Below are 57,671 nucleotides of genomic sequence, written 5' to 3'. Positions count from 1 at the left end.
GCGGGTGCAGTTTAATCCCATCAACACCGGTCTCAACCACCTGTTTAAGCGTCTCCAGACACTCTCCCTGCCCTTCGCCCGGCAAACCGACAATAAGGTGGCTGCACACCTTCAGACCGCGCTCACGCGCCAGGCGCGTCGTTTGCTGATAGCAGGCAAAATCATGCCCACGGTTAATCCGATGCAGCGTTTTATCGTGCGCAGTTTGTAAGCCGAGTTCCAGCCACACTTCATAGCCCTGCTCGTGATATTCGCTCAGCAGGTCGAGCACCGCCTCCGGGACGCAGTCCGGCCGCGTGCCCACGCACAGCCCAACGATATTGGCTTGGCTTACCGCCTGTTGATACATTGAGCGCAGAACTTGGACTTCAGCAAAGGTGCTGGTATAGGCCTGGAAATAGGCCAGATAGCGTTTGGCGCGGTTTACCAACTGCGCCTGATGCGCCAGTTGATCGGCAATCGACTTGTGCTGCTGGGCTTCATCCGCGAACGAGGCCACGTTGCAGAACGTACAGCCACCTCGGCCAATGGTGCCATCGCGATTTGGACAGCTAAATCCACCATGCAGCGTCAGTTTATGAACCTTTTCGCCATATCGACGCGTAAGATCACCACCAAACATATTGACTAATTTTTGTAACTGCATAATCTGATAGACCGGCCTTAAGAAAGGGGCCAAGCCTGCCACTTTTAGTCTCGATCGGCGATGACCTGGATCAATCGCCATGAAGACCCTTTAGCTCATTGCATAACAACTCACATTAACTGCAATTTCATTCATAAGTCATGGGATTATTTTTGCTTATATCTACCGCCTAATTTGCAATAATCCATGTGTCGTTGAAAAACAGAGCGATCCTATACCCCCACACTCAATGCCAGCATTAAATTCTGAGTTGTTAGAAAAAAACAGCGCATAACGATTCTCACAGTGCTTTCATATAGTGAGACAGATCACACTCACTCTTCCCCTTCATTCGGGTTAACGCGCGGCAAAAATGTCACATTTTCTTTATCATTCATATTGTTAACCTTCCTATAGCACACTTTTGTATAAATAAGATTGCCATTTGACCTATGTATCGATTCCCGATAACTTGGAAATCCGCTGGAAGCTTTCTGGATGAGCAGTCTGCTCATCATATTTATGCAGTAATTGAGATTCCCTCTTAAGCAAGTCCTCAAACTTGTGTGAACTACGCGAAAAGGATAAAAGAGGGCGAATGCGAGGTAGGCAAAGAATGCCAACCCCGTCGCCATGCTCTTGCTGTGCCTTGCGCGCAATCGATTAAGGGGGCGTCCCGTAGAGCCTGGGGAGGTTCACTGATATGTTGTACGATAAATCCCTTGAGAGGGATAACTGTGGTTTCGGCCTGATCGCCCACATAGAAGGCGAACCTAGCCACAAGGTAGTGCGTACCGCTATACACGCACTGGCCCGCATGCAGCACCGTGGGGCAATCCTCGCCGATGGTAAAACTGGCGATGGTTGTGGTCTGCTGCTTCAAAAACCGGATCGTTTCTTTCGTATCGTCGCCGAAGAGCACGGCTGGCGCTTAGCTAAAAACTACGCCGTCGGGATGCTGTTCCTGAATAAGGATCCTGAACTGGCTGCTGCCGCTCGTCATATTGTAGAAGAAGAGCTGCAGCGTGAAACCCTGTCGATTGTTGGCTGGCGCGATGTGCCGACCAACGAAGGCGTATTGGGTGAAATTGCCCTCTCCTCTCTGCCGCGCATTGAGCAAATTTTTGTTAATGCCCCTGCGGGCTGGCGTCCGCGCGATATGGAACGCCGTCTGTTTATCGCCCGCCGTCGTATCGAAAAACGCCTCGTGCAGGATAAAGACTTCTACGTTTGTAGCCTGTCTAATCTGGTCAATATCTATAAAGGTCTGTGTATGCCGGCGGATTTGCCGCGCTTCTACCTGGACCTCGCGGACCTGCGTCTGGAATCAGCCATTTGCCTGTTCCACCAGCGCTTTTCCACTAACACCGTGCCGCGTTGGCCGCTGGCACAGCCGTTCCGCTATCTGGCGCACAACGGCGAGATCAACACCATCACCGGTAACCGTCAGTGGGCGCGCGCACGTACCTATAAATTCCAAACGCCGCTGATCCCCGATCTGCATGATGCCGCACCGTTCGTCAACGAAACCGGTTCCGACTCAAGCTCAATGGATAACATGCTGGAGCTGCTGCTGGCGGGCGGGATGGACATCATCCGCGCCATGCGCCTACTGGTTCCACCGGCTTGGCAGAACAACCCGGATATGGACCCGGATCTGCGTTCGTTCTTCGACTTTAACTCCATGCACATGGAGCCGTGGGACGGCCCGGCGGGCATCGTTATGTCCGACGGTCGCTACGCCGCCTGTAACCTCGACCGTAACGGTCTGCGCCCGGCACGCTACGTTATCACCAAAGACAAGCTCATCACCTGCGCCTCTGAAGTGGGCATCTGGGATTACCAGCCTGATGAAGTGGTCGAAAAAGGCCGCGTAGGACCGGGTGAACTGATGGTTATCGACACCCGCGCGGGTCGTATTCTGCACTCGGCGGAAACTGACCACGACCTGAAAATTCGCCATCCGTACAAAGAGTGGATGGAGAAAAACGTTCGTCGCTTGGTGCCATTTGAAGACCTGGCCGACGATCGCGTTGGCAGCCGCGAGCTAGACGACGACACCCTCGCCAGCTACCAGAAACAGTTTAACTACAGCGCCGAAGAGTTGGATTCCGTTATTCGCGTACTCGGTGAAAACGGCCAGGAAGCGGTCGGCTCAATGGGTGATGATACCCCGTTCGCCGTGCTTTCCAGCCAGCCACGCGTCATTTATGACTACTTCCGTCAGCAGTTTGCGCAGGTTACCAACCCGCCAATCGATCCGCTGCGTGAAGCACACGTGATGTCGCTCGCCACCAGCATTGGCCGTGAAATGAACGTCTTCTGCGAAGCGGAAGGCCAGGCTCACCGCCTGAGCTTCAAATCGCCGATTCTGCTGTACTCTGACTTCAATCAGCTCACCACGATGAAAGAAGAGCACTACCGCGCGGATACGCTGGATATCACCTTCGATGTAACGGAAACCAACCTCGAAGAGACGGTGAAAGCGCTGTGCGACAAAGCGGAACAGATGGTACGTAACGGTACCGTGCTGCTGGTGTTGTCCGACCGTAATATTGCCAAAAATCGTCTGCCGGTTCCGGCGCCGATGGCAGTGGGCGCAGTCCAGGCACGCCTCGTGGATAAGAGCCTGCGCTGCGACGCCAACATCATCGTTGAAACGGCAAGCGCCCGTGACCCGCACCACTTCGCGGTACTGTTGGGCTTCGGCGCGACGGCAATCTATCCGTACCTCGCCTACGAAACCCTGGGTCGTCTGATTGACACCCACGCTATCGAAAAAGACTACCGTACAGTGATGCTGAACTACCGTAATGGCATCAACAAAGGCCTGTACAAGATCATGTCCAAAATGGGCATCTCGACTATTGCGTCCTATCGCTGCTCCAAGCTGTTTGAAGCGGTCGGCCTGCACGACGATGTGGTTGAGAACTGCTTCCAGGGCGTGGTTAGCCGTATCGGCGGCGCCTCGTTCGACGACTTCCAGCAGGATCTGCTGAATCTGTCGAAGCGCGCTTGGCTTGCACGTAAACCACTGGATCAGGGCGGTCAGTTAAAATACGTCCACGGCGGCGAATACCATGCCTACAACCCGGACGTGGTGCGCACCCTGCAACAAGCAGTGCAAAGCGGCGAGTACAGCGATTATCAGGAATACGCCAAACTGGTCAACGAACGCCCGGCGGCAACGCTGCGCGATCTGCTGGCCATTACCCCAAACGGCGATACCGTTGATTTAGCCGATGTCGAGCCTGCAACTGCCCTGTTCAAACGTTTTGATACGGCAGCAATGTCGATCGGCGCACTGAGCCCAGAGGCGCACGAAGCGCTGGCGGAAGCGATGAACAGCATCGGCGGCAACTCGAACTCCGGTGAAGGCGGTGAAGACCCTGCGCGCTACGGCACCAATAAAGTGTCGCGCATCAAGCAGGTGGCTTCCGGTCGCTTTGGCGTCACCCCGGCGTATCTGGTCAACGCCGACGTGATTCAGATTAAAGTCGCTCAGGGCGCGAAGCCTGGCGAAGGCGGTCAGTTGCCGGGTGATAAAGTCACTCCGTACATCGCTAAACTGCGCTATTCAGTGCCTGGCGTGACGCTTATCTCCCCACCGCCGCACCACGATATCTACTCTATCGAGGACTTAGCGCAGCTGATTTTCGACTTAAAACAGGTCAACCCGAAAGCGATGATCTCCGTGAAGCTGGTTTCCGAACCGGGCGTCGGCACCATCGCAACAGGCGTAGCGAAAGCTTACGCTGACCTGATTACCATTGCAGGCTACGACGGCGGCACCGGCGCAAGCCCACTGTCGTCCGTGAAATACGCGGGCTGCCCGTGGGAACTGGGTCTGGTGGAAACCCAGCAGGCGCTGGTGGCAAACGGTCTGCGCCACAAGATCCGTCTGCAGATTGATGGTGGTCTGAAGACCGGCGTCGATATCATTAAAGCCGCCATCCTCGGCGCGGAAAGCTTCGGCTTCGGCACCGGCCCAATGGTTGCGCTGGGCTGTAAATACCTGCGTATTTGTCACCTGAACAACTGCGCAACAGGCGTAGCAACCCAGGACGAAAAGCTGCGTAAGAACCACTATCACGGCCTGCCGTTCAAAGTGACTAACTACTTTGAATTTATCGCCCGCGAAACCCGCGAGTTGATGGCAAGCTTGGGAGTGACTCGCCTGGTGGATCTGATTGGCCGTACCGACCTGCTCAAAGAGCTGGAAGGCTTCACCGCCAAGCAGCAGAAGCTGGAGCTGTCTCGTCTGCTGGAAACCGCTGAGCCGCATCCTGGCAAAGCGCTGTTCTGCACCGAGAACAACCCACCGTTCGATAACGGCGTATTGAACGCGCAGCTGTTGCAGCAGGCTAAACCGTTTGTCGATGATCGACAGAGCAAAACCTTCTGGTTCGATATCCGCAACACCGACCGCTCCGTAGGCGCGTCGCTGTCTGGCTATATTGCACAGACACACGGCGACCAAGGGCTGGCATCAGACCCGATCAAAGCGCACTTCAGCGGCACCGCAGGCCAGAGTTTTGGCGTGTGGAACGCCGGCGGTGTTGAGCTGTATCTGACCGGCGATGCCAACGACTATGTCGGCAAAGGCATGGCAGGCGGTCTGCTGGCGATTCGTCCTCCGGTCGGTTCGTTCTTCCGCAGCCATGAAGCCAGCATTATCGGCAACACCTGTCTGTACGGTGCAACCGGCGGTCGTCTGTATGCCGCAGGTCGCGCGGGCGAACGTTTTGGGGTGCGTAACTCCGGGGCGATCACCGTGGTAGAAGGCATTGGCGACAACGGTTGTGAATACATGACCGGCGGGATCGTCTGCGTGCTGGGCAAAACAGGCGTCAACTTCGGTGCCGGTATGACGGGCGGTTTCGCCTACGTACTGGATGAAGACGGTGATTTCCGCAAACGCGTGAACCCAGAACTGGTAGAAGTGCTGGGTGTTGATACGCTGGCGATTCACGAAGAACATCTGCGCGGGCTGATTACCGAGCACGTCCAGTTGACCGGTTCTTCGCGCGGCGAAGAAATTCTGGCGAACTGGCCAGCGTTCTCGGCGAAATTCGCGCTGGTTAAACCGAAGTCCAGTGATGTGAAAGCACTGTTGGGTCACCGTAGTCGTAGCGCAGCAGAGCTGCGTGTGCAGGCGCAGTAAGGGGTCATCATGAGTCAGAACGTTTATCAATTTATCGACCTCCAGCGCGTTGATCCACCGAAGAAACCGCTGAAGATCCGCAAGATCGAGTTTATCGAGATTTACGAGCCGTTTTCCGAAGGCCAGGCTAAAGCACAGGCAGACCGCTGCCTGTCCTGCGGCAACCCGTACTGCGAGTGGAAATGCCCGGTGCATAACTACATCCCGAACTGGCTGAAGCTGGCTAACGAAGGGCGTATTTTTGAAGCCGCCGAACTGTCACACCAGACCAACACCCTGCCGGAAGTGTGCGGGCGCGTATGCCCACAGGACCGCCTGTGTGAAGGTTCCTGTACCCTGAACGATGAGTTCGGTGCAGTCACCATCGGCAACATCGAACGCTATATCAACGACAAAGCGTTCGAGATGGGCTGGCGCCCTGACCTGACCGGCGTTAAGCAAACCGGTAAGAAAGTCGCCATCATCGGTGCGGGCCCTGCGGGTCTGGCATGCGCTGATGTGCTGACTCGCAATGGCGTAAAAGCGGTGGTCTTTGACCGTCATCCGGAAATCGGCGGTCTGCTGACCTTCGGTATCCCGGCCTTCAAGCTGGAAAAAGAAGTCATGACCCGTCGTCGTGAAATCTTCACCGGCATGGGCATCGAGTTCAAACTCAACGTTGAAGTCGGTCGCGATGTGCAGTTAGACGATTTGCTGAAAGACTACGATGCCGTGTTCCTCGGCGTCGGCACCTATCAGTCGATGCGCGGCGGACTGGAAAACGAAGATGCCTCTGGCGTATTCGATGCCCTGCCGTTCCTGATTGCTAACACTAAGCAACTCATGGGCTTTGGCGAAACCACTGACGAGCCGTATGTCAGCATGGAAGGAAAACGTGTCGTGGTGCTGGGCGGTGGTGATACCGCGATGGACTGCGTACGCACCTCCATCCGTCAAAATGCGGCTCACGTCATCTGCGCCTATCGTCGCGATGAAGAGAACATGCCGGGTTCCCGCCGTGAAGTGAAAAACGCGCGTGAAGAAGGCGTCGAGTTCCAGTTCAACGTCCAGCCGCTGGGCGTGGAAGTGAATGCCAACGGTAAAGTGTGCGGCGTGAAAATGGCGCGCACCGAAATGGGCAAACCGGATGAGAAAGGCCGCCGTCGCGCGGAAATCGTCGCCGGTTCCGAACACGTCGTTCCTGCCGATGCGGTGGTCATGGCGTTTGGCTTCCGTCCACACGGTATGGAATGGCTGGCGAAGCACAGCGTCGAGCTGGATTCTCAAGGCCGTATCATCGCACCGGAAGGCAACGAAAATGCGTTCCAGACCAGCAACCCGAAAATCTTCGCCGGTGGTGACATCGTGCGTGGTTCAGACCTAGTTGTCACGGCGATTGCCGAAGGTCGTAAGGCCGCTGACGGGATCATGAACTGGCTGGAAGTGTAAAAGACCGTTCCGGCTCCCCGAAATAAGCCAATGCTTATGGCTGGGGAGCCGATATTTCTCTTCTCAATACTTCGTTTTTCTCTCTTTGAAAGCCGCCCGTAAATCCCGCTGAAACGGGATGTAATCCAACCATAATAGAGAATTAACGCGGTAGGCCGGATAAGCGAAGCGCCATCCGGCACCGATTGCCGGATGTCGGCGGTAACGCCTTCTTCCCCAGCGTCGTCGTTTAGCCCTCTAGCTGGCTGGCACGCACTTTCACCACCACTTTTTTAATGTCCTGCGTGTCATCGACAATACACCCCGGCTTATGGGGTTCTCCTGGCATAAACACGGCGAACATGCCCGCCGTCAGCGTCACGCTTTGTTCATTAATCATTTCGCGACAAAGCTGGTAGTCATCTTCAACATGCCATTCTTCGCACTGCCGAGCGCTATCCTTGACGCCAAATGCAATCCGTTCCATACCGGTTAGCAGCAGTTGGATGTCGATATACCGTTGATGCAGTTCGGCTTTCTTGCTCTCTGCAGGCTGCGTAGAAAACGCCATGACATTCATGAAGATATCGTCACCACGCAGCTCATAACGCCCTGCCGTTTTCTCCTGTGGGTGAGCACTTAACGCCAGCGTGAGCGCTTCGACCAAAACCGGATGTAACCCCGTAGCGCCCAAAGTCTGAATATCACCTACCACCATCATTTATCTCCCTGAGCCAACAATGCGGCCCCCAGTAATCCGGCATCGTGCCGGTAATGTGCCGGTTGCAATCTGACTTGATAGACCTGCGGTTCTTGCGCCAAATAGGTTTCGACGAGCGCCAAATACCCTTCCGCCAGCCCCACGCTGCCGCCAATGACTACACACTGGCAGTCGGTGGTCGCTTTGGTATCGGCAATCAGACGCGCCAGCGCACCTGCCGAACGGTGAATCAGACGTGCGGCCTGTTCATCGCCCTGCCCGGCGCGAATGAAAATCGCTTTGGCGTCGCATCCGGCCAGCTCGCCTTCCGCCGCGGCCGCGATTCCTCGCCCAGAGGCAATTACCTCGACGCAGCCACGACGACCACAGCCGCAGAAAGGTCCGTTTGGGTCAGCCAGCGTATGTCCAAGATGTCCGGCAAGCCCTCCGCTACCCCGCACCAGTTTGCCGTCATTCACCACACCCCCGCCCACACCGGTCGAAACGGTGATAAACACCATATCGCGATAGTCGCCGCGCAGGGCGTGATATTCCGCCCATGCCGCGGCCTGAGCATCATTCACCGCCAGCGTCGGCAAACCGGTAATTGCCTGTAACGTATCGACCAGAGGAAAATGTAACAATCCGCCCAAGTTATCGGGATTAATCGCCAGCAACACGCCGTCACGAATAATACCGGTAGAGGCTATCGCCACCCGCTGTGCACGGGAAGCGAGCGGTGCAACCAGCGTCTGCAGCGCCGTACGTAGGGCATCCGGCGTTCGGCTGGCGGGGGTCGCCAGTTCGCGTCGGTCATGTGCAATCAGGTCATCATCCACCAAGGTGGCGGCAAGTTTGGTGCCACCAATATCAATCGCTAGCGTCGTCATAGCACCGCCTGTTTTAACGCCGTGTTATACCACTGGCAGATGTGTTCTAGACGGGTGATCGCAGATCCCACCGTCACCGCCCAGGCGCCGTTTCGCATAGCTTCTGCCGCCTGTGCAGGCGTGTTGTATCGTCCTTCCGCAATGACCCGGCATCCGGCATCGCTTAAGGATTTGACTAACGCAAAGTCCGGTTCATCCGGCGTTTTGGCCGTAGTGTAACCAGAAAGCGTGGTGCCGATAATGTCTGCGCCCAACCGCTGGCAGGCCATGCCATCGTCCTGGGTTGAGCAGTCGGTCATCGCCAGTAAGCCGTGCCGATGAATGGCCGTGAGCAGCGATGCCACCGTAAATGGGCGAACACGGTCGGTGCCGTCGATGGCGATGATATTGGCACCGGCCTGCGCCAATGCATCAACGTCATCGGGGAAAGGGGTGATACGCACCGGTGAATCGTCCAGATCCCGCTTCAGGATGCCGATAATCGGGATAGAAACCATTTCTCGGGTCGCGCGTAAGTTCGCAACACCCTCAATGCGCAGCGCCACGGCTCCCGCTTGCTGTGCTGCCAGCGCCATCGCGGCCACAATTTCAGGTTTATCGAGCGGGCTATCGGGAACCGGTTGGCAGGAGACAATGAGGCCACCAGACTGTGAAATGCTTCTATCAAGTTGCTCAAGTAAGGACATCGTGACTTCCTCAAGGACTACCCGGCTTACGCCGGGTTCCGTGGTTAATTTTTACTTTTTACCCATCCGCTTTTGCCGCTACCAAATGGCACCGCGCCGCTGAACGGTTTACCATCGATGGCGTCGTGGGTGCGCAGAGCCTCTGGGCGGACCCACCGCTGGACGCGCGTCGGCATGTCGAGCCCAATCAGTAAGATCACGACAAAGGTCAGGCAGAAGGAGAGCGAGCCCAGTGCGGTGCCCAGATCCAGCCGTTGGGCAATCAGCGCTCCGAGGATCGGCGCCAGTGCACCACCGAGGGCGCCCACGTTGTAGGTAAAGCCAAGCCCCGCTGCCCGCTGGTCGGTATCAAAATAGCCGCCGATGAGCTTCGGTAAGATCCCCGAGATCCCCTGTCCCAACATCTGCTGGAAGAAGAGTAAGAAGCCCAGCACCCACATGTTTGTGCCGCCAATGGCAAATACCGGGATGATCAACAGTTGGGAGGCCAACAGGCTACAGACATAGGCTTTGCGGGTTCCAAGCCAGTCACCGAGGAAGCCGCCGACACAGCAGCCAACGGCAGCGCCGAAGCCGCTAAAGAACAACACGTTGGCGACGGTGTGCGGATCATAGGCCAGTTCGGTTTTCAGGTAGGTCGGCAGCAACGCTTGAATCGGCCAAGAGTAGAGGAATGCAAATAGCACCACCACCATCAGCATCACACCGGTGGGCCAGCGTTTTCCGCTGCTCTGTACCATGAAGCTAATGAAGATAATGGCGCATACCAGCCCAAGAAGCGCCACCAGCCCGGCGATGCGCACCTCACCGGCGAAGCAGTACCACAGCGAGGCTCCCGCCACGCAGGTCATGATAATGTTCATCACTCGATGTTGCCCACGGTAGAGAATATCGACCATGGTTCGCACCGGCGCTTTACCTTCGTGCTTTTGTTTCCAGTCTTCAGCTTCGGGAATGTTTTTACGTAGCCAGAGTGCGAAGACTATCGGCACGATGCCAATGAAAAAGAGCGCACGCCATCCCCAGACCGGTACCACAAGGCTATAGACCTGTGCGGCAATCACTGCACCGACGGAAAAACCTGAGATTAAAAAGCCGCTGGCTTTGTTACGCAGGTGTTTTGGCCAGCTTTCGATAACGTAGGTGGCGCTGGAGCCATATTCTCCTGCCATCCCCATGCCAATCACCAGACGCGCAATAAATAAGGAGGTGTAGCCCGGGGCAAAACCGCAGGCCAACGTGCCGGCTGAAAAGAGAATAATACTGGTGACCATTGCTAGGCGTCGGCCGTAGCGGTCTCCCATAGCACCGAGCATCAGGCCGCCAAACCAGCGGGAGATAAACGCGGCTGAAATCAGGCTCGCGGCCTGAACGGTGGTCAAGCCGAACTCACCCTGTACTTCCGTTAAGACCAGAGCGATTAAAACAAAATCGAAACCATCAAGCAGATAACCCAGCCAAGCGGCGGAAAAGGCGCGCCACTGCGCTCGGTTGAGACAGCGATACCACGGGATATTCTGGGCAGAAAGACTCATTGTATGCTCCCGACGATCTTTATTTTTGTTGTTATGCCGGATGGCGGCTTTGCCTTATCCGACCTAAGAATCCGGTGAATGGGTACACCGGACCCTGTTTATTGCCGGCCGGATAAGCATAGCGCCATCCGGCACGTGCTCAGCCGCGCTCTTGCATAAGCAGCTGCGCCAGCGCTTTGAGCTCTGGCAGATATTTTTCATCAACAGGCGCAAACGGCTTGCGACACAGCGGCACGGCTACCACATCCATATAGTGCAGAACGGTTTTCAGCCCGCGGAAGACACCCACTTTAATCAGCGTGTCGATAACCTTATTGCACTCGGCCTGTAACGCCTGGGCTTTCAGGATGTCACCGTCTTTCAGCGCTTTAACGATCCCCATGTAGCGCCAACCCATGATGTTATAAGTGCTCCCGATACCGCCGTCCGCACCGGCCAACAGGCCGGAAGCAAAGATCTCATCGTAGCCGTTGTACAGCACCAGATCCGGATGCTCGCGGCGGATCTGCTCCATCTGATAGAGATCGCCGGAGGTCTGTTTCAATGCGCCAACACCAGGCAAGGTCACCAGCGTATTGATCTGATCCAGCGTCAGTTTTACTCCACTTAGCGCCGGAATGTTGTAGACCACCATCGGTAATCCATCAGCGGAATCAATAACGGCACGATAGTGATCGCAGTGTTCGTCAAAACTGAACGGGTAATAAAACGGGGTGACCGCAGACACCGCATCAAAGCCATAACGCTTAGCCGCTTGCGCCAGTTGCTGACTCTCTGCGGTGCTGATACAGCCGACGTGGGCAATCAGCGTGATTTTGCCTTTCCCCTCTTCAGCAACAATTTCCAGCACCTCTTCACGCTCGGCGAGGCTCTGAGTAAACGCCTCCCCGGTTGAGCCTCCGACGTACAGTCCATCAATACCCTGAGCAATGTTGAAGCGAACTAAACGACGCAGGCTTGCTTGGTCAATCTTCTGCTGTGCATCGAAAGGGGTGAGAAGCGCGGGCATCACGCCACGTAAATTGCTAGCCATACATACCTCGTAGTGATGTTTAACTGAATTAGCTGTGTACCTTTATACCTGTTATACCAGATAGTTTTTGCCACGACGTAATACAGAAAGCTTATTGTGCGATCGACTTCACTAAACCGATCGCTATTCGAGGATCATTTTCGGGATTTTTTGGCTTTGCCTAAGGCGTGCCAAGTAGCAGAAACGCTATTTAGGTGAGTTTGTAGGGCGCGGTCCGCTTCATCCGGATCGCGGGCACGAATAGCGTCAACAATGGCAATATGCTGTTGATAGCTCACGTTATTGTGTTCATGAAGCGCCTGTTCCGCCACCTTAGGACGTGCCGCAATCAGCCAATCAAGCAGCGCGACGTGGATCGCCATGAAAATGGGATTGCCGGGAATTTCAGCCAGCACGCGGTGGAAGTCGACGTCCGAACGGATAAACTGCGCGTTGTCATCCAGAGACTGGCTATTGATCTCCAACGCTTTGCCTAGCAGCGCAATCTGTTCATCCGTGGCATGTTCGGCGGCATAGCGTACGAGGCTTGACTCGAAAAACAGCCGTAGCTGTTCGAAATGCGCGATGCCGCCAGGGTGCGAGAGGAAATCTTTCGCCATCCCGGAAAGCTCGCCAATAATGGTATCTGCTGAAGGACGCGAGACTCGCGCACGTTCGCCATTATTGATTTGCACCAGCCCCTTACGCTTGAGCGCGGCCAGCGCTTCACGCACCGATGGGCGACCAACGTTAAAGAACGCCATCAGTTCACGTTCGGATGGCAGTTGCCCTTCTTCCCCAAACTCGCGACGGCGGATCATCTGTTCCAACTCTTCTTCCACCATTTCAGACAGTTTTTTACGTGCCAAAGGGCGGCGACGCAGGCTGTTACCGATAGTGTCTTCTGAGTTGGTGTCAAATTCGCTCATAGGTGCTGTTTAACCTGGGTAGATGGGGAAAATTTACAACGTTTTCATCATATCACAAAATGAAAGGCTGAAATGAGAGCAAGGATGGAGGTGTGGGGGCGAAAAAAAACAGACCCATGAGGTCTGTTTTTCATCTTTTACTTCACGACACGGAGCGCCGGACGGCCACCGCGCGGCGGCGGCGGCGTATCATCCGGTGAATCGTCATCATCAGTATCCGGCTTATCGCCATCGATGATGGACATCACCGTTTCGCTTCCAGCGCTTTCCACGCTACCGTCGTTAAAGCTTTCAGCGTCTTCATCATAAGCCGCTTCAGCTTCAAACATCGTTCCAGCACCGTTCTCACGCGCATAAATCGCCAGCACAGCAGCTAACGGCACAGAAACCTGACGCGGCACGCCGCCAAAACGCGCATTGAAGCGCACTTCATCGTTGGACAGTTCGAGGTTGCCCACGGCGCGCGGCGCAATGTTCAACACAATCTGACCATCACGCGCATACTCCATCGGCACGTTTATTCCCGGCTGCATAACATCAACAACCAGGTGTGGCGTCAGTTGGTTGTCCAGCAGCCACTCATAAAACGCGCGAAGCAGATACGGGCGACGCGGAGAAAGCTGTGAAACGTCCATTCAATTAACCCCGGCCAATGCGCATTTCGCGCTCGGCTTCCGTTAAGGACGCAAGGAAAGAGTCACGCTCAAAGACGCGCGTCATGTAGCCTTTCAGCTCTTTCGCGCCAGCGCCGACCAGCTCAATGCCCATGACCGGCAAACGCCACAGCAGCGGCGCCAGATAGCAGTCAACGATGCTGAACTCGTCGCTCAGGAAGAACGGCTTTTGAGTGAAGACCGGCGCAATGGCCAGCAGCTCTTCACGCAGCTGTTTACGTGCGGCATCGGCCTGAGCGGCAGAACCGTTCATCACGGTGTGCATCAGCGAATACCAGTCTTTCTCGATACGGTGCATGTACAGGCGGCTTTCACCACGCGCAACCGGGTAAACCGGCATCAGCGGTGGATGAGGGAAACGCTCATCGAGATATTCCATAATGATGCGAGATTCCCAAAGGGTCAGCTCGCGGTCTACCAGTGTCGGAACGCTTTGATTCGGGTTGAGGTCAATCAGATCCTGTGGTGGATTGTCCTTTTCCACGTGCTCTATCTCAAAACTCACACCTTTCTCAGCCAGCACGATGCGGACCTGATGGCTATAGATGTCAGTAGGACCAGAAAACAGCGTCATTACCGAACGTTTGTTGGCAGCGACAGCCATGAAAACCTCCAGGTATAATCAGAATTTGTACTGCTACCAGCCACAACGGCGGCTAGCCAGATGGTAAGCCTCATCTGCACGTTAGACGACATTCCCGTTCATAAACTCAACAAAAAATGAACAATCGCGCGCATTTGGGCAGAAAATTGGATGATAGTCTACCAGATTTTGAACGACTTGTGGTGAGACGATTCGGGAAAAGCGGAAAAAGAGCCTGTTCACAGCGTTTACGGGCATAAAAAAACCCGCCGAGGCGGGTTTTTTCGAAAATTGTCCTCTGCCGAAGCAGAAACCAATTAACGTTTGGAGAACTGAGGACGACGACGTGCTTTACGCAGGCCGACTTTCTTACGTTCAACCTGACGAGCATCACGAGTAACGAAGCCTGCTTTACGCAGTTCGCCACGCAGGGACTCGTCGTACTCCATCAGAGCGCGGGTGATACCGTGACGGATCGCACCAGCCTGACCAGAGATACCACCACCTTTAACGGTGATGTACAGATCCAGTTTCTCAACCATGTCGACCAGTTCCAGCGGCTGACGAACTACCATGCGGGCAGTTTCACGACCGAAGTACTGTTCCAGAGAACGTTGGTTGATAACGATTTTGCCGTTGCCCGGTTTGATGAAAACGCGAGCTGCGGAACTTTTGCGGCGACCAGTGCCGTAGTATTGATTTTCAGCCATTGCCTATAATCCCGATTAGATGTCAAGAACTTGCGGTTGCTGTGCCGCGTGGTTGTGCTCATTGCCCGCGTAAACTTTCAGTTTACGGTACATTGCACGACCCAGCGGGCCTTTTGGCAGCATGCCTTTAACCGCGATTTCAATCACACGCTCAGGATGGCGAGCAATCATCTCTTCAAAGGTCGCTTCTTTAAGACCACCGACGTAGCCAGTGTGACGATAGTACACTTTGTCAGTACGCTTGTTGCCGGTTACAGCAACTTTATCAGCGTTCAGAACGATGATGTAATCACCAGTATCTACGTGCGGAGTGTATTCCGCTTTGTGCTTACCGCGCAGGCGCAGAGCCAGTTCGGAAGCCAGACGACCCAGAGTTTTACCGGTCGCGTCAACAACATACCAGTCGCGTTTTACGGTTTCTGGTTTAGCTGTAAAAGTTTTCATTAAAAGCTTACCCAAATAAATTAGTTACACGTTGGTGAACACCCAAACGTTTAGACAGTTGAGGCTCACACGACATTGTCCAGCAAACCTACCCCTTCGAATAGCCTATGCCGGCACTTAGAAAGTTTTGGGAAAAAACTCTCTCGTAACGTGGGGTCGCAAGAGTATAGAGAAGTCGGGGTCAAAGATCGACCCCTTTATGTGATTTGCCGTGGGTTTTTCAAGGTTTGGGGGTGTGCGGCCTAATGCCCTCACCCCGAGCCCTTCTCCTGCGGGGAGAGGGTGGCATTTATGGCATATGCGGGCGCTTCAGGTATTCTTCACTCTGCATCTCCTGCAGGCGCGACAGGCAGCGCTGGAACTCAAACTTCAGCCGCTCACCTTGATAGATACTGTACAGCTCAACCTCAGCGCTCACCACCAGCTTCACGTGGCGTTCGTAAAATTCGTCCACCAGCGCAATAAAGCGCCGTGCTTCGCTCTCCAGCATCGGCGTCATTACCGGCACGTCAAACAGCATGACCGTATGGAAGAGACGCGAAAGCGCAATATAGTCATGCTGGCTACGCGCATCGACACACAGGGTAGTAAATGAGACGGCCAGCGTTTGGTTTTCCACACCCAGCGTCGGTAGCTGCCGGTGATTAATCTCAAGCGTCGTCTGATTTTGCTGCGCCGTTCCCGCCAGCGCCAGCCACAGTCTATTCATCTGCAGGCGCGTTTCGTTATTCAGCGGCGACAGCCACAGGTGAGCCTGAGTCAGCGTGCGTAGACGGTAGTCGATGCCCGCATCGACATTCATAATATCGCAGTGCGCTTTAATGGCTTCAATCGCTGGCACAAAACGCGCCCGCTGCAGACCGTTACGATAAAGCTCATCGGGGGGAATATTGGAGGTCGCCACCAGCGTGATTCCGCGGGCAAACAGCGCTTTCATCAGACCGCCAAGCAGCATGGCATCGGTGATATCAGAAACAAAAAATTCATCGAAACACAGCACGTCCGTTTCGGCTTTGAAGCGTTCTGCAACGATCTCCAGCGGATCGCTGTGTCCCTGCAGCGCCGCCAGTTCTTCATGTACACGCAGCATAAAACGGTGGAAGTGCAGACGCTGTTTACGCGTACCCGGCAGACTTTGATAGAACATATCCATCAGCCAGGTTTTGCCTCGCCCTACGCCGCCCCACATATAAAGGCCGCGAACGGAAGTTGTGATGTTGTTTTCTTTCTTACCGAGCAGCTTACCCAAGCGCGCTTTCAATCCGCTAGCAGCAGGCTCCGCCGTTTTGGTTTGCAGCTCTTGGTAAATAGTATCAAGGCGATTTACCGCCTCGCGCTGAACATCATCGGGTTGGTGGCTGCCCTGCTCGAGGGCTTGAAGATAGCGCGATGTGGGGGACAGGCTTTGCATGATCTAATTGTTATTCCTTTGAAAACCGGTATGTCTTACTTCACGATTGACCAAAAAAAGTCCGTTCTACACTACGCGATGATGCGTCAGGATTCCACTTCTGCGGGATTAGCGGTTATAGTGGCACTATCGGGCGTAGGCATGGAGTTGCCGAAGCCGCCAAGACCCTACGGAACAACAAAATAACGGGAGATGTTCATGACCTGGGAATACGCGCTAATTGGGTTAGTTGTCGGTATCATTATCGGTGCCGTGGCCATGCGTTTTGGTAATAGCAAGTTACGCCAGCAGCAGGCGCTGCAGTACGAGCTGGAGAAAAACAAAGCCGAGCTGGAAGAGTACCGCGAAGAGTTAGTCAGCCATTTCGCTCGCAGCGCAGAATTGCTCGATAACATGGCAGACGACTACCGCCAGATTTATCAGCACATGGCGAAAAGCTCCAGCAACCTGCTGCCGGGCATGTCGCCGGAAGCCAACCCGTTCCGCAATCGTCTGGCAGAATCCGAAGCCGGTAACGACCAGGCGCCGGTTCAGATGCCGCGTGACTACTCAGACGGTGCTTCGGGTCTGCTGCGTAGCGGTGCCAAACGCGATTAATCTGCATTTCATAAATATTTCACGGGCGCAATGTCTGCGCCCGTCCTCTTCTGCTCACGCCGTCTATATTTACTTCAATAACATCAATTTTTTCGGGAAGTCATATTCTTGCATCCAGGGTCATGAGGGCCAGCAGCAATGAGCAAATCGACTTTATTGTTAAGTGCATTAGCGTTCAGCATCGGATTATCGCTTGCCGTACCGGTTTCGGTGCAGGCTTCTCTACCTACGCAAGTTCCTGGGCAAGGAGCGCTGCCGAGCCTCGCGCCGATGCTGGAGAAAGTTCTGCCTGCCGTCGTGAGCGTACAGGTTGAAGGGACGGCACCCACAAACCCGCAGGTGCCTGACGATTTGAAAAAATTCTTTGGCGACGATGGCAGCAGCGCGCCCAGTGGACCGGCACAGCAGTTTGAAGGCTTAGGCTCTGGCGTTATCATCGATGCCATTAAAGGCTATGTGCTTACCAATAACCACGTCATCAGCGATGCACAGAAGATCAGCGTGCAGCTTAACGATGGCCGTGAATTCGATGCCAAACTGATTGGCAGCGATGACCAAAGCGATATCGCCCTGCTGCAAATTCAGAAGGCCAGCCATTTAACGCAAATCGCCATCGCCGACTCTGACAAACTGCGCGTTGGTGACTTCGCCGTTGCCGTCGGTAACCCGTTTGGTTTGGGGCAAACCGTCACCTCGGGGATTGTCTCGGCGCTTGGCCGTAGCGGCCTTAACCTCGAAGGGCTGGAGAACTTTGTCCAGACCGACGCCGCGATTAACCGCGGTAACTCCGGCGGAGCACTGCTGAATCTAAACGGTGAGCTTATCGGTATTAACACCGCGATACTGGCACCGGGCGGCGGCAGCATCGGTATTGGTTTTGCTATCCCGAGCAATATGGCACAAACCCTTGCCCAGCAGCTGATTCAGTTTGGTGAAATTAAACGCGGCCTGCTTGGCATTCGTGGGATGGAAATGACGGCGGATATCGCCAAAGCCTTTAACCTCAATGTGCAACGCGGCGCCTTTGTCAGTGAAGTTCTGCCGGGCTCAGGCTCCGCCAAAGCGGGCATCAAGTCCGGGGACGTCATTACCAGCCTGAACGGCAAACCGCTCAACAGCTTCGCCGAACTGCGTTCGCGCATCGCCACCACGGAGCCAGGTTCGAAGGTCAAACTGGGCCTGCTGCGTGACGGTAAGCCGCAAGAAGTTGAGGTCACGCTGGATAAGAGCACCTCTTCTACTGCCAGCGCCCAGCTGATTATTCCGGCGCTGGAAGGCGCATCGCTAAGCGATGGTCAGGCCAAAAATGGCAGCAAAGGGGTGGTCATTTCAGAAGTTGAGAAAGGCAGCCCGGCCGCCCAAGTGGGTCTGCATAAAGACGACGTTATCATTGGCATAAACCGCCAGCCGACGACCTCAATAGCTGAACTGCGTAAGGTTCTGGAGGCTAAACCGGCGGTAATCGCGGTTAACGTGCTGCGCGGTGATGAAAGTATCTATCTGCTGATGCGTTAATCCACGCCAAACCGGACATAGCATGGAATGTATGTCCGGTTAACTCGTGGTATGCTTCGTCCAGTTTCCTTATTAACGATGCCGGTATCATGCTTGTAAAGCTCTTACGTTCGGTTGCACTCGGTTTATTGGTTGGTGGCATATTGATTGTCACTGTCCCCTCTTTGCGCCAGTGGAACCCCTTATCCTCCCAGCGCTTTAGCAGCATGGATGAAGCCCCGGCGAGTTACAACTCGGCGGTACGCCGCGCAGCCCCAGCGGTGGTGAACGTCTATAACCGCAGCTTAAACAGCAGCACCAATAGTCAACTGGAAATCAAAACGCTCGGCTCCGGGGTGATTATGGATGAGCGCGGCTACATCATTACCAACAAACACGTTATCAACGACGCCGATCAAATCATCGTCGCCCTGCAGGATGGCCGCGTGTTTGAGGCCCTTCTGGTGGGCTCCGATAGCCTGACCGACCTCGCGGTGCTCAAAATCAGCGCCACCGGTGGTCTACCGGTCATCCCGATTAATCCAAGCCGCGTACCGCACATTGGTGACGTTGTTCTGGCGATCGGTAACCCCTACAACCTTGGGCAGACCATCACTCAGGGGATTATCAGCGCCACCGGTCGTATCGGCCTGAACCCTAGCGGTCGACAGAACTTCCTGCAAACCGACGCCTCCATTAACCACGGTAACTCCGGCGGTGCATTGGTCAACTCGCTGGGTGAGCTGATGGGTATCAACACCCTCTCCTTTGATAAGAGTAACGACGGTGAAACGCCGGAGGGATTGAGCTTTGCTATCCCATTCCAGTTGGCGACCAAGATCATGGATAAGCTTATCCGCGACGGTCGCGTGATCCGCGGCTTTATTGGCATCAGCGGCCGTGAAATTGCCCCTGTTCACGCGCAGGGCGGCATTGACCCAATTCAAGGCATTGTAGTTAATGACATTTCGCCAGACGGCCCGGCAGCGCAAGCAGGGATCCAAAATAACGACGTCATCATCTCGGTGAATGGTAAACAGGCGGTTTCAGCACTGGAGACGATGGACCAAGTCGCGGAGATTCGCCCAGGTTCGGTGATTCCAGTCGTGGTGATGCGTGACGACAAAAAACTCACGATGCAGGTGACGATTCAGGAATATCCTGCGTCTAACTAACCCAGCAAAAGCAAAGGGGCCAAATGGCCCCTTTGTGACACTAAGACCTCAAGTCTTATTTATTGATAAACTCTTCACCCAGTTGGATGTCTTTTCTCAGTGTTTCCAGCATGCCTTCCAGCGCCTGCTGTTCGTAGGCACTCAGTTTGCCGATAGACCGGCGCTCTTCAACACCGTTTTTACCCAGCAGCAGCGGCTGTGAGAAGAAACGCGCATATTCGCCGTCGCCTTCAACGTAGGCACATTCGACCACGCCTTTCTCACCCTGCAGTGCACGCACTAAAGACAGGCCGAAACGCGCCGCTGCCTGGCCCATCGACAGGGTAGCTGACCCACCGCCAGCTTTCGCTTCGACCACTTCGGTACCGGCGTTCTGGATGCGTTTGGTTAAGTCATTCACTTCTTGTTCTGAGAAGCTCACACCTGGGATCTGCGACAATAAAGGCAAAATGGTGACGCCAGAATGGCCGCCAATCACAGGGACTTCAACGTCACCGCAGTTTTTGCCTTTCAGCTCCGCGACAAAGGTATTAGAGCGAATAATATCCAGCGTAGTCACGCCAAACAGTTTGTTCTTATCGTACACGCCCGCCTTTTTCAGCACTTCAGCAGCAATGGCCACCGTGGTGTTGACCGGATTGGTGATAATACCAATGCAGGCTTTCGGCGCGGTTTTCGCGATTTGTTGCACCAGATTTTTCACAATACCGGCGTTTACATTAAACAAATCAGAGCGATCCATGCCGGGTTTACGCGCAACACCCGCCGAGATCAGGACAACGTCAGCGCCGACCAGCGCAGGCGTGGCGTCTTCACCTGAGAAGCCTTTGATTTTAACATCGGTCGGAATATGGCTCAGATCGACAGCCACGCCAGGCGTGACCGGGGCGATATCATACAGAGAGAGTTCTGAACCTGAAGGAAGTTGGGTCTTTAGTAGTAGGGCGAGCGCCTGGCCAATACCACCGGCGGCACCAAGGACTGCGACTTTCATCCTAAACTCCTTATTATGGTTAATGACATTCAGGCAACAACCTGTCGTGGACCGCATAACCAACGCAGGAGAAACCTGTATTTACTCCGTTGCGGCGACCTTAATTCACAAGGTAAATAATTACAATATAATTGCTTACAGAATGCGGCTTCTCCAACAGCATTGCTGGCGCCACCGCATGACTCCCAAATAAAGGCCTATCTACGAAACCAATTTTTCATCAACTATCGATTACAATATACTCAGCACGTTGCGTAAAACAACAGCAATTTAATAACAATTCATTTACTTTTAACTTATTTAGATCCCGTGATATAGGCATGTTTCTTAGGCCTAATATTTGCTAAAATTCCGCCTTTCTTTATTTGAATTAGCCAATTCAGGCAAATTGTTTGCATAAAAATTCACCTATATGCATAATAATGTTAATTTCACCACCATACTCGGGTGACTTATGCGAAGTTCAACCAAACAAGAAGAATTAGTTAAAGCCTTTAAATCCTTACTGAAGGAAGAAAAATTTAGCTCTCAGGGCGAAATTGTTCAGGCCTTACAGGAAGATGGTTTCGACAATATCAACCAATCCAAAGTCTCTCGTATGCTGACGAAATTTGGCGCCGTACGTACGCGCAACGCCAAAATGGAGATGGTTTACTGCCTGCCGGCCGAACTGGGCGTGCCGACAACCACCAGCCCGCTGAAAAACTTGGTGCTGGATATCGATTACAACGATTCTGTCGTCGTCATTCATACCAGCCCGGGTGCGGCGCAGTTGATTGCTCGTCTACTGGACTCTTTAGGTAAAGCAGAAGGCATCCTCGGCAGCATCGCCGGCGATGACACTATCTTTACCACTCCAGCTAGAGGCTTTACCGTCAAAGATCTCTTCGAAGCGATCCAAGTTCTGTTCGAACAAGAGCTGTAATTCCCTTCCTCTCTCCTCTGGGTCCCCCAGAGGAGCTGTACTCCCCCAATCGCCACATCTTCAACTGCCGTTTCGTTAGCATTTAGTGCGATTCATTGGTCAAACATATAGATGCAGTGAATATATCCTGACTTAATCGCACAAAACATCAAATTCATCTATCTTTTTGATTTTACGCATTATTACCGAGCCACTTTGCCAAAATATGCGCTTTTTTATACGTAATTGTTCTAAAAATGACGTTTATTGACATGTAATTACACGCGAAACCATTAGTCAGGTATTAATATTTTTCGTGATTAGTGTATACTTAATTTCGTGATGAGGGTCACAAAACAAAGGCCCTCCAAAAAAATTCGACGAGGTGAGTATCATGAAAATCAAAACTACCGTTGCTGCTCTAAGTATCCTTTCCGTTATCTCGTTTGGCGCATTTGCCGCTGATTCTATCAACAGCGATCAGGCGCAAACCCGTCAGTCAATCGGCACCGTTTCTATCGGTTCTGTCGGTTCATCTCCGATGGATATGCATGAAATGCTGACTAAGAAAGCGGAAGAACAAGGTGCATCATCCTACCGCGTTATTGAAGCGCGTACCGGTGACCATTGGCACGCAACGGCTGAACTGTACAAATAAGTCAGTGTGAAGCAATACGTCGGCAGTTAATAAATTAAGTAACCCACAGCGGTCCAGGAATCACAAAGAATATCCTCTCACCGCTGAAGAATAAGGTGAGGAGTAAACACTATGAAAAGCGCAATGATTATCGCATCCCTTGGTCTGGCATCCGTACTATCCTTCGGCGCAAGCGCCGCGGTGCACCAAGTTGATGCTCAGCAGGCTCAGAACCTTCAACCAATGGGTACCATCTCTGTATCACAGATTGGTAGCGCCCCGATGGATATGCGTAGTGAATTAGCCGCAAAAGCCGAAAAAGAAGGTGCTAGCAGCTATCGCGTAATTGAGGCCCGTACCGGCGACCATTGGCACGCCACGGCTGAGCTGTACAAATAAACCCTCGTCGTCTTGTCCGACGACTTGCCCTCGCCCTTGTGCGAGGGCTTTTTTTTATCTGCGCTGAACGTTAAAACGCAGCATTCCTTCCAGCTCTTCTTCCGCCTCATCAAACAGTAGGATCAGCGCGCCATAGCGTCGGCGTAGCTTGTCATCCAGATGGATGAATTCTATTTCAAGCGGCGTTGGCATCTGCGGGCTAATGACCGCGTCCCAAAGCGCATCCAGATTGTGGATTTGTTTGCTGTCGAGGGCAAAGAATCGAGCGAACTGCCGATAAAAATCGCCCAAGTCTTCTATTTCATCAAAATCAAAAGTATAGATTTCCATCTTAGGCCCTCTCCCCATCCCACAGGACTACAGTCCCCCAATATGCAACGTTTTCACCTCAAGGTACTCTTCCAGCCCCAGCACCGAGCCCTCACGCCCTAAGCCGGATTCTTTTACGCCACCAAAAGGCCCCAGCTCAGTTGACACCGCGCACTCATTAATACCGATCATGCCGCTTTCCAGCGCCTGAGATACACGGAACACACGAGACAGATTCTGGGTATAGAAGTAAGCCGCCAAACCATATGGGGTATTATTCGCGCGATGAATAACATCAGCTTCGTCGCTAAATCGGAAACAGGCGGCCAGCGGACCAAAGGTCTCCTCCTGCGCCAACAGCATCTTTTCCTGACACTCTCCCAGCACCGTTGGCTGCCAGAAGTTGCCACCGAGTTCATGCGCCTTGCCACCAGCAAGCACCTTAGCGCCTTTCGCCACCGCGTCTTCTACGTGTTCACGCACTTTTTTCACCGCAGAAGCCTCAATCAACGGCCCGATAACGACGCCGTCATCCATCCCATTACCGACTTTTAACGCGTTTACCGCCGTGGCAAGCTTGCTGACAAAGCGTTCATAAACGCTGTCGTGGATATAAAAACGGTTCACGCTGACGCAAACTTGGCCCGCGTTACGGAATTTGTTGGCAATAGCGCCCTGCACCGCCGCATCGATATCAGCGTCTTCGAATACGATATAAGGCGCGTTCCCGCCAAGCTCCATGGAAACCTTCTTCATGGTTTCTGCGGCATTACGCACCAGCGTCTTCCCGACCGACGTCGAGCCGGTAAAGGAGATTTTTCGCACGTCGTGGCTTGCCATAATCGCATCGCTGATCTCTAGCGTATTGCCCGCGACCGCGTTGACAACACCATCCGGTATTCCAGCCTTCTTCGCCAGCGCCAGTAGCGCAAAAGCGCAAAGCGGCGTGTTATTGGCGGGTTTAATCACTCCGGTACAGCCCGCGGCTAGCGCTGGGCCAAGTTTGCGTGTCAACATAGCCATCGGGAAATTCCACGGCGTGATTGCCGCTACTACTCCAATCGGTTCACGCGTCGCGAGGATACGCGACCCCGGTTTAGCCGGCGGAATGATTTCACCGTTCGCCCTTTTGCCCTGTTCGGCAAACCATTGGATAAAACTCGCCGCGTAGTCAACCTCACCTTCCGCTTCTTTCAGCGGCTTGCCTTGTTCGAGAGTCATCAGCCGGGCCAGCCAACTTTTGTTTTCGATAATCAACTGATACCAGCGATAAAGCAGCTCAGATCGCGCTTTCGCGGTTTTTGCACGCCAGAGTGGAAATGCCTTAGCGGCAGCGGCTATCGCCTGTTCGGTCTCATTTTTACCAGCCTTGGCTACCTTTGCCACAACCTCCCCCGTTGCCGGGTTAAGCACGTCGAAAGTGCTATCAAGCTGGCGCCATTCGCCGTTAACCAGATACCCGGTCTGGAAAAGGTCATTATCCTGCAGTGATTGCGTGGTCATTACACCCTCCTCTGAAATGATTCTTTCTAAGTATAGGGTGGGATAGGGAATCTGGAGGACGGGGAGGAAATCTGGCGTTGTTGCGCATTCGCGCTGCAACGCCAGAATAGAACGGTTTAGCTACTGGTCAAAGCGCCCTGATATTTGTGCAACATAAGTACCAAGCGTTCAACCGGCTCCGTAACCTGAGCCGGGGCAGCCCAAGCGCGCAGCTTGTGCTGATACACCTCAAGCTCGTCCAGCAATCGCGTGAAGTAGTAGCGGCGCTTATCGTCACTGCTGGCAGAGATAACGCGGTCAGCGGTGCGGCGAAGCTGTCGGTGAAATTCAGACAAGTCATCGTTGATAGGGATTGGTGCGTCGCGCAAACGCTGATGGGCGATGATTAACGTCAGCGCCAGACGGAACTTGGCGATATCGCCGGGGAACTTATTCAACAGTAAAAAAAGCTGCTGGTAGAGACCCGGCAGATGGTTCTCTTTACGCCGCGCCATATTGGTGGTCATCGCCGAAACGGCAGCAAATACAAACTGGTTCAGCAGCACCCGTCCGGTACGCAGGCGAGAGTTATCGCGGATCAGCAAGATAACGATAAACGCCATAAAGCAACCGACAATTTGCCCCAGCGCGCTGTCGAGGAACAGGCTGAAATGGAAGGTCATCGGGTTATCTAGCACCAGAATGTTGATGGTACTTGCCAATGCGCCAAGCGAGCCAAGCCGCCGTTTTTGCACCTCAATACCGATGAAGAAACACATCACCGCTAGGCTAATGCACAAAAGCAGCATACTTTGCTGGGTCGCCGGTATGATAACCAGGAAATAGAACGCCCCAATCGGCAGGGCCGCAATGGTGCCGTAGAGGAAATCGATAGCCACCATCCGCGGGTTCGGCAGGCGCATTGCCAGTGACGTCACCACGGCAATCATCACCATCGCCCCGCTGCCGGAAGTCCAGCCGGTCCACAGCCAGAAAAGGATCCCCAGCGCACAGGAAACGGTGGTTCGCCAGAAGTTGATCATCGCGTGATGACGCTCGGCAGAATCCGGACGCACCACCACTTCGCTTTGCAGTATTTCTTCTTCGCGGGCGCTAATTTTAGCGTTGCCAATTACCCCGCGCTTGAGCAGCAGATAGCGCGTTGCCGCCCCTACCCAACTGTAGATGGTGACGGGGGTATCATGTTCGCCCGTCCACGCCAGTACCCGGCGCATACGTTTTAGCTGACGATGTACGTCCTGCACCGTCTCGACCGGTTCAGCAAACAGTTCACGATAGGCATCGGTCACGATTTCCGGACGCGAGTTTTGCATAATAAAGGTTTCGCAGGCCTGGGTAATCATGGTCAGCGAGACGGTATTGAGCGCTTTCAGACGACGGTTCGCCCGCGCCCACCGCGAGGACTCCATATTCAGATTGCTGCGCATCCCTTCCAGCGCGGCAGTACGACGCCCGAGGGCAAGCCAAGCGCGGTCCATTTCATCGCTATCACCGTGTTTGATGCACAACTGCATCAGGCGATATTGATCGATGAGTATGGCATCGAGTTCGTTATCGATCTCTTTCTTGATTGAACGCGGGGAGAACAGCAGATCGGCAACGATCGCGCAGATGATCCCCAGCACGATCTCGCTGCAGCGCTCTACGGCAAACTGCGGCGTAAGCAGTGGTTCAGTCTGGATGGTGACGACAATAATCAGCGCCGTATAGCCGGAAAGTCCCCACGCGTATGAATTCTCCACGCGGACCAGCGACGAAACCCAGGTACAAAAACCGGCCCAAATGCTGCACACCAGTAGCATCAACAGCGGGGCGCGGATCATGGTGATAATGATGGTCAGCGCGGCGATACAGCCGATAAATGTCCCGACAATACGCAGCATTCCGCGGTAGCGAATGGCACCGGCGTAGGGTTCACCGCCTGCCGCAAAGGCCGGGCCGGCAGCCACGATGGCCGCCGTCAGTACCGCCCAGCGGGGCGTTTCTAGCTGAAAGTGAAAGCCGACAAACAACGCAAGCACTACCGCACAGGCCAGTTTGACGGCGAAGCGGATATGCTGGTTGGCAATGCTGAAGATGCCCATAGCGATTAACCGAATTCACGCAGGCGCAGCGCCAGTTTCTGGAAGAAAGTCATCTGGCTGGCATCACGATCTTTTTTGCCGGTAATCACCACCGTGGCGGTTGTTCCCGCAGGCCACAGGTTGCCCTGTTCTTTATCCAGATGAATACGCACCGGCACGCGCTGAGCCAAGCGCACCCATTCAAGGTTGGAATCAACGGTCGCCATACCTTTGGTGTCGACGCTGCTGCTCGCATTGGTCACGCCTGCCGCGATGCTATCAACGGTGCCTTTTAATACATGGTTGCTACCCAGCGGAGTAACTTCAGCACGATAACCCGGACGCACGCCGTCGAGTTTCGTCTCTTCAAGATAGGCCATCACGTAGAAGGAGTGCTGCTTCACCAAGGCGACCGCCGTCGAACCACGGGTAATAAATTCCCCGGCGTAGACGTTGAGGTTGGTTACCCAGCCGTCTGCCGGTGCCCGGATCACGGTACGTTCGAGATCAAGTCGCGCTAGGTCGCGGGTGGCCTGCGCTTTTGCCATCTGGTGCAGCACCGTTTGCAGCACGTTGTTAGACTGGTCGATCTCTTCACGCGACATGGCGCTCACGCCAAGTTGGTTACGACGCCCGGCTTCACGTCTTTTTTCCTCGGACAGCGCCTGATAGTAGGAGACATCGGCTTCAGCTTCGGCTAATGCTTTCTGATAGCGGGGCTGATCAATCACAAACAGAATCTGATTTTTGGCGACCAGTTGGTTATCCTTAACCTCGACTTGGGTAATCAGACCGGATACATCCGGCGCAATCGCCACAACGTCGGCGCTAAAGCGAGCATCGCGCGTCCAAGGGGATTCGGTGTAATAGACCCAGGCGCGGAAAATCGCGATGAACGCCAGGATGACCAGTATCACCGTAATAGCGGTACGGGAGATTTTTCTTGTTAGTGTTTTCACATCTACCTCAAACGAACATACGTGATATCAAATAGAACAGGCAGCAATACAGTGCCGTGTTGAACAACGCGGGATGCCAGACAAAATCGTAGATCCCAGTTGGCGTCAGCACTCGACGCACCAACCAAAAAATGGCGAGCGATAAGAGCAGCTCAAAGAAGATCGGCGGAAAAGAGAGACCGAAAATCACAATGACAGGAAACAGGCTCATGTTGACCTTACTAGACTAGCGTGCAGATGAGATTGGAACGTTACACGCCATCCATCAAAAATGGCGGGTATTTAGTTATGCGACTAACAATATATTAGCGTAACTGTTATAGCCTTATCTACATAGTGTGATGCAAATCACTTTTAAGCCAGAGTGAACAATGGAACGATTAAAACGGATGTCGGTGTTTGCCAAAGTTGTCGAACAAGGATCCTTCACCGCCGCGGCACGTCAGCTACAAATGAGTGTTTCATCGATAAGCCAGACCGTCTCCAAACTGGAAGATGAACTCCAAGTAAAGCTACTTAATCGCAGTACACGTAGCATTGGCCTCACCGAAGCCGGGAAAATTTACTATCAAGGCTGTCGCCGAATGCTGTACGAAGTCCAAGAAGTTCATGAGCAGCTTTACGCCTTTAACAACACCCCGATTGGTACGCTGCGTATCGGTTGTTCATCAACTATGGCACAAAATGTCCTCGCTAGGATCACCGCCGATATGTTGAAAACGTACCCCGGTCTGACGGTCAATCTGGTGACAGGAATTCCCGCGCCGGACCTGATTGCCGACGGCCTAGATGTCGTGATCCGCGTCGGCGCGCTGCAGGATTCTAGCCTTTTCTCCCGTCGTCTGGGGTCGATGCCCATGGTGATCTGCGCGGCGAAAAGCTATTTGCAACATGCCGGCGTTCCCGAAAAACCCGCGGATCTGGCGAATCATTCGTGGCTGGAATACAGCGTCCGCCCGGATAACGAGTTTGAACTGATCGCCCCGGAAGGGATCTCTACGCGACTGATCCCACAAGGACGTTTTGTCACCAACGATCCCATGACCCTAACTCGTTGGCTGTCAGCCGGAGCGGGCTTGGCCTACGTGCCGCTGATGTGGGCGATCGATGAGATCAACCGTGGGGAAGTGGAAATTCTGCTGCCGCGCTACCAATCCGATCCGCGCCCGGTGTATGCGCTGTATACCGAGAAGGACAAACTGCCGCTGAAGGTGCAGGTGTGTATTAACTATCTGACGGATTATTTCGTGGAGGTCGCTCGGTTGTATCAGGGAATGCGCGGGCGCGGGGAAGAAGACCCGATGGGAAGGTAAACCACCAGCACGCTTATGCTGGGTGCGCAACGCTTACCCGACCTACGCTCGTAGGTCCGATAAGCGCTGCGCTATCGGGTCATTCAGAGGATTACGCCGTACCGCCTACGGTGAGTTTATCCACCTTCAGCGTTGGCTGGCCCACGCCAACCGGCAGGCTCTGGCCTTCTTTGCCACACACGCCTACGCCGTTATCCAGCTTCAGATCGTTACCGACCATCGACACCTGCTGCATGGTTTCAATACCAGAACCAATCAACGTCGCGCCTTTCACCGGCTTGGTGACCTTACCGTTTTCAATCAGGTAAGCTTCTGAGGTGGAGAAGACAAACTTACCGGAGGTGATATCCACCTGGCCACCGCCAAAGTTTGGCGCGTACAGACCGTACTCAACGGACTCAATAATTTCCTGCGGCGTCGATTTCCCCGCCAGCATATAGGTGTTGGTCATACGCGGCATCGGCAGGTGCGCATAAGACTCACGGCGGCCGTTACCGGTCGGCGCCACGCCCATTAGACGCGCGTTAAGCTTGTCTTGCATGTAGCCTTTCAGGATGCCGTTTTCAATCAAGGTATTGTACTGGCCCGGCGTTCCTTCATCATCGATAGCCACGGAACCACGGCGGTCCGCCATCGTGCCGTCATCGACAATAGTACACAGCTCAGACGCGACCAGTTGCCCCATCTGACCGCTGAATACCGAAGTACCGCGACGGTTAAAATCACCTTCTAGACCGTGGCCCACCGCTTCATGCAGCAGCACGCCAGGCCAGCCTGCGCCCAGCACCACCGGCAGCGTACCGGCCGGGGCTGCAACCGCCGACAGATTCACCAGCGCCATGCGCACCGCTTCTTTCGCCCACGCATCGGCACGGACTTCGCCATCGAGGTCGGCGAGGAAATAGTCATAGCCAAAACGGCCGCCACCGCCGCTGGCACCACGCTCGCGCTTGCCGTCATCTTCTACCTGCACGCTTACCGACAGGCGCACCAACGGGCGAACGTCGGCGGCCAGCGTACCGTCGGTTGCGGCCACCAGAATCAGTTCATAGACACCGGTCAGACTGGCGGTCACTTCCTGCACGCGTTTATCAGCAGCTCGCGCTACGCGGTCAACGCGGCGCAGAATGTCCAGCTTCTCTTCACGGGTCATGCTTTGCAGCGGATCGAGCGTGGTATACAGTGGTGAATATTCCACAGCACCGAGAGTTTGTACTTTACCATTGCCGCTATCACGCACGATGGTTCGCGCTGCCTGTGCGCTTTGTTCCAGCGCCAGCAGGCTAATCTGGTCGGCATAGGCAAAACCGGTTTTCTCACCGCTTACCGCACGTACCCCAACGCCCTGGTCGATATTGTAAGAACCATCTTTAATAATACGGTCTTCTAAAACCCAGGATTCGTGATAGCTGGACTGAAAATAGAGATCGCCATAATCAAGACGGCGCTCCGTGAGTTGACCAAGAATGGCAAACAGATCCTGATGATTCAGGCCGTTCGCCGCCAGCAATTGTTCACTTACCAGATTTAGACTCATTATTTCGCTACTCGTTAATGCCCGCGCGCTTTACGCATTTCGGGCCTGCATTCCGGGTGTTTGTGTTATGAGATTGAGGCAATTCAAGGCTTGCGTCAAATCATGGCTTTTTCTCGCTACGCGCCTGGCGCAGCACTTCATTAATTTGTGGCTTATCGATAGGGCCGGTAATGCGATAACGCAGTATCGAGACCTTATTCCACAGTGGCCCCAGCACCTTAGTGGCGGCAAACACCGCCGCACCGATAATCGGGTTCACGGCAAAGGCTGCGGCAACACCAACGGTCGCGGAAATTTCCGGCGCGACAATCGCTTCCATATTCAGTTCACGACGTACGAGGTTAACCGAACCTTTCATGGCAATATCTGCCTCCAGCCCGTCCACCAGCGTATCGTCGGTATTGAGCACGCCGTCTTTGATCCACGCGGTGCTACGAATGGAGTCGAAATAGAAACCTTCGCTAAAGGTGTCACTGAAATCAAAGCGCAGCTTACGCAGGAGCGCATCCACGCTCAGCAAGCGCAGCAACTGCCCGGCATGCCCGGTCGACAGGTCGGTAAACTGCCCTTTGCCGATGTGTGATTTGAGGATGCCGTTGAGCGATGCCACATCTGGCTGCCACGGTTTGTCGCGCCAATGTAAATCGTAGTCCACATCAACCGAAGAATCGCGAATCGGTGTGGAAACACCGAAGAAAGTCACCGCGTCGTCAATTTTGTTGCCGTGAATTTTGCCCTTCAGCGAAGTGCGCTGACCGGAAAGTGAGTTGACCCATACGCCGTCAGCGGTCAAACGCCCAAAACCGGTGTCAACGAGGCCATTTGCCAACGTCAGCGTATCGCCTTTAATACTGAAGTCGCCGTCAATCCGACCATACTTCTGTCCCCACAACCAGCATTCGACACAGCGTAGCTGGAGATCTGGCCAGCCATGGAAATCAATCGGGCTACTTACCGGCTGACTGTTTGCCGCCACCGTAGACGTCGCCGCCAGCGGGTTAGCCGATGGATTGTAATAGAGGTAGCGCACTGCAGCCTGCCACGGCTGGGCATCTTTCATCGTCAGGCTGGCATTCACTTCACGCCCCTGAGCCTCAACGCGCGTCCCGCCGGCCGTCGGTTGCGACACGATACTTAAGTTATTCCATTGCTGCCCGGCAAAGGTCAGCGATGGCGTACGCAAAGTGACGTTTTGCGGGAAGGCGGCGGCGGTGCTGACGCCATCTGCCGCGCCATGCTGGAATAGCGCCAGCCACTGTGCACCATCCATCGGCGGCAGATTGAGCTCAATACCCGAAGTTTGTGGCAGCGGTGGAATTGTCCGGCTGTCTGACGCCCAGATAGCGTTCTCCAGCTTCAGCTTATTCCCCAGCAGCCAGCGGCTATTAAGATGGTTGGTCGGCCCCACGTTACCGGTCAGATCGAAACTATGCAGATTACCGTCGACGTTAATTTTCAGCGGCAGTGGCTGACCGGCACGTTTATCCGCCGGCGACGGTAAGTTACTGCTCACATTCTGCAGATCGCCGGTAATACCGACCTTATAAGTGGCGCTGCCGCTGTACGGCAGTTCGATGGCGACGTTACCTTTCCACGGCACGCTACCTTTAAGCGCGTCATTGAGCTGTTTAGGCAGCACGCCCATCCGCGTGGGCTGCCAGTCCGCCTGCAAATTCACGCCAACTTGGTAGGCTTTCGCACCTTCGGTGGTGGTGAAATCAACGTTGAGCGGCTGATTAAACCAAGTCGCCGTGAGCGGCTCACTGGTCAGGTTGCCGTTGTTAAAACTGAATTTGCCTTTCAGGTTGTGCAGCGTGCTGTCCAGCGGCTTAATAAAGAGGCTATTATTGTTTAACGCCACGTTACCGGTCGCGGCGACCAGCTCACCATCCAGCGGGATATTAAGGTGTAAGCGAGCACTCACGTCGCCATCAAGCTGAAGCTCGTCGAGCGTTGCGCCTAACGACTTGTCGAGAGGCGTCTCTTTGAAATACGGGCCAACCGCCTTGCCCGGGCCGTTGATATCGGCATCAATCAGCAATTTCTCTTTGCCATAATCTGGAATTGAAGCATCCAGATTGCGGGCAGTCACGCCACCCAGCATGGCTTTATCGGCCTTCATCCACAGGCCGTTGTTCACAAAGTTCAGCTCAATATCCAGATCGGTCAGCGCAGGCCAGTCCGGCTGGAAAGCAAAGGTGGCCTCGTGCAACGGCACGTAAACCTGGAACTGCCCTTCGTTATGCGGATAGGGGAACAGATGCGGGTTGCCGCCATAAACCAGCGTGGCGTTATCAGCCTTACCGGCTTTTATGGCACCGCTCAGGTAGTCAACCAGCTTGCTACCCATCAAATTTTCCGGGAAGTAACGCCAGGCCTGACCGCCATCATGGGTGCTGATCCCCGCCAGAATCCCCAGCCACGGCTGGTCATCCTTCGGCTGTAAGTAGCGGAAACCACCGGCCGCGCGAACGCCCGTTGCCTGCACGTCGATATGACGGCCGTCCAGCATGAAACCTTTGTCATTATTCACCCAGTTGAGGGTGGCAACGCCGTTGGCGATTTCCAGCGGCGCGCGGAATACGTGCTCATAAGGCATTAATGCCTGCTGCATGTTGACCTGCAGCGAGCCATTTTCAACGCTACCGGCGAGGCTGCCAGAAACGTGTTCCGCACCCGGCAGCAGCTTCCACTGCTTCCAAGCTAGATTTTCCCAACTGGCGTTAAAGCGCGTTTTTGTCGTGTCCTGCAAGGGAATATCCATCGCCAGGGCATCTATCGTTCCGGTAGGCTGAGCGGTGCGCCAGATATCCGTGAACTCAGGCGACAGCTTTTGGGCAATAGGCAGAAGACCGTTCAGCCCTGCCAGAGACAGATGGCTGGCGCGAATGCGTAGCTCGTCGCTGCGCTGATGGTTTGGCCCACCCACTTCCTGAGCCGGGATCCATGCCAACGCCAGTGCGCCCTGCGGCCAAGGCGTATTATCGATAGAGATACGGGTATCGGGAATGCGTAACTCCCAGCCCTCTTTTTCACGTGACAGATGTGCCGTGAGATTATCTACCGCAAGATGGTGCTGCTGCTCGCCCTGCCAGCTCGCTCCGCCTTGCTTCAACAAAACATCGCCGCTGGCTATTTCACCTTTATCCAGCGATGCCCAGCCTTCAAGGCTAAAGCGCGCGCTAGTTAGCGCGATGTTGTCCTGCATCCAGCGCCCGAGCCACGGCTTAACGTCGATATCATCGGCCTGCAGCCATAGACGGCCTTTATTCAGCAGGCCGTTTTCATCACGCAGATCCATGCGCACTTTCATTACCCCATGCTGCCCGGTCAGGCTGGAAAGGCTCAGCTCCCCCTCGGCGCGGTGGCGGTTTTTGTCGTTAACCCAAGTCAGCTGTGGAATCGCCAGCTCAGCGCGCTGGCCGGAAAGGGTGAGGAAACTTAAATGGCTATCGCGCAGGGTAAAGTGGTCAAACTGACGCAGGAACAGATCGCCGACGCGATCGCCCTTCAGGCCATCGCTACCGTTGTTATTTTGCAGCGGAGTATTGGTGTGGATTTGCAGCTGCCAGAAGGTCAGCTCGCGGAACTGCCAGCGCATGTGCAGCAGGCTTTGCCAGACGTCCAGCGCCATAGAGGCGCGTTTGATGGACAACTCGCCGCCATCATTCAATCCGGCTTTAATATCGCGCACATCAAGCGTCGGGCCGAAGTTTTGCCAGTTCGCTTTAATCTGCGAGGCAGATACCGGAAGCCCGGTCGCCGCCTCAATTTTGCTCAACAGCGCCGGACGCCAAGTGTCCAAATGCGGCAAGGCAAGGCGCAGGCCGCTCACCAGCAGCGCAATAATCACTATCAGTGTGGCTACGGTGAGCAGTAAAATCCCCGGCAATCGCCTCACGCATCTCTCCTTGGGTTGCAGCAGGCTGCGTAATTACATCATGACCACGTCAAACTGCTCCGGGTTATAGAGCGGTTCGATCTGGACTTTGACCTGCTTACCAACAAAAATTTCCACTTCCGCTAGCGCGTGGGACTCTTCCCCTTTCAACGTTTCGACAACGGAAGGCGACGCGTACACCAAGAAGCGGTCGGAATCATAGGCGTGATGAACACGAACGATCTCACGCATGATTTCGTAGCACACCGTTTCGACGGTTTTCACCGTGCCGCGACCATGACAGGTTGGGCATTCGGTACACAGCACATGTTCGACGCTTTCACGGGTACGCTTACGGGTCATCTCGACCAGACCCAGTGCGGAAAAACCGTTAACGCTGGTCTTCACGCGATCTTTATTCAGCGCCTGTTCTAATGAGTGCAGCACCCGGCGGCGATGGTCTTCATTATTCATGTCGATAAAATCGATAATGATAATGCCGCCTAGGTTGCGCAGACGCAGCTGACGCGCGATCGCCTGCGTCGCTTCAATATTAGTATTAAAAATGGTGTCGTCGAGATTTCGGTGACCAACAAACGCCCCGGTGTTGATATCAACGGTGGTCATCGCTTCGGTTTGGTCAATAACCAGATAGCCACCTGACTTGAGTTCGACTTTCCGCTCCAGCGCTCGCTGGATCTCATTTTCAACATCGAATAGGTCAAAGATAGGCTGGCGACCGCTGTAATGCTCAAGCTTGCTGGTCATTTCCGGCATATATTCAGCCGTGAATTCCATTAACGCTTCATAGGTCAAACGGGAGTCAACGCGGATTTTATCCAGTTGAGCGTCGGCAAAATCACGCAGCACGCGCTGCGCCAGCGCCAGTTCGCCGTACATCTGGTAGCGGGTCTGGTTGCGTTTTTTACGCTCCATCACCTTGGTCCAGACGCGCTTCAGGTACGCGGCATCAGAGGCTAAGTCCTCCTCGCATACCCCTTCGGCTGCTGTACGAATGATAAAGCCGCCCTGCTCATCACAGTAATCGGCCACCACCTTCTTTAATCGGTCACGCTCGACTTCACTTTCAATGCGCTGCGAAACACCGACGTGCGAGGCACCCGGCATAAAGACCAAGTAACGGGACGGCAAGGTGATATCGGTGGTGAGGCGTGCGCCTTTGGTACCCAGCGGATCTTTTACCACCTGCACCATGAGATCCTGCCCCTGGCGGACCAGTTCTGAAATATCGCGGACGGTGAACTGCTTTTGCTCTTCACCGGCGACACATTCGGTATGCGGCATGATATCGGAGGCGTGAAGGAACGCCGCCTTATCAAGGCCAATATCTACAAAAGCCGCCTGCATTCCCGGCAAGACTCGACTGACGCGACCTTTGTAGATATTGCCTACTATTCCGCGTCGCGCTTCACGCTCAATATGAATTTCCTGCAAAATGCCGCCATCGATATACGCCACTCGCGTCTCCGATGGCGTAACGTTAACTAATAGTTCAGCCGTCATGTTTATCCCTTTTTTCACGTAGCGAGTTAAAGTTACTCAGCAACTCATACGTTTCCACCAGCGGTAAGCCGACTACGGCGTGATAGCTGCCATTAATCTTCCTGACGAAACAGCCACCCAGCCCCTGAATACCGTATGCACCTGCTTTATCTAAAGGTTCTCCGCTCGCGACATACTGTGTAATGTCATCATCCGACAGCGTCCGGAAAGTGACCTCAGTCACGACCAAACAGTCGAGCGTATACTGGCTATCAGCCAGCGCCACGGCGGTCATCACCTGATGGGTATTTCCTGAGAGCATCCGCAGCATGGTGGCCGCATGTGCAGCATCACGCGGCTTCTCCAGCACTTCGCCATTAAGGATGACAATGGTATCCGCCCCGAGCACAGGGAGATCGAGGGACGTTAACGCCACACCCGCCTGAGCTTTTTCACGCGCGAGGCGCCCGACGTACTGCTGCGCCGACTCTTGTGGGCGGCGCAACTCTTCAATACCGGGAACCACTTTCTCAAACGAAATACCTAACTGTGTGAGAAGTTCCTGGCGACGCGGGGAACCTGAAGCAAGATAGAGAGATACCATAACGACCTTATTGAACGGCAAATTGCTGGCGAACTTTACGCATCAGAAGAAATATCCACGGCCAGAGCACGCCGTTTACTACACTACTCCAGAACACTTCAGGTCGGAAAGAGACGTTGATCACTAAAAACTCTGCCCAGAAAACAATAATATCCGTCGCGAGCGAGAGCAACATAACCACCAGCGCCTGTTGCCAGAGCGCGAGGTTACGAAAAAGCTGGTATTTGAGCGCAACCAGATAGGCGACGATACTCAATGACATCGCCCGCACACCAAGCGTTGAACCGCTGATTAAATCCAGTATGGCACCCATCACAAAGCCCGTACCCACATTCACCCGGTGCGGCAGCGCCAGCGCCCAGTAAAGAAGAATGAGCAGGACCCAGTTTGGCCGAAAAACGGTGAGGTCTTCCGGCCATGGCATAACCTGGAGCAGCAGTGCGATAAGAAACGAGAGCCAGATGACCCAGCGTCCCTGGCTGCGATAACTGGCCACTATTGCCCCCTTGTTACGGGTTGTGGCGTAGTCACCGCAGGCGGCGGAGGTGTGATACCGGTAGCCGGCGCGGGCATTTGCGGCCCCATCGTTTCAGGCGATGGCAGAACCTGAGGCATCATCTGCATCAGACGTTCGTTGGCCACACGGTGCACCTCTTCCGGGGTCATTGGATTGGTACCGTTACGGTCAGCTCCCCATAGCAACAGCAGATAGCGCAGACGCTGCAGACCCGCAGTTGGGCGCGCCTGAATCACGGTATATGCGCGCTGGGTATCCAGCTTCACAGAGGAGACAACGCCCACCGGATAGCCTTCCGGGAAACGTCCACCCAGACCAGAGGTCACCAGAACATCGCCAACGCGAATGTCGGTATTGGCCGGTAGGTGCTCAAGCTGCAGATCGTCCGTACAGCCGTTACCGGCCGCAATCACACGGATATCGTTACGCAGTACCTGAATCGGCAACGCATGAGTCGCGTCGCAGATCAGCAACACCCGGCTGGTCAGTTTGGCAACCGCCACAACCTGCCCGACAACGCCTTTATCACTGATAATTGGCTGACCTTCGTAAACGCCGTTAACGCTACCCTTGTCGATGACAACCTGGTCGCTATACGGATCGTTAACCGTTGAGATCACCTGCGTCACCATTTTCTGTTCATCTTGGCGCAGCGGCGAACCTAACAGTTCACGTAAACGGGCATTTTCTTGCTTGTATTGACCCAGCATCAGCAGGTCGCTGTTTTTCAACAACAGTTCCTGGCGTAATGCGCGGTTTTCAAGTTCAAGCTGATCGCGAGAAGCGAGCGTTTGCGAAACGCTATCCAGCAGTTCACGAGGACCATTGGAAACAAAGTAGAAAGGACTGACGGCTGTATCCATGTATGTTCGGATTTGACTGAACATACCGAGGCGGCTGTCGGCGATAATGACACCCAACGCCACCAGCACCGCCAGAATAAGGCGAATCTGCAGCGACGGGCCACGGCTAAAAATGGGCTTCATAGGCTATGCGTATTCTCGTGTCAGTGAAATTGAGGGTAGCCGGGTGGCTACCCCGAACTTCATGCTGACTACTCTTCGCTAAACAAATCGCCGCCGTGCATGTCGATCATTTCCAGCGCCTTGCCGCCGCCACGCGCTACGCAGGTCAGCGGATCTTCAGCAACGACAACTGGAATACCGGTTTCTTCCATTAACAGACGGTCGAGGTTACGCAGCAGCGCACCACCACCGGTCAAGACCATACCGCGCTCGGAGATATCGGAAGCCAATTCTGGTGGACACTGTTCCAGCGCAACCATCACCGCGCTCACGATGCCGGTCAGCGGCTCTTGCAGCGCTTCAAGAATTTCGTTGGAGTTCAGCGTGAAGCCACGTGGAACGCCTTCTGCTAGGTTACGGCCACGCACTTCGATTTCGCGCACTTCATCGCCCGGGTATGCAGAGCCGATTTCGTGTTTGATACGTTCTGCGGTCGCTTCACCAATCAGGGAGCCGTAGTTACGACGCACATAATTAATGATGGCTTCGTCGAAGCGGTCACCGCCGATACGAACGGAAGAGGAGTAAACCACGCCGTTCAGGGAGATGACGGCGACTTCAGTGGTACCACCACCGATATCGACAACCATAGAACCGGTTGCTTCAGAAACCGGCAGACCTGCGCCAATTGCCGCAGCCATCGGTTCTTCAATGAGGAACACTTCACGTGCACCGGCACCCTGAGCTGATTCACGGATCGCACGACGTTCAACCTGAGTCGCGCCAACCGGCACACATACCAGCACGCGCGGGCTTGGGCGCATAAAGCTGTTGCTGTGAACCTGTTTAATGAAGTGCTGGAGCATTTTTTCGGTAACGAAGAAGTCAGCGATAACGCCGTCTTTCATTGGGCGAATAGCCGCGATGTTGCCTGGCGTACGGCCAAGCATCTGCTTTGCATCATGACCAACAGCGGCAACACTTTTTGGTGAACCGGCACGATCCTGACGAATGGCAACCACGGAAGGCTCATTCAATACGATGCCTTGTCCTTTCACGTAAATCAGGGTATTCGCGGTACCCAGGTCAATGGACAGGTCATTGGAAAACATGCCACGAAATTTTTTCAACATACTAGGGGATAATCCTGAAAGCTGGGGCGGAAAAATAAAATCCGCTTACTTTACCAACCACACGTGGCAGCGACAAGGCGCAAAAATCATCTGCAACGGTGAAAATTAGTGCAGTTCGTTACCTTTGTTACAAATCCAACCTGACTCCTTCAGTGCAGGGAGACTCACTGCCGCTCCTTCCTGGATTTGTACCTGTCAAAGGTCGTCACATGCGTGATGCGCAGTTTTTCCGGCGAGCAGACATGCACACTCCCAGAAAAAAAACCGCGCGCGTTATTCTACGTGATAAACACGTTAAACAGCAGGTCAAACCGAATATCTTTGCGAATATTTTTTCACATTTGAGTCAAGTGGCTGTGAGGCGGCAAAAAAATCACCCTGACCGCCGAAAACTCCGCATTCGGTCAGCGCCTGCCACTCACTACGGCTGCGAACTCCGGCGGCGAAAACCTGTATCGATGTTCCTTTACACGCTTCCACCAGACTTTGTACCAGCAGCTGGTTTTGACTCCGTTTTTCAATATTGCGCACCAACACGGGATCAATTTTAATCAGTTCAATCTCGAGCTGCTTAATCCAACTGGTACTGACTAAAGCTAAACCAGCCTGCGTTACCGCCACCCGAACGCCTAATGCATGAATTAAACGCACGACCGGCTGTAGGCGCGTCATATGTTGACAGACATCTACCTCTGCAAGTTCAAAAATAATCCGTCGGCGTTGCGATTTTTCGCACTGCATTAAGGTATCACGCAACCAGCGCTGAAAACGCGGGCGGATAAGCGATTCAACCGTGACTTGGATCGCAAGGTTCTCTTCCGGCCAAAAACTCAGGAACGGGATCAGGCGGCCAATCTGCTGGCGGTCGTACTCTTCGCCCAGCCCGAACTCCAGCACCATCGGCAAATACTCCGCAGCAGTCACCTCTTCTTTGCCATCGAAGATCCGGCACATCAGATCCCGGTGGTGGACTTTGCCATCTGGCATGACCGCCGGTTTCTGGTAAATACGTGGGCCGCCCCGGCTAAGCATCTGTTCAATTAAGGTACGCCAGCGAACGTTACCGCGCCCTTTTTCCGGCAGAGAATCATCATAAATTGCCCAACTGTTGCTGCCTTGTAGGACGGCATTACGCACGGCCGCCTCAGCGTGTTCCATTACCTGTTCGGTGGTCTGTCCGCTACGCCAAGCGCAAATACCGATATGCATCATGTCATCGCGGTCGAGAATTTTCGTCAGCGGCAGACCGTCAATCGCCTTCAACAGTTGCCCGGCGATGCTGTCCGCCTCTTTTAACGTGCGGTGTGGCAGCAGGACGGTAAAGTCGCTGCGACGATAGCGCGCCAGCAGCGCGCCCGGGTAACGCATAATAAAGGTGGAGAGCAGGTTAATCAGGGTGAAGACATGTTCTTCCGCAGCCGCTTGGCCCCAGTTGTCGCGCAGGAAGTCGAAATCAGGCAGGCGGATCATCATCACAATACCGTGGGCACCCACGTTTTCCTGATCATCCAACAGCGTTGCCAGCTGATTATCAAAGAACTGACGGTTGCTGAGGCCCGTTTTCGCGTCTTGGGCGGCGTAGGAACGGATAAGCGTATCAAGGCGGCTTCGCTGTTCACCAGCAAATTGCAATTCAGAAAGGAGCGTATCTAGGGCGCTACTGGTTCTCGTCGGCCACTCATGGATATTCCCTTTCGCCTTCGCGCCGCGATCGCCCTTAAGGATACGGATGGCGCGAAGTTCCAGTAACTCTTCCCCTGCCAATTGCCGGCGTAGCCAGCGCACCGCGATAAACACCACCAGCACCATAAAAGCAATCGTCACGGTGAGTGGCGCGGTGGTCATAAGTGAGCGGAAATAGTTCGCCATCGGGTCCTGATAGACCAGATGGATAGTCATTCCGGGGTGTTTGAGTGATGGCACATCTAATTCACGATACTGATAGTGGCTGCCGACCGGGAGATAGCTACTATTGCGCGTGTGATGAAACAGCGATTTGCCGTTGAGCGTAAAGTCGATACGCACAATATCGAGCGGCACCATGATCTCATCGAGCTGGGAATCCAGCTTATCAAACGAGGTATTAACCAGACGGTTATCCAGTACGGTAGCAACGGCCTGCACGCGATTGGCTATCTTATATTGTATGCCGTTATAAAAACTCAGTGAGGAGCCGATTAACGTTACAAAGATGGTAAGCCCGGTTAAAAGAGCGAAAAAAGCGGAAAACTTCGTCGTTAATCGCATCCTTGAGTTAACTCCGTAGATTAATCATACCCGATAGAATATCGGGAGCTAGCGTCTGTGTCTTACCAGAAGTAAGCACTAACATGTCATACCAGGTCGGCATACTACCAAACCTGGCGGATCTGGCAATTTATTGCGCCAAATCGCCATCAAATGATGATAAACGAGTATAGTCCCAGCTAAATTTTTTCACTATACAGTCCATGTAAGGAAGGGTTATGCAAGCTCTCATCTTAGATCAGCAGGATGGCAAAACCGTTGCCGCAGTCAAAGCCGTAGACGATAGTTTGCTGCCGCAGGGGAATGTCACCGTCGATGTTCAGTGGTCCAGCCTGAACTACAAGGATGCGCTGGCCATCACCGGCAAGGGAAAAATCATCCGTAATTTCCCAATGGTACCGGGGATTGATTTCGCGGGTACGGTTCACACCAGTGACGACGCGCGTTTTACACCAGGTCAACCGGTGCTGCTGACCGGCTGGGGCGTGGGCGAAAACCATTGGGGTGGGTTGTCTAGCCGCGCTCGCGTTAACGCTGACTGGCTGGTGCCGCAACCTGCAGGTCTTGATGGGCGTCAGGCAATGATTATCGGTACCGCCGGTTTCACCGCCATGCTGTGCGTGATGGCGCTTGAAGATGCTGGCGTTCGTCCTGAGGACGGTGAGATTGTCGTGACCGGTGCCAGCGGCGGCGTGGGCAGTACCGCTATCGCGCTGTTACACAAGCTGGGTTACCAAGTAGTGGCGGTGTCAGGGCGCGAGAGCACCCATGATTATCTGCGTGCACTGGGTGCGAACCGTATTCTTGGCCGCGATGAGTTTGCCGAAACCCGACCGTTGGAAAAACAGCTCTGGGCCGGCGCTATCGATACCGTTGGCGATAAAGTGTTGGCAAAAGTGCTGGCGCAGATGAACTACGGCGGCTGCGTCGCGGCCTGTGGTCTGGCCGGCGGCTTTGCCCTGCCAACAACCGTCATGCCGTTTATTCTGCGTAACGTCCGTTTGCAGGGTGTTGATTCCGTGATGACGCCAGCGCCGCGCCGCGCAGAAGCCTGGAAACGATTGGTTCACGATTTACCCGAATCGTTCTTTGAGCAAAGCGCAACGGAGATTGCTCTGGCACAGGCTCCTGAGTTTGCCGACAAGATCATTAACAACCAGATCCAGGGCCGTACGTTGGTCAAAATCGCCTAATATGCAATTTTTCGTGATAAATTCGCAATAACACATAGCCTCCGTCATGCTTAGAAAAATGCATGACGGAGAGCACAATGAGCCAGAAAAAATTAACCGAATCGGACGTCACCGCAGAGTCCGTATTTATGCTGAAACGCCGCCAGGTCCTGAAGATGCTGGGTATTGGTACTGCAGCAGCCTCCCTGCCACTTCATGCCTCCAGCCTTACCGACTGGTTTAAAGGCAACGATCGCCCTCCTGCACCCTCGGGCCCCGCACTAACCTTCGATAAACCCGCCCACTGGCAGAATAAGTTAACGCTCACGCCGGAAAATAAAGTCACTGGCTACAATAACTTCTATGAGTTTGGGCTTGATAAAGCGGATCCCGCAGCCAATGCCGGAAGCCTGCCGACAAATCCGTGGAAGCTCACCATCGGCGGCGAGGTAGCCAAACCGCTCACACTCGATCACGATGACTTGACCAAACGTTTTCCGCTGGAAGAGAGAATCTATCGGATGCGCTGCGTCGAGGCTTGGTCGATGGTGGTACCGTGGATTGGGTTTCCGTTGCATAAACTGCTGGCCGCCGTCGAACCCACCAGCAATGCGAAATATGTCGCCTTTAAGACGCTCTATTCCCCCGAGAATATGCCGGGACAGAAGGACCGCTTTATCGGCGGCGGGTTAGCCTATCCTTATATAGAAGGATTGCGTTTGGATGAGGCAATGAATCCGCTCACCCTGCTTACCGTTGGCGTTTATGGCAAAGCGCTACCGCCGCAAAATGGGGCCCCCATTCGCTTGACCGTACCGTGGAAATACGGCTTTAAAGGCATTAAATCCATCGTCAGCATTATGCTCACCCGCGATCGTCCCGACTCCACTTGGAATCTCGCCGCGCCGAACGAGTATGGTTTCTACGCTAACGTCAACCCACACGTCGATCACCCTCGCTGGTCGCAGGCGACCGAACGTTTTATCGGGGCCGGCGGTATTCTTGACGTGCAGCGTCAGCCGACGCTGCTGTTTAACGGCTATGCCGATGAAGTTGCGTCGCTGTATCGCGGACTGAATTTGCGGGAGAATTTTTAATGCGTTTAACGGCTCGACAGGTCACATGGCTGAAAGTCTGCCTGCATCTCGCGGCATTTTTACCGTTTGTTTGGCTTTTTTGGGCGGTTTCGCAAGGGCAGCTAAGTGCCGATCCCGTTAAGGATATTCAGCACTTTACCGGTAGGATGGCTCTGAAATTGCTGCTGGCAACCTTACTGGTTACCCCGCTGGCGCGCTACGCTAAACAACCGCTGCTCATTCGCGTTCGCCGCTTGCTTGGGCTGTGGTGCTTCGCGTGGGCGACCCTTCATCTCACCAGTTATAGTTTGTTAGAGCTGGGGATTCGCAACTTCTCACTGTTAGGGCAGGAGATCATTACCCGGCCTTATCTGTTGTTAGGTTTTACCTGCTGGCTGATTTTACTGGCGCTGGCAATTACCTCAACGCAGGCGATGCAGCGAAAACTGGGGCGACGCTGGCAGCAGCTACATAACTTCGTCTATCTTGTCGCGATCCTCGCCCCTATTCATTTTATCTGGTCGGTGAAGATAATCTCGCCGCTGCCAGTGATTTACTTCGTTTGCGCAATCGCCCTACTGGCGTGTCGCTATAAGAAGTTTCGCCAATGGGTGCGTTAGCGTCACGATGTGTGCGTTTTCCCGCATTTCTTTTATCGTTCGGTGTTCTTTTCACGATAGCGGTTGATAATCTTCCCTGATAAGACCAGTATTTAGCTGCCAAATGCTACGAAATAGTTATAATGTGCGACCTTGGTTTTCCTGAAAGGGGTTTTTGACCTCTGAAAAGGTGACAATCGCGTATCGAAGGTATATTTTGTTTTTTACCCGAGAATTGCAGGAGATAGCAGCACAATGACTGACAAGTTCCGCATTTTGCTTTTAAACGGCCCGAACCTGAATATGTTAGGCACCCGTGAGCCAGAGAAGTACGGCACGCTGACGCTTTCCCAGATCGTTAGCCAATTAAACGCGGAAGCCGAAACGCTAAACGTCACGTTAGACAGTCTGCAATCTAACGCCGAGTACGTTCTCATCGACCGTATTCATCAGGCTAAAGACAACATTGACTATATCCTGATTAATCCGGCCGCGTTTACGCACACAAGCGTTGCCATTCGCGATGCGCTGCTGGCGGTGAGTATCCCGTTTATCGAGATCCACCTGAGCAACGTGCATGCGCGCGAACCATTCCGCCATCACTCGTATCTGTCTGATATCGCTTCCGGCGTTATCTGCGGACTCGGCGCTGACGGCTATTCATACGCTTTACAGACGGCGGTTAAACGCCTGTCACAATCACACTAAACAAAGAGTACGGAACCCACTCATGGATATTCGTAAGATTAAAAAACTGATCGAGCTGGTCGAAGAGTCTGGCATCAACGAACTGGAAATTTCTGAAGGCGAAGAGTCTGTGCGCATCAGCCGCTCAGCTCCAAATACCGGCTATCCAGTGATGCAGCAGGCCTACGCAGCGCCTGTTATGCAACCGCAGGCAGCACCTGTTGCGGCAGCAGCACCGGCTGCAGCCGAAGCTCCGGCTAAAGCTGAAATCAGTGGTCACATCGTACGTTCCCCAATGGTTGGTACTTTCTATCGCACACCAGGCCCGGATGCTAAAGCATTCGTGGAAATTGGTCAGAAAGTAAACGTGGGCGACACCCTGTGCATCGTTGAAGCGATGAAAATGATGAACCAGATCGAAGCTGATAAATCAGGGACTGTGAAAGCAATCCTGGTAGAAAGCGGTCAACCGGTTGAATTTGACGAGCCTCTGGTCGTCATCGAGTAACGAGGCGAAGATGCTGGATAAAATTGTCATCGCTAACCGTGGCGAGATCGCACTGCGTATTCTTCGTGCCTGTAAAGAACTGGGCATCAAGACCGTCGCTGTGCACTCCACTGCGGATCGCGATTTAAAACACGTATTACTGGCGGATGAGACGGTTTGTATTGGCCCGGCTCCGTCCGTTAAAAGCTACCTGAACATCCCTGCTATCATCAGCGCCGCTGAGATCACCGGGGCTGTTGCTATCCACCCAGGCTATGGCTTCCTCTCTGAGAACGCCAACTTTGCCGAGCAGGTTGAACGTTCTGGCTTTATCTTCATCGGCCCGAAAGCCGACACTATCCGCCTGATGGGCGATAAAGTGTCTGCGATCACCGCGATGAAAAAAGCAGGTGTGCCTACTGTTCCTGGCTCTGACGGCCCGCTGGGCGAAGACATGGACGTTAACCGCGCCCATGCTAAACGCATCGGCTACCCGGTTATCATCAAAGCTTCTGGCGGCGGTGGTGGTCGTGGTATGCGCGTTGTGCGCAGCGACACCGACCTGGCGCAGTCCATTGCAATGACCAAAGCTGAAGCGAAAGCCGCCTTCAACAACGACATGGTCTACATGGAGAAGTACCTGGAAAATCCTCGTCACATCGAGATTCAGGTGCTGGCTGATGGTCAGGGTAACGCTATCTATCTGGCTGAACGTGACTGCTCCATGCAGCGTCGTCACCAGAAAGTCGTCGAAGAAGCGCCAGCGCCGGGTATCACCCCAGAACGTCGTCGCTACATCGGCGAACGCTGTGCGAAAGCCTGTGTGGATATTGGCTACCGTGGCGCGGGTACTTTCGAGTTCCTGTTCGAAAACGGTGAGTTCTACTTCATTGAAATGAACACCCGTATCCAGGTAGAGCACCCGGTTACCGAGATGATCACCGGCGTTGACCTTATCAAAGAGCAGCTGCGTATCGCTGCCGGTCAGCCGCTGTCCATCAAGCAAGAAGAAGTGCAGGTTCGTGGCCATGCGGTGGAATGCCGTATCAACGCCGAAGACCCGAACACCTTCCTGCCAAGCCCGGGCAAAATCACCCGTTTCCACGCACCAGGCGGTTTTGGCGTTCGTTGGGAGTCTCATATTTACGCTGGTTACACCGTACCACCGTACTATGACTCAATGATTGGCAAACTCATCTGCTTTGGTGAGACCCGTGACGTGGCGATTTCTCGCATGAAGAATGCACTGCAAGAACTGATCATCGATGGCATCAAAACCAACGTCGATCTGCAGATGCGTATCATGAGCGATGAGCACTTCCAGCATGGTGGTACCAACATCCACTATCTGGAGAAAAAACTCGGATTGCAGGAAAAATAATCCTGTCGTCTCAGCAAAAGGCCGGTATTTCCGGCCTTTTTTCTTTTTCGCTCCCCTCATCTTTTCCTTGCGGTACAATCCCCGCTTTCTTCATCCACAAGGGACAAAAAATGGACAAGCGTTTTGTTCAGGCCCATAAAGAGGCGCGCTGGGCGCTGTGGCTAACCCTTCTTTATCTAGCAGCATGGTTAGCAAGTGCTTACTTGCCTAATTCAATTCAAGGATTCACTGGCTTGCCGCACTGGTTTGAAATGGCCTGTTTGCTCACGCCGCTGATTTTTATTTTGTTGTGCTGGGCGATGGTGAAATTTATCTATCGCGATATTCCGCTGGAGGACGACGATAATGCAGCTTGAAGTCATTCTGCCGCTCATCGCCTATCTGGTCGTGGTGTTTGGTTTATCCATTTACGCCATGCGTAAACGCACAACGGGAAACTTTCTTAACGAATACTTCCTTGGCAGCCGCTCGATGGGGGGCATCGTCCTTGCGATGACGTTAACCGCCACCTACATCAGCGCCAGCTCGTTTATCGGTGGGCCTGGAGCCGCCTATAAATACGGGCTCGGCTGGGTGCTGCTGGCGATGATCCAGCTGCCGGCCATCTGGCTTTCGCTCGGCGTGCTGGGTAAAAAATTCGCTATTCTCGCCCGCCGCTATAACGCGGTGACGCTCAACGATATGCTGTTTGCCCGTTACCAAAGCCGGCTACTGGTCTGGCTGGCAAGCCTGAGCCTGCTGGTTGCGTTTGTTGGCGCCATGACCGTGCAGTTCATCGGCGGCGCACGTCTGCTGGAAACAGCCGCCGGTATTCCCTATGAAACCGGGCTGCTCATCTTTGGTATCAGTATCGCGCTGTATACGGCATTTGGCGGCTTCCGCGCCAGCGTGCTCAACGACACCATGCAGGGCTTGGTGATGCTTATCGGCACGATTGTGCTGCTGGTTGGTATCGTCCACGCCGCGGGTGGCCTGAGCAACGCGGTGCACACGCTGGAGACTATCGATCCGAAACTGGTGTCGCCGCAAGGGGCTGATGACATTCTCACGCCGACCTTTATGACCTCTTTCTGGGTACTGGTCTGTTTTGGCGTGATTGGTCTTCCCCACACCGCCGTGCGCTGTATTTCTTATAAGGACAGCAAAGCCGTCCACCGGGGGATAATCATCGGCACTATCGTGGTGGCTATCCTGATGTTCGGTATGCACCTTGCGGGCGCACTCGGTCGCGCGGTGATCCCCGACCTCACCGTACCGGATCTGGTGATCCCAACGCTGATGGTGAAAGTGCTTCCGCCGTTTGCCGCTGGCATTTTCCTCGCCGCGCCGATGGCGGCAATTATGTCGACAATTAATGCCCAGTTGTTGCAAAGTTCCGCTACGATCATCAAAGATCTCTATCTGAACCTGCACCCTGAACAGATGCAAAATGAACGCCGCCTTAAGCGGATGTCTGCGGCAATCACGCTGATTTTAGGCGCACTGCTGCTGTTGGCCGCCTGGCGACCGCCAGAGATGATTATCTGGCTGAACCTGCTGGCTTTCGGTGGGCTGGAAGCGGTGTTCCTGTGGCCGCTGGTGCTGGGATTATACTGGGAGCGTGCCAACGCCACCGGTGCGCTAAGCGCCATGATTGTCGGCGGCGTACTGTATGCCGTGCTGGCCTCGTTTAACGTTCAGTACTTGGGCTTCCATCCGATTGTGCCTTCGTTACTGTTAAGTTTGCTGGCATTTGTGGTGGGGAACCGTTTTGGTCATCCCGTCCCACAGGTTGCCGTAATTTCTACTGATAAATAAAGAGTTTTGCCATGCCGTGGATCCAACTAAAACTGAATACAACCGGCGCGAATGCCGAAGATCTTAGCGATGCGCTGATGGAAGCCGGTTCGGTCTCTATCACCTTCCAAGATACGCATGACACCCCGGTTTTTGAGCCGCTGCCGGGCGAAACTCGCCTGTGGGGTGATACTGACGTTATTGGCCTGTTCGATGCAGAAACCGACATGAAGGAAGTCGTCGCTATCCTAGAACAGCATCCGCTGCTGGGAACCGGCTTTGCCCACAAAATTGAGCAGCTTGAAGACAAAGACTGGGAGCGCGAGTGGATGGATAACTTCCACCCAATGCGTTTCGGGGAACGTCTGTGGATTTGCCCAAGCTGGCGAGACGTGCCGGACGTTAACGCGGTTAACGTGATGCTTGATCCCGGCTTGGCGTTTGGCACCGGCACCCACCCAACCACCTCGCTATGCCTGCAATGGCTTGATGGCCTCGATCTGGTTGGTAAAACGGTTATCGATTTCGGCTGCGGTTCAGGGATCTTAGCGATCGCCGCGCTAAAACTCGGGGCAGCAAAAGCGATTGGCATCGATATCGATCCGCAGGCCATTCAGGCCAGCCGTGATAACGCGCAGCGCAACGGTGTTTCCGAACGCTTGGAACTCTACCTGCCACAGGATCAGCCAGAAGCCATGAAAGCCGACGTGGTGGTCGCTAACATCTTAGCAGGCCCATTACGCGAGTTGGCGCCGTTAATCAGCGTGCTGCCGGTTACAGGCGGTCTGCTGGGCCTTTCTGGAATCTTGGCAAGCCAAGCGGATAGCGTATGTGAAGCCTACACTGAGCTTTTCGATCTCGACCCGGTGGTCGAAAAAGAAGAATGGTGCCGGATAACCGGACGTAAGAAGTAATCATTCCTCAATGCGGCCCGTCGGCCGCATTTTCCCCTATTGCAGACTCCATCCCCATCATAAATGCGAAGCAGATCTCATTTATTGCTCCCATTTCGTTCATAAAATCATCTCTTTATCGGCTATGTCGTATGCATTACGTAAGAAAGCGCGAGAACTTTTATGATTTTATTAATGCGCACAAATCATCCACTTTTAGTTAATTTTATGATTAATAAAGATATTTATTAATCATAATTTCTCAGTACCAAGATTCATTGATCTACAACATCTGATTGCTCAAAGTTTGGCCTTTCATCTCGTGAAAAAAATGCGTAATATACGCCGCCTTGCAGTCACAGAATGGTCATTTCTTAACTCATGCGCATCGGACAACATCAGCTCAGAAATCGCCTGATCGCAGCGCCAATGGCTGGCATTACTGACAGACCATTCAGGACGTTGTGCTACGAGATGGGAGCAGGTTTAACAGTATCCGAGATGATGTCTTCTAACCCTCAGGTTTGGGAAAGTGACAAATCTCGCCTACGGATGGTGCACATTGATGAACCAGGTATCCGTACCGTGCAAATTGCCGGTAGCGATCCTGAAGAGATGGCCGGAGCCGCCCGCATTAATGTGGAAAGCGGCGCCCAGATTATTGATATTAATATGGGTTGTCCGGCAAAAAAGGTGAATCGTAAGCTTGCAGGTTCCGCCCTGTTGCAATACCCGGATCAGGTGAAGGCTATCCTGAATGCGGTTGTTAAGGCGGTGGACGTTCCTGTCACTCTGAAGATTCGCACAGGCTGGGCTCCAGAGCACCGTAACTGTGTAGAAATTGCCAAATTGGCTGAAGACTGTGGCATTCAGGCTCTGACTATTCACGGACGCACGCGCGCCTGCTTGTTTAACGGAGATGCTGAGTACGACAGCATTCGGGCAGTTAAGCAGAACGTCTCCATTCCGATTATCGCGAATGGTGACATTACTGACCCGCTTAAAGCCAGGGCTGTGCTGGACTATACGGGGGCTGATGCCCTGATGATAGGACGCGCGGCTCAGGGAAGACCCTGGATCTTTCGGGAAATCCAGCACTATCTGGACACTGGGGAGTTCTTGCCTCCACTGCCTCTGGCAGAGGTGAAGCGCTTGCTTTGTGCGCATATTCGGGAACTGCACGACTTTTATGGTCAGGCAAAAGGGTACCGAATTGCGCGGAAACACGTATCCTGGTACCTACAGGAGCATGCTCCGGATGACCAGTTTCGGCGCACATTCAACGCCATTGAAGATGCCGGCGAACAGCTGGCGGCGTTGGAGGCATACTTCGAAAATTTTGCGTAATTAGAAATAAAGAGCTGACAGAACTATGTTCGAACAACGCGTAAATTCTGACGTACTGACCGTTTCTACCGTTAACTCTCAGGATCAGGTAACTCAAAAACCCCTGCGTGACTCGGTTAAACAGGCACTGAAGAACTATTTTGCTCAACTGAATGGTCAAGATGTTAATGATCTCTATGAGCTGGTACTGGCTGAAGTAGAACAGCCCCTGTTGGACATGGTGATGCAATACACCCGTGGTAACCAGACCCGCGCCGCCCTGATGATGGGCATCAACCGCGGTACTCTGCGTAAGAAGCTGAAAAAATACGGCATGAACTGATACTAATCAGTTTTGTTGTTGATGAAAAAGGCGCTACTCGGCATGGGGACGCGCCTTTTTTATTGCCTTTTTTGTGTCGAAGTAAAACGATTAGATAGCCATTACTGCCCTAGCTCACCCGTTCAAATCAAGCCGCGCAATCGCCGGAGAGTGAATAGCCCAGAGGCTGTTGCCACAAATGACTGCCATAATGTTATCGACCAGCAATGGTGCTTGCCGAGAGAGATCGAATTGCTGTGGGTCTAACAACCAGTGTTTGATAATGCCGCTAAAAGCGCTGTGTAAAATAATTAAGATAATTTCAACATCTGTATCTGCGGGCAAGATATTGTTACGAATGCAAGCCTGCAAAACGGCACGAATAACATCGTAGTTAAAGCCAATTTTCTTTCTTATTTCATGTTCTGACATCATGCCGTTAATAAATTCACACTTATGATACAGTATTTGCATCAATGCCCTCTGTCGGGGCGTTTCGGCAATATACTGAAGCCCGGCAACAAATGTATTCCTTAAGTCTATTAGCGGATTTACCCCATCTTGTTGTATCAACTTGTGATGAATTAAATCACGTAGGGGAAGTTGCTCCTGCCACATTTTATTAAACAACTCGCTTTTACTGGCAAAGTGCCAATAGACCGCTCCGCGGGTCACACCTGCGGCATCGGCAATATCGGTAAGTGTGGTGTTGCTCACGCCATGCAACGCGAACTGCTCGATAGCGGCATCCAGCAAAAGCCGTCGCGTCTTTAGCGCCTCTTCTTTCGTTTTTCTGGCCATATAAAGATTGCTTGACGTTCAATCTGTCGTTAACAGAGGGGCTGTTAATCTATCATTCAGATTATGTCCGATGTTTACCAAAAAGTTGGATTGCATGTTCTTATTTATATAAATTCAGCCAGGAAATACATTTCCACAAATATATTCACAAACCCAATATACGGATTTCATCACGCGCTTATTAAATCGGTCATTTTTATGTTTCCGTGCTTTTGTTAATTCCCATCTTTTACATTTACCATCATTTATTTGTAGGATAACGAACTATTTTTACCCCTCTTTCTTTCACGGTTTTTTATCCCATTTGAGATATCAATCCACAAGGAACTGCAATGACGAGTCACGCCAGAGTTACACTATTATCCAGTTTAATTATCTCTGCGGCATTATTGGGCGGCTGCGATAACTCTGGAGAACGGCAAACGCATGTCCCCCTACCTCAGGTTACCGTCCATGTTGTAAGCAGCGCACCATTGTCTATCACTACGGAGTTGCCCGGCCGAACTTCAGCTTTCCGTATCGCGGAAGTTCGCCCTCAGGTCAGCGGTATCATTCTTAAGCGCAACTTTACAGAAGGCAGCGATGTTGAAGCCGGACAGTCACTGTATCAAATCGACCCCGCGACGTATCAGGCGACCTACAATAGCGCCAAAGGCGACGTGTCGAAGGCACAAGCCGCAGCAACCATCGCCCACCTAACGGTCAAGCGCTATATTCCCCTGCTGGGTACCCAATATATCAGCCGACAGGACTATGATCAGGCCGTCGCTACCGCCCGTCAGGCGGATGCGGATGTATTTGCTGCCAACGCGGCCCTAGAGAGTGCACGTATCAATCTTGCCTATACAAAAGTCACCTCACCCATTAGCGGGCGCATTGGCAAATCCAGCGTAACCGAAGGCGCACTGGTGACCAATGGCCAGACGGATGCACTGGCGACAGTACAACAGCTTGATCCTATTTACGTCGATGTGACCCAATCCAGCAGCGATTTTATGCGCCTGAAGCAAGAAAGCCTCCAGCAGGGCGGCGAGGCGAAAAGCGTGCAGTTGCTCATGGAAAATGGCCAGCCATACGCGCTGAAAGGTTCATTGCAGTTTTCCGACGTGACCGTCGATGAGACCACCGGTTCAATAACCCTGCGAGCCATTTTCCCTAATCCGCAGCATGTATTGCTGCCAGGCATGTTTGTGCGTGCGCGCATTGACGAAGGCATCAATCCGAAAGCGATGCTGGTTCCACAGCAGGGCGTAACCCGAACACCACGAGGCGATGCCACCGTTTTACTGGTTAACGAAAAAAATCAGGTCGAAACACGTGCTGTAGTTGCCACACAGGCAATTGGCGATCAGTGGCTGATAACCAGCGGCCTGAAAGCAGGTGAAAAGGTGATTATTAGCGGACTTCAGAAGGTACACCCTGGCGCTACGGTGCAGGCTGAAAAAGATACCGCAGCGCCTGCTGCGCAATAAGGTACAGATCCCATGTCTAAGTTTTTTATTCATCGCCCCGTATTTGCTTGGGTGCTGGCCATCATTATGATGATTGCAGGTGCTCTGGCGATTCTGCAACTGCCTATAGCCCAATACCCAACTATTGCTCCCCCTGCCGTGGCGATTTCAGCAACCTATCCCGGCGCTGATGCCCAGACGGTCCAGGATACGGTTACTCAGGTCATCGAACAGAATATGAACGGGATCGATAACCTGATGTATATGTCCTCAACCAGTGACTCGGCGGGTTCGGTGACGATTACACTGACCTTCCAATCAGGAACCGATCCGGACATTGCCCAGGTTCAGGTACAGAACAAGCTGCAACTCGCCACGCCGCTTCTGCCGCAAGAAGTTCAACAACAGGGGATCAGCGTAGAGAAATCAAGCAGCAGCTTTCTGCTAGTGGCTGGCTTTATCTCTGATAACCCTAAAACGATACAGGATGATATCTCAGACTATATCGCCTCTAACGTTAAGGATCCGATTAGCCGGCTCAATGGCGTCGGAGATGTTCAGCTTTTTGGTGCCCAGTATGCAATGCGTATCTGGCTCGATGGTAACCAGCTAAATAAGTACAACCTGACGCCAGTTGACGTTATTAATCAGCTTAAAGTCCAGAATGATCAGATTGCCGCTGGTCAGTTGGGTGGCACGCCTGCCGTAAAGGGTCAACAGCTTAACGCCTCAATCATCGCTCAAACGCGACTCAAAGATCCGCAGGAATTTGGTAAGGTTACGCTGCGCGTCAATGCAGATGGCTCGGTGGTACATCTTAGCGATGTGGCTCGTATCGAGCTTGGTGGTGAGAACTATAACGTTGTCGCCCGTATTAACGGCAAACCAGCCTCGGGCCTGGGGATTAAATTGGCGACCGGCGCAAACGCGCTTGATACGGCTAACGCCATTAAAGCCAAGCTTGCTGAGTTACAGCCGTACTTTCCGCAGGGAATGAAGGTAGTGTACCCCTACGATACTACGCCATTTGTGACTCTCTCCATCCACGAAGTAATCAAGACGCTATTTGAAGCGATTATCCTTGTTTTCCTTGTCATGTACCTGTTCTTGCAGAACATCCGTGCAACGCTTATCCCAACAATCGCCGTTCCAGTTGTGCTGTTAGGCACCTTTGCGGTGTTAGCAATATTTGGCTACTCGATCAATACGCTCACGATGTTCGGGATGGTGCTGGCGATAGGTTTACTCGTCGATGACGCCATCGTGGTAGTCGAAAACGTCGAACGCGTCATGGTAGAAGAGAAGCTCTCACCTATTGAAGCGACGGAGAAATCCATGTCGCAGATCCAAGGAGCATTGGTCGGCATTGCGATGGTGCTTTCGGCGGTGTTTGTGCCAATGGCTTTCTTTGGCGGTTCGACCGGGGCTATTTATCGTCAGTTTTCTATCACCATCGTGTCGGCTATGGCGCTATCCGTTTTGGTCGCATTAATCCTGACACCAGCGCTGTGTGCCACACTGTTGAAGCCTGCATCTGCCGATCACTATGAGAAAAAAGGATTCTTTGGTTGGTTTAACAATAAGTTCGATATCAGCGTCAATCACTACTCCAAAAGCGTGAGCGGTATTCTCCGCTGCACCGGGCGCTATCTGGTTATCTACCTGCTCATTGTTATCGGTATGGCAGTGCTATTTGTACGCCTGCCAACCTCCTTCCTACCGGAGGAGGATCAGGGCGTGTTCATGACGATGGTTCAACTACCAGCAGGTGCCACACAGGAACGTACGCAAAAGGTTCTCGATGATGTCAGCCGCTATTATCTGACCCAAGAGAAGGCAAACGTAGAGAGCGTCTTTACTGTCAACGGCTTTAGCTTTAGCGGCCAAGGCCAGAATTCGGGGATGGCGTTTGTGAGCCTCAAACCTTGGGAAGAACGCAGCAGTAGTGAAAACAGCGCCGAATTCATTATTAAACGCGCTACCCTGGCATTCAGCCAGATTAAAGATGCCATGGTCTTCCCGTTCAACATGCCGGCTATTATCGAATTGGGCACGGCGACCGGTTTTGACTTCGAGTTGATTGACCAAGGTAGCCTTGGCCATGCGGCACTGACGCAAGCACGAAACGAGCTGCTGGGTATGGTACATCAGCATCCCGATCAGCTGGTACGCGTTCGTCCTAACGGACTGGAAGATACCGCGCAGTTTAAGCTTGATGTCGACCAAGAAAAGGCCCAAGCGCTCGGGATCTCACTTTCTGATCTTAATGAGACAATTTCTGCGGCACTCGGCGGATATTACGTAAACGATTTTATCGATCATGGCCGCGTGAAGAAAGTGTATGTTCAGGCCGATGCGAAATTCCGTATGCTGCCAAATGACATCAACAATATGTATGTACGCAGCGCCAACGGTGGCATGGTTCCATTCTCCGCATTTGTGACCTCTCGCTGGGTGTATGGTTCTCCGCGTCTAGAACGTTACAACGGCCTGCCTTCGATGGAAATCCTCGGTGAGGCAGCACCGGGTAAAAGCACCGGTGAAGCAATGGCCTTAATGGAAAAGCTGGCCGCTAAACTTCCAGCTGGTATTGGTTTCGATTGGACGGGCATGTCTTATCAGGAGCGTCTATCTGGAAATCAGGCTCCTGCGCTGTACGCAATCTCGTTGATTGTTGTCTTCCTCTGTTTGGCGGCACTCTACGAGAGTTGGTCCATTCCGTTCTCGGTGATGCTTGTGGTTCCACTTGGTGTTGTTGGCGCGTTGCTGGCAGCCTCACTGCGTGGCCTAAATAATGATGTTTACTTCCAGGTGGGGCTTCTGACGACGATCGGGCTCTCGGCAAAAAATGCCATTTTGATCGTCGAATTTGCTAAAGATCTTATGGATAAGGAAGGTAAAGGGATCATCGAGGCTACACTCGAAGCATCACGTATGCGCTTGCGTCCCATTCTAATGACTTCTCTGGCGTTTATTCTCGGCGTAATGCCGCTAGTGATGAGCCATGGTGCAGGTAGTGGCGCGCAGAATGCCGTGGGAACCGGCGTAATGGGTGGAATGCTAACGGCTACGTTGTTAGCTATTTTCTTTGTCCCAGTGTTCTTCGTGGTTGTCAGACGTCGATTTACCCGGCACTCCGAGTAACATGCATGTATAGCTCACTAAAGGCGCCTACGGCGCCTTTTTTATGCAGGGCATTCCAACAATATAAGAAACAATATGTTATCCATGAATCCGCTGATTACGCTATTTGAAACATTCATTCGCGATTATCCTCTACATTATTTCTGCACAATCCCTTCAATCTCAATGCTGGTTCTCCATGATATTTACGTAACACATAAATTGAGATTATTTCCCCTATCCGAATGCGATGGGCGAGGTGATAAAATAGGTCATTCCGTGATACAGCATTCTGGTGATGTATTTGATCGGATTTTAAGAGGCAATATCATGAAAAAATTCATCCTAGTGTCGCTGCTAGCAACCTTACTTGCTGGCTGTGCACATGATTCACCTTGCGTGCCCGTTTATGACGATCAGGGACGCCTAGTTCACACGAACACCTGCATGAAAGGAACTACGCAAGATAACTGGGAAACGGCTGGTGCAATCGCCGGCGGCGCGGCTGCAATCGCTGGTCTGACGTTAGGCATCGTAGCCTTAACCAAATAATTCCCTTCTCGCCTGCACCTATTGTCAGCACTGGACGACATAAGTGCAGGTTTATTTATTCACCGACAATAAACCTCGCCGATTTTATTTTTATAACCACACCAATCACCGTCATATAATAAAACAACAGTTTCCGCTGATTTATTTACAACTGACGCATTCTTCTGCCATCAAATATCAATTATTATCGCTTGGGATTATTCGATAACATCTTATTGCACTTGGCAATTAATAAGTTAGATATGGTCATAATGATCGATGTACGGCATTAACATCACCGTCTTTATCTAATGAGTTGAGCCCAACAACGCAAAAGCCCATCCGAAGGATGGGCTTTTGTTTAGCACTTAGTTTATTTCAAATAAACAAAAGGCCCAGTCTTTCGACTGGGCCTTTTGTTTTAATTGGTGTCTGGCAGTTCCCTACTCTCGCATGGGGAGACCCCACACTACCATCGGCGCTACGGCGTTTCACTTCTGAGTTCGGCATGGGGTCAGGTGGGACCACCGCGCTACTGCCGCC

The 57,671-nt window shown here is 53.3% G+C and carries 50 protein-coding genes and 1 rRNA gene (1 of these 51 running past the window's edge); 23 read left to right on the top strand and 28 right to left on the bottom strand.

Going from position 1 to position 57,671, the window contains the following annotated elements; genetic code table 11:
- Positions 1-646, bottom strand: partial view of a TIGR01212 family radical SAM protein gene (locus AB4K05_RS00255; RefSeq protein WP_368478073.1) — the 5' portion only. 290 nt of this gene lie to the left of the window's left edge; only the first 646 of its 936 coding nucleotides appear in the window; it begins with the start codon at positions 644-646; the stop codon falls past the left edge of the window.
- A 682-nt stretch (positions 647-1,328) separates the two neighbouring features.
- Here AB4K05_RS00255 and gltB point away from each other — a divergent pair.
- Both gltB and gltD read left to right on the top strand, forming a co-directional pair.
- Positions 1,329-5,789, top strand: a complete 4,461-nt coding sequence (gene gltB, locus AB4K05_RS00250) for a glutamate synthase large subunit (RefSeq protein ID WP_368478072.1) — start codon at positions 1,329-1,331, stop codon at positions 5,787-5,789.
- 9 nt (positions 5,790-5,798) lie between these two features.
- Complete coding sequence (gene gltD / locus AB4K05_RS00245) at positions 5,799-7,217, top strand: glutamate synthase subunit GltD (RefSeq protein ID WP_368478071.1); 1,419 nt, start codon at positions 5,799-5,801, stop codon at positions 7,215-7,217.
- Positions 7,218-7,446: 229 nt separating this feature from the next.
- On the opposite strand, the gene nanQ is transcribed toward gltD, so the two are convergent.
- The 11 genes from nanQ to zapE all read right to left on the bottom strand — a co-directional run bounded on the left by nanQ (position 7,447) and on the right by zapE (position 16,770).
- Entirely contained in the window at positions 7,447-7,914 is a 468-nt protein-coding gene (gene nanQ / locus AB4K05_RS00240; protein ID WP_368478623.1) for an N-acetylneuraminate anomerase, read from the bottom strand.
- A complete protein-coding gene (locus AB4K05_RS00235; protein ID WP_368478070.1) occupies positions 7,914-8,786 on the bottom strand; it encodes an N-acetylmannosamine kinase in 873 nt (290 codons plus the stop codon). The genes nanQ and AB4K05_RS00235 overlap by 1 nt, the downstream gene beginning before the upstream one ends.
- Positions 8,783-9,472 (bottom strand): N-acetylmannosamine-6-phosphate 2-epimerase, encoded by a 690-nt coding sequence (locus AB4K05_RS00230; protein ID WP_368478069.1) that lies wholly within the window; start codon positions 9,470-9,472, stop codon positions 8,783-8,785. Before AB4K05_RS00230 ends, AB4K05_RS00235 begins: the two co-directional genes overlap by 4 nt.
- Before the next feature lie 44 nt (positions 9,473-9,516).
- A complete protein-coding gene (locus AB4K05_RS00225) occupies positions 9,517-11,007 on the bottom strand; it encodes an MFS transporter (protein ID WP_368478068.1) in 1,491 nt (496 codons plus the stop codon).
- Positions 11,008-11,146: 139 nt separating this feature from the next.
- Positions 11,147-12,040 (bottom strand): N-acetylneuraminate lyase, encoded by an 894-nt coding sequence (gene nanA / locus AB4K05_RS00220; RefSeq protein WP_368478067.1) that lies wholly within the window; start codon positions 12,038-12,040, stop codon positions 11,147-11,149.
- Positions 12,041-12,174: 134 nt separating this feature from the next.
- On the bottom strand, positions 12,175-12,948 hold the full coding sequence (gene nanR, locus AB4K05_RS00215; RefSeq protein WP_368478066.1) for a transcriptional regulator NanR: 774 nt from the start codon (positions 12,946-12,948) through the stop codon (positions 12,175-12,177).
- Between the two features lie 137 nt (positions 12,949-13,085).
- Complete coding sequence (sspB, locus tag AB4K05_RS00210) at positions 13,086-13,583, bottom strand: ClpXP protease specificity-enhancing factor (RefSeq protein ID WP_368478065.1); 498 nt, start codon at positions 13,581-13,583, stop codon at positions 13,086-13,088.
- A 4-nt stretch (positions 13,584-13,587) separates the two neighbouring features.
- Positions 13,588-14,226 (bottom strand): stringent starvation protein SspA, encoded by a 639-nt coding sequence (gene sspA, locus AB4K05_RS00205; RefSeq protein WP_052283620.1) that lies wholly within the window; start codon positions 14,224-14,226, stop codon positions 13,588-13,590.
- Positions 14,227-14,522: 296 nt separating this feature from the next.
- The gene (gene rpsI / locus AB4K05_RS00200) at positions 14,523-14,915 is read right to left on the bottom strand and encodes a 30S ribosomal protein S9 (protein ID WP_000829815.1); all 393 of its coding nucleotides are present in this window, start codon (positions 14,913-14,915) and stop codon (positions 14,523-14,525) included.
- Positions 14,916-14,930: 15 nt separating this feature from the next.
- Complete coding sequence (gene rplM / locus AB4K05_RS00195) at positions 14,931-15,359, bottom strand: 50S ribosomal protein L13 (RefSeq protein ID WP_052284015.1); 429 nt, start codon at positions 15,357-15,359, stop codon at positions 14,931-14,933.
- Positions 15,360-15,648: 289 nt separating this feature from the next.
- Complete coding sequence (zapE, locus tag AB4K05_RS00190; RefSeq protein ID WP_368478064.1) at positions 15,649-16,770, bottom strand: cell division protein ZapE; 1,122 nt, start codon at positions 16,768-16,770, stop codon at positions 15,649-15,651.
- A gap of 198 nt (positions 16,771-16,968) precedes the next feature.
- Between zapE and zapG the strand changes: the two genes are divergently transcribed.
- The 3 genes from zapG to degS all read left to right on the top strand — a co-directional run bounded on the left by zapG (position 16,969) and on the right by degS (position 20,036).
- Positions 16,969-17,367 (top strand): Z-ring associated protein ZapG, encoded by a 399-nt coding sequence (zapG, locus tag AB4K05_RS00185; RefSeq protein WP_052284013.1) that lies wholly within the window; start codon positions 16,969-16,971, stop codon positions 17,365-17,367.
- Positions 17,368-17,505: 138 nt separating this feature from the next.
- Complete coding sequence (gene degQ / locus AB4K05_RS00180) at positions 17,506-18,882, top strand: serine endoprotease DegQ (RefSeq protein WP_368478063.1); 1,377 nt, start codon at positions 17,506-17,508, stop codon at positions 18,880-18,882.
- Between the two features lie 89 nt (positions 18,883-18,971).
- Positions 18,972-20,036, top strand: coding sequence for an outer membrane-stress sensor serine endopeptidase DegS (gene degS / locus AB4K05_RS00175; RefSeq protein ID WP_368478062.1), 1,065 nt, complete (start codon positions 18,972-18,974; stop codon positions 20,034-20,036).
- 55 nt (positions 20,037-20,091) lie between these two features.
- On the opposite strand, the gene mdh is transcribed toward degS, so the two are convergent.
- Positions 20,092-21,030 (bottom strand): malate dehydrogenase, encoded by a 939-nt coding sequence (gene mdh / locus AB4K05_RS00170; protein ID WP_368478061.1) that lies wholly within the window; start codon positions 21,028-21,030, stop codon positions 20,092-20,094.
- Between the two features lie 454 nt (positions 21,031-21,484).
- Here mdh and argR point away from each other — a divergent pair, with 454 nt between their 5' ends.
- From argR to yhcN-B, 3 genes are all read left to right on the top strand, one after another.
- Positions 21,485-21,955, top strand: coding sequence for a transcriptional regulator ArgR (gene argR / locus AB4K05_RS00165; RefSeq protein WP_368478060.1), 471 nt, complete (start codon positions 21,485-21,487; stop codon positions 21,953-21,955).
- Between the two features lie 373 nt (positions 21,956-22,328).
- On the top strand, positions 22,329-22,592 hold the full coding sequence (gene yhcN / locus AB4K05_RS00160; protein ID WP_368478059.1) for a peroxide/acid stress response protein YhcN: 264 nt from the start codon (positions 22,329-22,331) through the stop codon (positions 22,590-22,592).
- A gap of 111 nt (positions 22,593-22,703) precedes the next feature.
- Positions 22,704-22,970, top strand: coding sequence for a DUF1471 family stress response protein YhcN-B (gene yhcN-B / locus AB4K05_RS00155; RefSeq protein ID WP_368478058.1), 267 nt, complete (start codon positions 22,704-22,706; stop codon positions 22,968-22,970).
- A 54-nt stretch (positions 22,971-23,024) separates the two neighbouring features.
- On the opposite strand, the gene AB4K05_RS00150 is transcribed toward yhcN-B, so the two are convergent.
- From AB4K05_RS00150 to aaeX, 5 genes are all read right to left on the bottom strand, one after another.
- Positions 23,025-23,300 (bottom strand): barstar family protein, encoded by a 276-nt coding sequence (locus AB4K05_RS00150; RefSeq protein WP_368478057.1) that lies wholly within the window; start codon positions 23,298-23,300, stop codon positions 23,025-23,027.
- Positions 23,301-23,327: 27 nt separating this feature from the next.
- Positions 23,328-24,782, bottom strand: coding sequence for an NAD-dependent succinate-semialdehyde dehydrogenase (locus AB4K05_RS00145; RefSeq protein ID WP_368478056.1), 1,455 nt, complete (start codon positions 24,780-24,782; stop codon positions 23,328-23,330).
- Positions 24,783-24,898: 116 nt separating this feature from the next.
- Positions 24,899-26,866: a p-hydroxybenzoic acid efflux pump subunit AaeB gene (aaeB, locus tag AB4K05_RS00140; RefSeq protein WP_368478055.1), complete on the bottom strand. Its 1,968-nt coding sequence runs from the start codon at positions 26,864-26,866 to the stop codon at positions 24,899-24,901.
- A gap of 5 nt (positions 26,867-26,871) precedes the next feature.
- Entirely contained in the window at positions 26,872-27,804 is a 933-nt protein-coding gene (aaeA, locus tag AB4K05_RS00135) for a p-hydroxybenzoic acid efflux pump subunit AaeA (protein ID WP_368478054.1), read from the bottom strand.
- Between the two features lie 7 nt (positions 27,805-27,811).
- The gene (gene aaeX / locus AB4K05_RS00130) at positions 27,812-28,015 is read right to left on the bottom strand and encodes a p-hydroxybenzoic acid efflux pump operon protein AaeX (RefSeq protein ID WP_368478053.1); all 204 of its coding nucleotides are present in this window, start codon (positions 28,013-28,015) and stop codon (positions 27,812-27,814) included.
- Positions 28,016-28,175: 160 nt separating this feature from the next.
- On the opposite strand from aaeX, the gene aaeR reads away from it, so the two are divergent.
- On the top strand, positions 28,176-29,117 hold the full coding sequence (gene aaeR, locus AB4K05_RS00125; protein ID WP_368478052.1) for an HTH-type transcriptional activator AaeR: 942 nt from the start codon (positions 28,176-28,178) through the stop codon (positions 29,115-29,117).
- A gap of 91 nt (positions 29,118-29,208) precedes the next feature.
- Here aaeR and tldD read toward each other — a convergent pair whose 3' ends face one another.
- The 8 genes from tldD to csrD form a co-directional block, all read right to left on the bottom strand.
- Entirely contained in the window at positions 29,209-30,654 is a 1,446-nt protein-coding gene (gene tldD, locus AB4K05_RS00120; protein ID WP_368478051.1) for a metalloprotease TldD, read from the bottom strand.
- A 100-nt stretch (positions 30,655-30,754) separates the two neighbouring features.
- Entirely contained in the window at positions 30,755-34,555 is a 3,801-nt protein-coding gene (gene yhdP, locus AB4K05_RS00115; RefSeq protein ID WP_368478050.1) for an AsmA2 domain-containing protein YhdP, read from the bottom strand.
- Between the two features lie 33 nt (positions 34,556-34,588).
- Positions 34,589-36,058 (bottom strand): ribonuclease G, encoded by a 1,470-nt coding sequence (gene rng, locus AB4K05_RS00110; RefSeq protein ID WP_368478049.1) that lies wholly within the window; start codon positions 36,056-36,058, stop codon positions 34,589-34,591.
- Positions 36,048-36,641: a nucleoside triphosphate pyrophosphatase gene (locus tag AB4K05_RS00105; RefSeq protein ID WP_368478048.1), complete on the bottom strand. Its 594-nt coding sequence runs from the start codon at positions 36,639-36,641 to the stop codon at positions 36,048-36,050. Before AB4K05_RS00105 ends, rng begins: the two co-directional genes overlap by 11 nt.
- A 7-nt stretch (positions 36,642-36,648) precedes the next feature.
- Positions 36,649-37,137, bottom strand: a complete 489-nt coding sequence (gene mreD, locus AB4K05_RS00100; RefSeq protein ID WP_052283997.1) for a rod shape-determining protein MreD — start codon at positions 37,135-37,137, stop codon at positions 36,649-36,651.
- A complete protein-coding gene (mreC, locus tag AB4K05_RS00095; protein WP_368478047.1) occupies positions 37,137-38,144 on the bottom strand; it encodes a rod shape-determining protein MreC in 1,008 nt (335 codons plus the stop codon). Before mreC ends, mreD begins: the two co-directional genes overlap by 1 nt.
- 68 nt (positions 38,145-38,212) lie before the next feature.
- Positions 38,213-39,256: a rod shape-determining protein MreB gene (gene mreB / locus AB4K05_RS00090; protein WP_000913396.1), complete on the bottom strand. Its 1,044-nt coding sequence runs from the start codon at positions 39,254-39,256 to the stop codon at positions 38,213-38,215.
- Positions 39,257-39,562: 306 nt separating this feature from the next.
- On the bottom strand, positions 39,563-41,503 hold the full coding sequence (csrD, locus tag AB4K05_RS00085; RefSeq protein ID WP_368478046.1) for an RNase E specificity factor CsrD: 1,941 nt from the start codon (positions 41,501-41,503) through the stop codon (positions 39,563-39,565).
- Between the two features lie 218 nt (positions 41,504-41,721).
- Here csrD and AB4K05_RS00080 point away from each other — a divergent pair, with 218 nt between their 5' ends.
- The 11 genes from AB4K05_RS00080 to fis all read left to right on the top strand — a co-directional run bounded on the left by AB4K05_RS00080 (position 41,722) and on the right by fis (position 51,243).
- Positions 41,722-42,696 carry an MDR family oxidoreductase gene (locus AB4K05_RS00080; RefSeq protein ID WP_368478045.1) on the top strand — a complete coding sequence of 325 codons (975 nt, stop codon included), beginning with the start codon at positions 41,722-41,724 and terminating at the stop codon, positions 42,694-42,696.
- Positions 42,697-42,773: 77 nt separating this feature from the next.
- Positions 42,774-43,772 (top strand): protein-methionine-sulfoxide reductase catalytic subunit MsrP, encoded by a 999-nt coding sequence (gene msrP / locus AB4K05_RS00075; protein ID WP_368478044.1) that lies wholly within the window; start codon positions 42,774-42,776, stop codon positions 43,770-43,772.
- On the top strand, positions 43,772-44,371 hold the full coding sequence (gene msrQ, locus AB4K05_RS00070) for a protein-methionine-sulfoxide reductase heme-binding subunit MsrQ (protein ID WP_368478043.1): 600 nt from the start codon (positions 43,772-43,774) through the stop codon (positions 44,369-44,371). Before msrP ends, msrQ begins: the two co-directional genes overlap by 1 nt.
- Positions 44,372-44,605: 234 nt before the next feature.
- Entirely contained in the window at positions 44,606-45,058 is a 453-nt protein-coding gene (aroQ, locus tag AB4K05_RS00065) for a type II 3-dehydroquinate dehydratase (protein ID WP_368478042.1), read from the top strand.
- A gap of 22 nt (positions 45,059-45,080) precedes the next feature.
- Positions 45,081-45,545: an acetyl-CoA carboxylase biotin carboxyl carrier protein gene (gene accB, locus AB4K05_RS00060; RefSeq protein ID WP_368478041.1), complete on the top strand. Its 465-nt coding sequence runs from the start codon at positions 45,081-45,083 to the stop codon at positions 45,543-45,545.
- 10 nt (positions 45,546-45,555) lie between these two features.
- Positions 45,556-46,905 (top strand): acetyl-CoA carboxylase biotin carboxylase subunit, encoded by a 1,350-nt coding sequence (accC, locus tag AB4K05_RS00055; protein WP_368478040.1) that lies wholly within the window; start codon positions 45,556-45,558, stop codon positions 46,903-46,905.
- Positions 46,906-47,015: 110 nt separating this feature from the next.
- Positions 47,016-47,261 carry a YhdT family protein gene (locus tag AB4K05_RS00050; protein WP_368478039.1) on the top strand — a complete coding sequence of 82 codons (246 nt, stop codon included), beginning with the start codon at positions 47,016-47,018 and terminating at the stop codon, positions 47,259-47,261.
- Entirely contained in the window at positions 47,251-48,702 is a 1,452-nt protein-coding gene (panF, locus tag AB4K05_RS00045; RefSeq protein ID WP_368478038.1) for a sodium/pantothenate symporter, read from the top strand. Before AB4K05_RS00050 ends, panF begins: the two co-directional genes overlap by 11 nt.
- A gap of 11 nt (positions 48,703-48,713) precedes the next feature.
- Positions 48,714-49,595 carry a 50S ribosomal protein L11 methyltransferase gene (gene prmA / locus AB4K05_RS00040; RefSeq protein WP_368478037.1) on the top strand — a complete coding sequence of 294 codons (882 nt, stop codon included), beginning with the start codon at positions 48,714-48,716 and terminating at the stop codon, positions 49,593-49,595.
- A gap of 360 nt (positions 49,596-49,955) precedes the next feature.
- Complete coding sequence (gene dusB, locus AB4K05_RS00035) at positions 49,956-50,921, top strand: tRNA dihydrouridine synthase DusB (protein WP_368478036.1); 966 nt, start codon at positions 49,956-49,958, stop codon at positions 50,919-50,921.
- Positions 50,922-50,946: 25 nt separating this feature from the next.
- Positions 50,947-51,243 carry a DNA-binding transcriptional regulator Fis gene (gene fis, locus AB4K05_RS00030; RefSeq protein ID WP_000462905.1) on the top strand — a complete coding sequence of 99 codons (297 nt, stop codon included), beginning with the start codon at positions 50,947-50,949 and terminating at the stop codon, positions 51,241-51,243.
- A gap of 114 nt (positions 51,244-51,357) precedes the next feature.
- Here fis and envR read toward each other — a convergent pair whose 3' ends face one another.
- Entirely contained in the window at positions 51,358-52,023 is a 666-nt protein-coding gene (gene envR, locus AB4K05_RS00025) for an acrEF/envCD operon transcriptional regulator (RefSeq protein WP_368478035.1), read from the bottom strand.
- 332 nt (positions 52,024-52,355) lie between these two features.
- Between envR and AB4K05_RS00020 the strand changes: the two genes are divergently transcribed.
- The 3 genes from AB4K05_RS00020 to AB4K05_RS00010 all read left to right on the top strand — a co-directional run bounded on the left by AB4K05_RS00020 (position 52,356) and on the right by AB4K05_RS00010 (position 57,149).
- On the top strand, positions 52,356-53,495 hold the full coding sequence (locus AB4K05_RS00020) for an efflux RND transporter periplasmic adaptor subunit (protein WP_368478034.1): 1,140 nt from the start codon (positions 52,356-52,358) through the stop codon (positions 53,493-53,495).
- A gap of 12 nt (positions 53,496-53,507) precedes the next feature.
- Complete coding sequence (locus tag AB4K05_RS00015; RefSeq protein WP_368478033.1) at positions 53,508-56,618, top strand: efflux RND transporter permease subunit; 3,111 nt, start codon at positions 53,508-53,510, stop codon at positions 56,616-56,618.
- Positions 56,619-56,927: 309 nt separating this feature from the next.
- Complete coding sequence (locus AB4K05_RS00010; RefSeq protein ID WP_368478622.1) at positions 56,928-57,149, top strand: hypothetical protein; 222 nt, start codon at positions 56,928-56,930, stop codon at positions 57,147-57,149.
- 409 nt (positions 57,150-57,558) lie between these two features.
- Here AB4K05_RS00010 and rrf read toward each other — a convergent pair.
- Positions 57,559-57,671 (bottom strand): 5S ribosomal RNA (gene rrf, locus AB4K05_RS00005); the annotation flags it as partial.

This window comes from Kluyvera sp. STS39-E, assembly GCF_040932435.1.
Taxonomy (GTDB): domain Bacteria; phylum Pseudomonadota; class Gammaproteobacteria; order Enterobacterales; family Enterobacteriaceae; genus Kluyvera.
The sequence above is the reverse complement of the archived record's forward strand: the minus strand, read 5'-3'. Positions and strand labels throughout refer to the sequence as shown.

Bases quoted from the DNA above. Each gene is read 5' to 3' on its own strand.
- zapG (WP_052284013.1), top strand. From the start codon at position 16,969: ATGACCTGGGAATACGCGCTAATTGGGTTAGTTGTCGGTATCATTATC.
- sspA (WP_052283620.1), bottom strand. From the start codon at position 14,226: ATGGCTGTCGCTGCCAACAAACGTTCGGTAATGACGCTGTTTTCTGGT.
- dusB (WP_368478036.1), top strand. From the start codon at position 49,956: ATGCGCATCGGACAACATCAGCTCAGAAATCGCCTGATCGCAGCGCCA.
- msrQ (WP_368478043.1), top strand. From the start codon at position 43,772: ATGCGTTTAACGGCTCGACAGGTCACATGGCTGAAAGTCTGCCTGCAT.
- rng (WP_368478049.1), bottom strand. From the start codon at position 36,058: ATGACGGCTGAACTATTAGTTAACGTTACGCCATCGGAGACGCGAGTG.
- nanQ (WP_368478623.1), bottom strand. From the start codon at position 7,914: ATGGTGGTAGGTGATATTCAGACTTTGGGCGCTACGGGGTTACATCCG.
- rpsI (WP_000829815.1), bottom strand. From the start codon at position 14,915: ATGGCTGAAAATCAATACTACGGCACTGGTCGCCGCAAAAGTTCCGCA.
- yhcN (WP_368478059.1), top strand. From the start codon at position 22,329: ATGAAAATCAAAACTACCGTTGCTGCTCTAAGTATCCTTTCCGTTATC.
- rplM (WP_052284015.1), bottom strand. From the start codon at position 15,359: ATGAAAACTTTTACAGCTAAACCAGAAACCGTAAAACGCGACTGGTAT.
- AB4K05_RS00230 (WP_368478069.1), bottom strand. From the start codon at position 9,472: ATGTCCTTACTTGAGCAACTTGATAGAAGCATTTCACAGTCTGGTGGC.
- AB4K05_RS00150 (WP_368478057.1), bottom strand. From the start codon at position 23,300: ATGGAAATCTATACTTTTGATTTTGATGAAATAGAAGACTTGGGCGAT.
- AB4K05_RS00235 (WP_368478070.1), bottom strand. From the start codon at position 8,786: ATGACGACGCTAGCGATTGATATTGGTGGCACCAAACTTGCCGCCACC.
- aaeX (WP_368478053.1), bottom strand. From the start codon at position 28,015: ATGAGCCTGTTTCCTGTCATTGTGATTTTCGGTCTCTCTTTTCCGCCG.
- AB4K05_RS00105 (WP_368478048.1), bottom strand. From the start codon at position 36,641: ATGGTATCTCTCTATCTTGCTTCAGGTTCCCCGCGTCGCCAGGAACTT.
- envR (WP_368478035.1), bottom strand. From the start codon at position 52,023: ATGGCCAGAAAAACGAAAGAAGAGGCGCTAAAGACGCGACGGCTTTTG.
- gltB (WP_368478072.1), top strand. From the start codon at position 1,329: ATGTTGTACGATAAATCCCTTGAGAGGGATAACTGTGGTTTCGGCCTG.
- AB4K05_RS00015 (WP_368478033.1), top strand. From the start codon at position 53,508: ATGTCTAAGTTTTTTATTCATCGCCCCGTATTTGCTTGGGTGCTGGCC.
- aroQ (WP_368478042.1), top strand. From the start codon at position 44,606: ATGACTGACAAGTTCCGCATTTTGCTTTTAAACGGCCCGAACCTGAAT.
- AB4K05_RS00145 (WP_368478056.1), bottom strand. From the start codon at position 24,782: ATGACCACGCAATCACTGCAGGATAATGACCTTTTCCAGACCGGGTAT.
- mdh (WP_368478061.1), bottom strand. From the start codon at position 21,030: ATGAAAGTCGCAGTCCTTGGTGCCGCCGGTGGTATTGGCCAGGCGCTC.
- fis (WP_000462905.1), top strand. From the start codon at position 50,947: ATGTTCGAACAACGCGTAAATTCTGACGTACTGACCGTTTCTACCGTT.
- aaeB (WP_368478055.1), bottom strand. From the start codon at position 26,866: ATGGGCATCTTCAGCATTGCCAACCAGCATATCCGCTTCGCCGTCAAA.
- AB4K05_RS00050 (WP_368478039.1), top strand. From the start codon at position 47,016: ATGGACAAGCGTTTTGTTCAGGCCCATAAAGAGGCGCGCTGGGCGCTG.
- mreB (WP_000913396.1), bottom strand. From the start codon at position 39,256: ATGTTGAAAAAATTTCGTGGCATGTTTTCCAATGACCTGTCCATTGAC.
- degS (WP_368478062.1), top strand. From the start codon at position 18,972: ATGCTTGTAAAGCTCTTACGTTCGGTTGCACTCGGTTTATTGGTTGGT.
- AB4K05_RS00020 (WP_368478034.1), top strand. From the start codon at position 52,356: ATGACGAGTCACGCCAGAGTTACACTATTATCCAGTTTAATTATCTCT.
- aaeR (WP_368478052.1), top strand. From the start codon at position 28,176: ATGGAACGATTAAAACGGATGTCGGTGTTTGCCAAAGTTGTCGAACAA.
- AB4K05_RS00225 (WP_368478068.1), bottom strand. From the start codon at position 11,007: ATGAGTCTTTCTGCCCAGAATATCCCGTGGTATCGCTGTCTCAACCGA.
- accC (WP_368478040.1), top strand. From the start codon at position 45,556: ATGCTGGATAAAATTGTCATCGCTAACCGTGGCGAGATCGCACTGCGT.
- msrP (WP_368478044.1), top strand. From the start codon at position 42,774: ATGAGCCAGAAAAAATTAACCGAATCGGACGTCACCGCAGAGTCCGTA.
- AB4K05_RS00010 (WP_368478622.1), top strand. From the start codon at position 56,928: ATGAAAAAATTCATCCTAGTGTCGCTGCTAGCAACCTTACTTGCTGGC.
- prmA (WP_368478037.1), top strand. From the start codon at position 48,714: ATGCCGTGGATCCAACTAAAACTGAATACAACCGGCGCGAATGCCGAA.
- argR (WP_368478060.1), top strand. From the start codon at position 21,485: ATGCGAAGTTCAACCAAACAAGAAGAATTAGTTAAAGCCTTTAAATCC.
- nanR (WP_368478066.1), bottom strand. From the start codon at position 12,948: ATGAGCGAATTTGACACCAACTCAGAAGACACTATCGGTAACAGCCTG.
- AB4K05_RS00080 (WP_368478045.1), top strand. From the start codon at position 41,722: ATGCAAGCTCTCATCTTAGATCAGCAGGATGGCAAAACCGTTGCCGCA.
- yhcN-B (WP_368478058.1), top strand. From the start codon at position 22,704: ATGAAAAGCGCAATGATTATCGCATCCCTTGGTCTGGCATCCGTACTA.
- panF (WP_368478038.1), top strand. From the start codon at position 47,251: ATGCAGCTTGAAGTCATTCTGCCGCTCATCGCCTATCTGGTCGTGGTG.
- sspB (WP_368478065.1), bottom strand. From the start codon at position 13,583: ATGGACGTTTCACAGCTTTCTCCGCGTCGCCCGTATCTGCTTCGCGCG.
- accB (WP_368478041.1), top strand. From the start codon at position 45,081: ATGGATATTCGTAAGATTAAAAAACTGATCGAGCTGGTCGAAGAGTCT.
- gltD (WP_368478071.1), top strand. From the start codon at position 5,799: ATGAGTCAGAACGTTTATCAATTTATCGACCTCCAGCGCGTTGATCCA.
- tldD (WP_368478051.1), bottom strand. From the start codon at position 30,654: ATGAGTCTAAATCTGGTAAGTGAACAATTGCTGGCGGCGAACGGCCTG.
- mreC (WP_368478047.1), bottom strand. From the start codon at position 38,144: ATGAAGCCCATTTTTAGCCGTGGCCCGTCGCTGCAGATTCGCCTTATT.
- csrD (WP_368478046.1), bottom strand. From the start codon at position 41,503: ATGCGATTAACGACGAAGTTTTCCGCTTTTTTCGCTCTTTTAACCGGG.
- nanA (WP_368478067.1), bottom strand. From the start codon at position 12,040: ATGGCTAGCAATTTACGTGGCGTGATGCCCGCGCTTCTCACCCCTTTC.
- degQ (WP_368478063.1), top strand. From the start codon at position 17,506: ATGAGCAAATCGACTTTATTGTTAAGTGCATTAGCGTTCAGCATCGGA.
- zapE (WP_368478064.1), bottom strand. From the start codon at position 16,770: ATGCAAAGCCTGTCCCCCACATCGCGCTATCTTCAAGCCCTCGAGCAG.